This is a genomic window from Halobacteriovorax sp. HFRX-2_2 (assembly GCF_043196705.1).
GTDB lineage: Bacteria > Bdellovibrionota > Bacteriovoracia > Bacteriovoracales > Bacteriovoracaceae > Halobacteriovorax_A.
In genome coordinates this window covers 184,847-232,778 of the sequence record NZ_JBEBMT010000004.1, presented here as the reverse complement: position 1 = coordinate 232,778, position 47,932 = coordinate 184,847, and the positions used below count along the sequence as shown (strand labels likewise).

The following is a 47,932-nucleotide window of genomic DNA, read 5'->3' as shown; positions in this document are numbered from 1 at the left end:
GCACTTTCAAATAAGCGTCCCTAAGGTACACAATGAAGATTCTAGTCGTTGAAGATGAGCTACTAATTCAAAAAACTATTGTCACATTACTAAAGCGAAAAGGCGTAGATGTAATGTCTACAGCAAGTGGGAAAGAGGCAATTGAGCTTATCAAAGCAAATAATTATGATCGAATTATTTGCGATTTAATGCTTCAAGATATTACTGGTTTTGATATAATAGAAGAATCCAAAACAAAGTATAATGAAGCTGAAATATCAAACATCTTCTACATAATTACAGCTTACAGCTCAGAACAAATTGTAGAACGTGCTTCACTATATGGATGTAAGGTAATTCAAAAACCTTTTGATGATATCAATAACTTTATCAATGAAGTTACAGTAGAGGAATAAATGGCATTAGCAAACAAAGTAGCAATTATCTTAAAGCCTAAAGTAGTTTCAGAGTTTACGACAGTATTACCAAATCTAACTAATTGGCTTAAGAGAAGAAAAGTTGATGTATTCTTCGAAAAATCACAAGAAGCAAGAATCTTAAAAATCTTTAAAAATTGTAAGTCTGAAGATTTCAACTTCATTAATAGAGACGAGATTTCTAACAAATGCAAAATCCTTATCACTCTTGGTGGCGATGGTACTCTTATTGGAGCAGCAAGAACTAAAGATATAAAAAAGTTAAATATTTTTGGTATTAACATGGGAAATCTAGGTTTTATTGCTGAGTTTGCTAAACATGACTTCTACGACGGGCTTGAGATGGCCCTTAAAGGAAAGCTCAAAACTCGAAAAGTCCAAATGTATCAAGCTGAGATTACAAGACCAGGACAAAAGAAAATAAAACTTAACTTTTTAAATGATGCCGTGATTACAAAATCAGGTATTTCGCGAATGTTTAATCTCGAACTAGAAGCCAATGGTGAAAGTATTTATAACTTGGCCGGTGATGGCCTCATCGTCAGTACACCAATTGGATCAACAGCATACTCCTTAGCAGCAAATGGACCAATTTTACATCCTAGCGTAAAGGGTGTTGTCCTCACACCAATTTGCCCACATGCCCTCACACATAGGCCAATGGTACTTCCTGACAATGAAACCTTAAGTATTATAATTCCACGAGGACAAGAAGATATCTACTTAACGATTGATGGCCAAAAAGAATTTAAGCTAGAACCAAAAGATGAAATTCAAATAAAGAAGTCTAGAAGCAGTCATGTAAACTTCTATATTAATGAAGAAAGAAATTACTTTAGAACGTTAAAAGAGAAATTTAAATACGGCCGCCGCTAATTTTAATCGAGATTCTTAAATTGGTAACTTTCATTAATCATCAGATACTTATTTGAAGCAGGAACAAAGCCACAATTATAATATGAAAAGCTATCAGATTTAAACTCATCTTGATAATGACTGTGTCCGCATATAATGACATCGACATTATATTCATTTGAGGCAATTTGAGCACTCTTTCTAAATTTATCTCGAATACTTCCATTAAGTTGAGTCTGGCCATACCTTTTTTCATTTCGCTGTCGACTTTTATGAGATAGATAATCCCCAATTGCTTTCACAATTTTATAATTAAAAACATACTTAGAAATAAGGGCCAAAGGATAACTTCTTATAAAACCACGCCAAACCTGATAACTAAAGTTCTCGATTTCTATCTCGTCACCATGACAAAAAAGAACTTTTTGATCATTAATTATTTCAACAAATGGTTTCGTCTTTACGATAATTCCATTATCTGTAAGTAAGTCTTCAATATGAAAATCATGATTACCTTGAATATAGTAGACTGGTATACCAAGAGCAGTAATTTCTCTTATACGATTAAAGAACCAATCATATTGTTCTTCGTATTCCTGATAACTTCCAACCATTAAATCAAATATATCTCCAAGAAGATAAATACGATCATTTTCATTAAAGTTAATAGCGAGAAAATTTTTAAGATATTCAGAATTTTTTTGATCCCATTTCACATGGACATCAGATATCACATAACTGCTCATAGAATTATCATATCGGAATAGCAAAGATAATCAAAGAAGATCTTTCATTAGTTTGTCGCATCCACTTTGTAACTTCTTAACATGCTTACGATATTCTGGGTTATTTTCAATGGCCACTGCTATACGATAAGCACCATATGGGAACCTCGATATCTGGTATGGTTTTATCTTCTTCTTATTAACAACACTTCCTTTTACATGAATTTTTTCATTTGCAAATACAACTTCAAAATTTAGAACTTCATTCTTACTACTAAAGAGCTGTTCATATTGAGAAGCTCCTAAGACAAAGGAGACCCCACCTTCACTGATATCAAAAATCTCATATTTCAAATTTTGAAAACAGCTATAGAGTGGAATGAGTGGTTCAAAACGCTCATGCTCTCTTCTTTCTAATCTCTTCTCTTTTATTGGAAATGAGATTTCGAGACTATTGCCATGAGAGGCATTTAGCTCGCTGATAAAGATTAACTGTAAATCGGGAATATAGAATTTAAGAAGTCCTGGTCCTCGTACGAAGTGGGCCAAGCTATCTCTTAGGCCATCTTCGATAGTTAGAAAGATCTGTTTAGAAAAGGCATTGAGACTTTTAATTTTGGCCGGAAGCCTAACAATATTTTGATCAATAACATCCCAGATAATGACTTCACTGCCTTCTTTGATGGACTCAATAATATCTTGTTCAAACTTCTTCGTGCTCATCTAATTCTCAATTCCTATCTTTCGACTCCCAACTTAAAAATGCGGTCTCGATTCTCTCCTGCACGAGACCGCTTTAATTATTTAAGAAAGGAGTGGGGGTGTGTCCCCCATTTTTATTAACCTACTAATCTAAGAGCAGCTGAATTGATATTATTAGCTTGCGCTAATGATGCAATCCCTGCTTGCTTAGCAATATTAGAAGAAGCAAGTTGCGATGACTCATAGGCCACGTCTGCATCTTCAATAACTGATCTAGAAGCATCTAGATTCGTCGCCTGAATCTCAAGGTTGTTTACAGAAGACTGTAGTCTTGACTGAACAGCACCAAGATTCGCTCTTTGCTCAGATAGACTTGAAATCGCCTCATCGACATTTTCCATCGATGATCTAGCATCATCTTTAGAGGCAACACTTAAGCCTGAAATATTAAGTGCTGATGTCGTTGCATTAGTTTGTGACGGGTCATATTGAATTTGTCCCTCTTCACCTGCAAAAGTACCAACTTGAATATCCATCTCTGATCCCGATCCATTAAGTAATGAAATCGAACCAAATTTCGTCGACTCTGCAATACGGTCAACTTCTTTAGTTAGCTGTTGATATTCTTTATCTAGAAAGCCACGCTCAGTATCACCAATCGTATCCGATGCTGCCTGAACTGATAGCTCTCGCAATCTTACTAAAATATTACCTGTTTCATTCATGGCCCCCTCTGCGGTTTGCACCATCGAGATACCATCATTTGCGTTTCGAGAAGCCTGACGTAAACCCTTGACCTGTGCTTCCATATTCTTAGCAATCGCTAAACCGGCAGCATCGTCAGCGGACTTATTAATCCTCTTACCACTCGATAATTTCTCCAAGGCCTCCCCTGAGGCTTTCCCTGTCTGTTTAATGTTTTTCTGCACCATTTGCGCAGCTGTATTAGTTGCAATACGTAAACCCATTTTTTTCTCCTTTCCTCACGTCCTACTAAAAATAGCTTTCAGACAAAATTAGTGTTCACAAATACCTGTTCGTTACACTCGGTTAAATACTTTAGTGAATCCCTCAAATAATTGAAAAAAAGTGGGCAAATTAATATAAATTCATATAGTTAGAGCTTGAGGTATCAATAATAAGTACTTAAAAAGTGGATAAAAATCGACATTATTTTTTGCCACTAATAAATGATTAGGATCATATTTTGAAATAGATTTTATGAATATAATTAGGACTGAGCGATTCTCTCTCCTGAGTTTCTGCTCTTTCAAGATTCTAGTGGGCCACGTGAAAGCGTGGTCTATTAATTTAAGCTTTAATTTTTTACTATAGAAAAGAATAAGGGCCTTCCGAAGAAGGCCCTTACTTTTAGATGTTGCTTTCGATTTAGATTTTTACTTAACCGATCAGTCTTAGTGCAGATTGGCTCGAAGCATTTGCTTGCGAGAGAACAGAAGTTGCAGAACTAGTAAGGATATTTGCCTTAGCTAAGTTTGCAGACTCTGCTGCTACATCTGTATCTCTGATTCGTGAATTAGCGGCACTCATATTTTCATTAGAGATTTCTAGGTTATTAATTGTAGACTGTAGTCTATTTTGTAATGCCCCTAGTTCCGCACGTCCACCAGATACTGATGTCATGGCCTTATCGATAGCTTCAAGGTTAGTTTGAGCGTCACCTTTTGTCGCAACAGATAGTCCACTAATACCTAGGTCTTCTGTTTTAACTGATACTGCTGATGGCTTAAAAGCAATTCTGTCATTTGTCTCATCATTATTAAGACCAATTTGGAATTCCTTATCTTCACCTTCACCGTTAATTAGTGACGTTCCGTTAAACTCAACTGATTCTGCAATTCTATCAACTTCTTTTGTTAGTTGTTGGAATTCTTTATCAGTAAATTCACGTTCAGTATCACCAATTGTATCCGATGCAGACTGTACTGAAAGTTCTCTTAGACGAACTAAAATATTTGATACTTCGTTCATCCCACCTTCAGCGATCTGAATCATCGAGATACCGTCACCAGCGTTTCTTGCTGCTTGTTGAGTACCTCTAATATTCGCTCTTAACTTTTCAGATATCGCAAGTCCTGCAGCATCGTCACTGGCCTTGTTAATTCTAGAACCCGATGAAAGTTTGTTTAAAGATTCATCTTGTGTTCTTTTAACTTGTCCTAAACTTCTTTGTGCTGCAATTGACTGTGTGTTCGTGTTAATTCTTAATCCCATTACTATTCTCCTCGAATAAGCAACCTCCTTGTGTAATTAGCGTTGAAACTCCTTGTCTCAACAAATTAAATCCCAAAACAACCAGACCCATCTGGCTGCAATACCCATAACGGTTACTCGGAAATATTCTTGAGAGAAAAGTGGAAGGTTTTTTATTTTTTTGGAGGCGGCATTTACCACGATGGTAAAATGATGCCGAACAACTCCGAGCGACCACGAAGGGAGGTCAGGAGAATCAATTACTTAAGAAACAAATCAAAATTTTCACTTAGAAATTAAGATAACCAATCATTCAAATCAAGCATATACTCGACCATTTCAGTCGGTGATTGAAATTCTCTTTCAACAGGAAAGCGATTTTTTAAAGAGATATTAATAAATGCAAATTCAGAGTTAGCAATAAAGTGCTTACTACGAAGTTTCGAAATATCGATATCTCCATCTTTGAATTTTAGTAGAACAGGTAGGCCGAATTTCAAAGTGGCCTTTATGCTTTTTAAGATGTGAGCTATGGCAACTTCTGTATCAGAAAGATCGTTTGAAATAATCGCCAGTTCATTTTTAAATTGAATATACACTTAAGAGCGGCCTTGGATCTTTTCAATTAGATTAGTCGTTGAATAGCCATCTTCAAAATTTAAGCTTAACACTTGTCCACCGTTAGCGGTAACAATATCATGGCCAACAATTTGATCTATGGCCCAGTCCCCACCTTTAACAAGGATACTTGGAAGAACAGCATTTATAAGATCATAAGGAGTATCTTCCTCGAAAATAAAAACCTTATCAACTGACTTTAAATTCTCAAGCATAAACTGACGATCGCCTTCAGAGTTCACAGGACGATCCTCACCTTTTAAACGCTTAACACTACTGTCAGAGTTAAGTCCTATAATAAGAATATCACCAAGTTTCTTCGCTTCATTTAAGTACATTAAATGACCACGGTGAAGGATATCAAAGCATCCATTAGTGAATACAATTTTCTTCCCACTAAAGTGATTCTCTACATATTCCTGTGCTTCTTGATATTTCATTACTTACTCTTTTTAAGGCTATTCCCAAAGAATTTCTTATCTAGTCCTAAAATATATGGAAGTCCTAGAAGTGGGATCGAAATGAACTCAAAAAGAGTTCTTTCAATAATCGTATTAAAAGCTGCCTCATTTGAAAGCTTTGGCCTTAGGCCACAAATATACTGACCAAACGTTGGCCTGTAGACAGATGTAATACGATAAATAATATGAATAAGCACAAATAGTGCTAATAGAAATCTATAATTTGAGTTTTGAAGTGTGATTTCAATAAACGATTCGAGAGGAAGTCCACTTACTAAAAACATTGCAACTAAAGTAACAGCAAAAATAACTAGTGATACACTCATATCAATCACGTAAGAAGCAAATCTTCTTGCGATAGAAACATCTTGTGACTTATTCTTAATTTCAATTTCACGATTTACTTTAGGGATTTCTGACTCTGTACCTTTACGATAAAAAGCTTCAAGTTCAGAAGGAACACTCATCTCTTTTTCACGGCCAAGAACTTTATTGAAATTATTTACATGTGATTGAGTTGGAGTAACTTCAACACGTGCACTCTTTAAAACTTCTTTACTGGCCTTTCCATGATGAAAACCAAGTCCTTCATTAATAGGTTTAAAAGGAATATCCTCAATTCCAAAGTCATCGAAATTATCGAAGTCTTCTAAGTCATTTAAGTGAATTGGTTTCTTGCTATTTTGTGATTCTAAATTCATCCCTGGGCCCTCTTATAATAGGATGACACATTTTTTATTTAACATCAAATTTTCCAAGTACATAGCCTACGATTGTTAGGACTGCACTTTCTGTTTTAAGAATAGGTGTTGCAAGCTTAAGCCCCATAACATTATTCTCTTTTAACATTAACTCTTCTTCACGAGTAGAAAGTCCACCTTCTGGTCCAATGATAATTAAAATACGTTTATCTTTTATGCTGTCAATACTTTCAATATCCATACCATTTGAATGAGATAATGTCGTTAAGAATATATAATCGTATTGATGGAAGATTTCGAATAGAGCATCAAGACTTGCTGTCTCGTGATGTACTACTGGAAAGTAAGGATTATTTGATTGAATTAGCGAGCTTTCAATAACTGAATTTACTCTATCAAAATTCTTTATTGACCAATTTGAGTAGTCTGCTTGAAAAGGAAATATTTCTGAGATACCGACTTGAGTTGCATTCTTTAGAGAGCTCTCAAAAGCTTCTCTTTTAGGAAGCCCTATTGCTAAATCGATATGTGTATACTTCTCAATCTTCTCAAATGCTAATACCTTTAGTGAAACTTCACGTTTCGTGCAGTTAATCACTTCACTTGTATAGCGACCACCTTCTCCATCTAATAGCAGAACCTCATCACCCTTTTTGACTCTTACGGCCTTAATTAAGTGATGGCTACGATCATCAGAAAAGCTAAGTATTCCATCAATTGATGGAGAGAGATCATCTCGAGTATAAATAGCGCGCATGAATTACTCCTTTTTTAGAAGAATTGCTGACCAATCACCTTTAGATAATACATCGATTTTCTTTAAAGACTTATATTCTTCAATAACTGCATCAACTTGTTCATTTAGAATACCAGAAAGAATGATATAACCATCATCAGCTAGTGAGTCTAAGAGAACTTCTTTTTCAGATACAAGAACATGCATAAGAATATTAGCAAAAACAAGTTTATACTTATCATCTAGATTGAATCGTTTTCTTGCAATAAGACGATGACCATTAAGACGGTCTTCATTTAAATTCAACTTAAGATTTTCGTGACAATTATCAAGAGCAGCAGGATCGATATCAACGAAGTCGACGAGCATATCACTTTTCTTGATAGCGCCGATTCCTAAGATACCTGAACCACATCCAAAGTCTAAACAAAGGTCTTTTTCTTTGAAAGAGTCCTTTACTGCCATAAAGTGCTTTAGACACAGATATGTTGTTTCGTGTTCACCTGTACCAAATCCCATTCCTGGAATGATATAAATATTATTATTATTTTCTTTATAATCTTCTTCTTTAAACCACTCTGGAATAACACTTAGTTCAGGAGTTACCTCAATCGGTGCATAGTGCTTTTTCCATACTTCATTCCAGTCTGAGTACTCTTCATCTTTAACTTCAATTGTTAGATCCATCCCTTCAATTGCCTTTGCAAATTCATGGGCCCTATTAATATCTCCCTGAAAGAAGAAATAATTAAACTTCTTAACATCTTGATCATCTGAAATATCAACGACTTCATCAATTACTGACTCTGGAACGTCTCCACCAGAATATGCTCTCTCTCCAAGAATCTCATCAACACGCTCTTCTTCCATTGAGAACTCTTCAATTCCATCAACTTCAAATTCATTAAGAGCGATCTTATTCACCTCTTCACATTGTGAGCTACTTTGAAATTCAATCGTTACAATTTTAAAGATTTCAGTTTTTACAGACATTCTCAATTTCCTTTAAAACTAGAAAATTTCCATTAGGATAAGTTTCTTTAAGTTTTATACACTTACTCATCACCCAAATGACATTTGGATGCCATAAGCTAATATATGGGTATTGTTCGTTTACTACTTGATTGGCCTTCTTATATAGAGCGACTTCTTTTTTCTTATTGATAGTCTGCTCGGCCTGCTTAATTAAATTATCAAAATCCTTATTATCAAAAAAGACACGATTTGCACCTTTTGGGGCCATATTTTCAGAGTAAAATGCGAATTTAAGCATATCCTGACCTGTAAATCCTACCCAACGCCCTAAATAAAGATCGTATTCTCCTCTTTTAATACCTCTAAGGAAAGTTCCCCACTCTTGAGGTACCACATTTACGACTAGGCCAAATTTCTCAAACTCATTCTTAATGATTGTCACTAGTTCTTGTTGAAATTTATTACTGCTTGTCTTCCAAGTAAGAGAAAAAGTCTTTCCATTATTGTCATACCAAATTCCATTTTTTCTCTCAAAACCTGCTTTATTAAAAAGCTCAAAAGCCTTTTTTGGATTGAAATCATCAACTGGTGTATCGATATAAAAATTCTTAAAGGATTTTGCAAAGAGGCCATTTGAAGCAACAGCATTATTTTTAAATTTATACTTAATAATTTTAGCTCTAGGGACAAGATGACTTAATGCCTTTCGCACATTTTCATTTTGTAGAATATCTTTTTTCTGATTTAGTCCAATGTAATTATAATCTGTTCCTAAAACCTTTTGTACATTTACATCACTATTCTTTTCTAAGTAATTAACTTTTCGAGGTGAAATATTGGCAACAGATAAGTCAATCTCTCCCTTGATCAGTTTTAACGAAAGAGTTGTTTCATCTTTTACGACAACAAAGTTCAGATCGTAGTGATCAGCTTTTAAAGACTTTAAGTCAATTTGCAAAGGTGCAATCTTTGCAATTTTATAATCACCCGCACCGACGAGGTCTGACATTTCGACTTTCTCAAGTTTTTCATAATTAGGGATTTGGATAATTTTAAATAATACTAAATTTGGTAAGTGATCAAGGCCAAAGCTCTTATAGATTAATTCAAAAGTGAGTTCATCGATAATTTTAACCTCTTTAATATTTCCAAAAGCAAAGCGGAAGATCGATTTTATCTTCTCAGTTTCCGTAAAATAAAAATGAGACTTTTCCACATCTTTCGACGTCAAAGGTGCGCCATTTGAAAACTTTAAATTTGGTTTTAGTTTGAATCGAATCTTATATGAATCTACTGTACGATACTCTTTAAAGGATTCACATAATTGGCAAATCGGCTGCATATTACTGTTGAAATCAATAAGTGAGGCGTTAACAAGGCGATTAATATTTTGAGAGTTAGCATCAGTTGAAAAGAACGGACTCAAGCTATTTGGAGACGACGAAATTGCGATATTAAGACTCGCTCCATAACCCATTGAAGTTAGGAAAATAAATAGTAAAAAAGATAGAAATCTAAACATCGAATATCCCTGACGAATGACACAAATGTAATTATTATAAGATTATCACCTCTTTTATTTGATGTGAACTCAATCTATGTTAAGTTACTGAAAACATTAAAACAAAGGTCATCTATGAAGCTAATTGGAATCACTGGTGGTTCAGGTTCAGGAAAAACTACTTTTGCCTCAAAAGTAATTTCAAAACTACCAAAAGAGAAAGTATCTGTTTTATCAATGGATTCTTACTATCTACCAGAGCAACCAAAAGAGCATTATACAAAATCAGGACGACCAAATTACGACCACCCACAAGCATTTGACTGGGCACTCCTACAGGAACATATCACGGCCCTAAAAAATGATGAGCCTATTGAAGTTCCTAATTACGACTTTAAAACGAGTAGTCGTACAACATCGACAACAACTTTAAATCCAACACCAGTTGTCCTTTTTGAAGGAATCTTTACTCTCTTCGATCAGGAGATTAGAGAGAAGTTAGATATTCGCTGCTTCCTCCATGTCGAGGCAGATATTCGCTTTACTCGAAGACTTAATCGAGATGTTGCTGAACGTGGAAGAAGTCTAGAAAGTGTTATCAATCAATACTACGACAGTGTTCGACCAATGTATGAGAAATTCTTAGCGCCACAGAGACAGTATGCTGACTTTATTGTTGGTGAAGAAACCGATGTTTCTTCTGAAATCTTAGCGGCCAGACTAGTCCAATTCATTGAGCAAAACAAAGAGTTCGAACTACTACTAAACACAACGAAAGGGTCTTAATGTCTAATTTAAATATTTCACCTCTTGGTGGTGTTGGACAAATCGGATCTAATGCGACTTTAGTTTCTTATAAGAATACAAATATAATAATCGACAGTGGAATTCTATTTCCCTACGAGGACTGCTTTGATATCAATTATCTTATTCCTGATTTAAAGAATGTAGATGTTGAAATCAATGCTCTCATCATAACTCACGGCCACGAAGACCACATTGGTGCAATCTCACATTATATTGAGAGATTTCCAGAAGCTGATGTCTATGCCCCAACATTTGCTAAAGAGCTTATTGAAGATAAGTTGTCATATTTAGATCTTTCAAAAAAAATTAACAAACTTGAAAGTAAACTTGTGATAAATGAAATCGAAATTGACACGATTCATGTTAATCACTCGATTCCAAATACAAAGGGAATTCATCTAGGCATCAAAGAAATTGATACTGGAATTCTCTTCATCTCTGATTTCAAATGTGATTTTAACACTGAATATGAAGAGCCTATTGAATTAGAGAAAATCAATCTCCTATCAAAGAAGTATAGCAACCGCCTTGCGATGCTAGACTCGACAAATATCACAAGTAGCAATGAAAGAACGACTTCAGAGTCCGAGCTTAAAAAAGATCTGCTCTCTTTTATCTCAGATGCAAAAGGACGTGTCTTTATCACATGCTTTGCCTCTAATATTCATCGTCTTCAAACAATATTCAATATTGCAAAAGAGCTTAAGCTTAACGTCGTTCCCTATGGCCGCTCTCTACTTAAGTACACACAAATTGCCAGAGAGTGTGAAATCTTTAACGACCATGGACTTGTTCGTGAAGTTGAAAGTGTTACAGACTTAAAGAAGAAACATATTATTCTATGTTCAGGAAGTCAGGGTGAATTCAGAGGTACAGTTAAGAGAATTACAAGTAGCAGTGATAAGTACTACAAGCTAAATGAATCTGATACTTTTATCTTTAGCTCTAAAGCAATTCCTGGAAATGAAAAAAAACTAGCACTTTTATACAACGAAATCACAGAGAAAGGTTGTGAGGTCATTACACACTATAATGGATTAATCCATGCTTCAGGACACCCTGGTAAAGCTGATCTTAAAGATGTTTATGATAGTTACCAACCAACTATTGCGATCCCTATTCACGGCGAAACATATTTCTTAAGAAAGCACTGTGAATTTATCAAATCAATTCTGCCTACCAGTGAAGCGATCGAGATTAAAAATCACGACAGCATCTCACTATCTTCAAATGGCAAAATAAAAATTACTCGCTCACAAGAAATTCCACCGATACTCATTCATGGAAATCGTATTGTCATCGAAAGAGAAAAAATCTCAGAAAGACGAAAAATGGCCACGCTTGGTACAGTCTTTGTTTCAATTTCAAAGAACAGTATTGCTCGTTCTCAGCAAAGAGTTCACATTACGACAATGGGAATCCCACATGAAGAAGAGCAAATTAGTCAACTACAAGAAATTTGCTTTGATTACTTCAATGAAAAAGGAACGATTGATCAACGAAGTGAACGTATTCGAGTAGCGGTTAGAAGATATTTTCAAAATATCCTTGGATATAGGCCTCTGGCCATTGTTCATATTTGCTAAGTCCATTAAACTAATTACATGGACAACACGGTTATCATCATTGCATTACTTGTAATCATTGCTATTGCGCTTTTTCTACTTATTGGCGTCTTTGCATTTATCGCATTTCGAAAAGAGATTCAAAAAGAAGAAACTCAAGACGGAAAACTCACAGATAAGATAAACAATTTATTAGAAAAGAATAAGTCACAAGAAAAGATTCTTGGGTTATGTAGTATTTGTGAAAAAGAACTCGTCGAAAATGATTACTTTAATGTCGACTCACTTCATCTTTGTCGCGATCATTTCAATCTTTATTCAAGACACGAATGGGTCGCCATTACAAATGAGAGAACGACAAGCGATACACCGGAAAAAGGTGTCTATATTTATAATTTCAAAAAAAACACGTGGGAAAATGATAAAATTCCAACCTTCATTCTATGTGAGTACAAAATTGATGTAGAAAGTGACTTGATCGAAACCTATGTTCAATTACATGTGCAAAAAGAAATAGAAGACGAAATGAGACAAAGATTGAAAATACAAAAATAAGGGAGAGCGTAGTGAACGATCTTGAAATCCTAAAAGGCCAAATTAATCAAATAATGGAAACTAATAAACCAAATGTAGTTTTCGATTCTAAACACGATCGATTAATAAGAGATTGTGAAAAAGACTTAACTTCAGCAGGATTGAAGCAAAAGGTATCTTATACTATTGATGCCCTTATGCCGGAAAAAAGAGATTCAAAATTTGGTGGTGGTCAATTCAGTCGCTGGCAATATGAGTTAAGTTGGCAGGAATGGGAAGGAAATTTCAGACTAGTCCTAAGAAATATCCCACATAATAATTCAAAACTTCTTATTAAGCTGCCAGAAGATTTCAAGATTGATACGGCAGAACTTTTAGAATCATTTAAATCAAATATTCTTAAAACAATTTCTTTATAATTTACTATATTTTAAAAAAAGAAAGGGCCCAAAGAGGGCCCTTTTTTTGATGTTTCCATCAATATACTTTGGGGGGAATCCTATCGCTCTACTTGGCGAAAAGTTTCATTTCCAGAAGTTTGTGGAGTCTCCTCTTTTCTTAGATAAGAAGGAGTATCTAGTTCATCTTCATCAAAGTTGATAAAACCAAGTTTTTCAGCAATTGATTTAGGACGATCTGATTTATCAGCGGCAGCATTATTACCTGTTAATACTTTTTCATTTGCCCAAGGATCTACTTCAGATTTAGATGCTTCGTATTGAGACGCTGCTTCTCTGATTGAATCAGTTAAGCTAGGTCTTTGAGAAGTTTCTGAATTATCTCCATCAAATGAGTGAGTTCTTACTGGCTCTTGAACTAGTTCTTGAGCTTGTTGCTCACGTTGTGCTTCCATTTGAATTTCTCTCATCGCATCGACTTGTGGGTTCGATTGAACAGGAGCTTCATGGTAAGCAGCTTGTTGTACAGCAGGTTGTGCTACTGGTTGTTCAAAAACTGGCTTTTCTTCAACTACAGGAGTAGCTGGTGCCGCAGGAGCTGCATAAACTGGTTTAGCTTCTTGAACAACAGGTCTTCTAACCTCTTGTTGAGGAGCTACATTAACAGCAGCTTCACGTCCACCAAGTCCAGTTGCAATAACAGTAACCTTGATATTATCTTCAAGTTCATCATCAACAACAGATCCAAAGATTACTTCAGCATCTTCATCTGCTGCTTCCATAATTAAAGTAGCTGCTTCATTAACTTCATGCATAGTCATTGAAGAACCACCAGTGATATTAATGATGATACCAGTTGCACCATCAATTGAGATATCCTCAAGTAGTGGTGAAGAGATTGCTTCATTAGCAGCTTTAATAGCTCTATCTGGCCCAGAACAAAGACCTGTACCCATAAGAGCTAGACCTTTATTAGACATAACAGTTGAAACGTCAGCAAAGTCAGCATTGATATGACCTGTCGTATTGATTAGATCAGAAATACCTCTTACAGCGTTTAATAGTACTTCATCTGCTTTCATGAAAGTTTCAACAAGTGAAAGGCTTTCACCAGCAAGTTGAAGAAGTCTTTGGTTTGGAATAGTGATTAGAGAATCAACATTCTCCTCAAGAGTTTGAATACCAGTTGATGCCTGTCTCATTCTCTTCTTACCTTCGAAGATAAATGGCTTTGTAACAACACCAACAGTAAGAGCACCTAGTTCACGTGCAAGTTTTGCAAGTACAGGAGCTGCTCCAGTACCTGTTCCACCACCCATACCGGCAGTGATAAATACCATGTCAGATCCTTCAAGAACCTGGCTAAGCATTTCATACTCATCTAGAGCTGCTTTACGACCAACTTCTGGGTTTGCCCCAGCTCCAAGACCTTTTGTTAACTCAACACCAAGTTGTACTTTAGTTGGTGCAAGGTTAACTGCAAGTGCTTGTGAGTCAGTGTTAGCAACAATATATTCAACGCCAGTTAAACCGGCCTTAATCATTGTGTTTACGGCATTACACCCACCGCCACCAACACCAACAACGCGAATCTTCGCGCCTTCAGTTAATTTTAATTCGTTGTTGTCAGAAATTTCGAACATAAGTTCCCCCTTATTTAAAAAATTTCTCTAAATACTGATTTAATAGATCCTGATAATTTACTTACAATATCTATTTGATTAATATCTTCTTCCTCTTCTACGTCTACTTCCTTACCTTTTGAAGCTTCAAGTAGAAGACCTAAAACTGTAGAAAATTTTGGATTTTGCATAATATTTGTCATGCCACCAAAAGCAATTGGAAAACCAATCTTAAGTGGACGCTCTAAAAGGTACTCACCAATATCTGGCATTCCTTTAATCATTGCACCACCACCTGTAAGAACAACACCACCACTGATGTCATCTCCTAGATTCTTTTCTCTAATAATATTTTTAATAAGATCAAATAACTCTTCAGCTCTTGCTCCAAGTACATTTGCAACTGTATTTAGTTGTACTTCTCTTGGCTTAGTTCCAGAGATTCCTTGTACTGTAATATGAGCTGATTGGTTTACCTGTTCAGGTAAAACTGAACCGTGATTAATTTTAATTCTTTCTGCTTCTGCGTGTGGAATTTTGAGTGCAACAGCAAGATCATTTGTGAAATGATTTCCACCCACTGGAATAACTTGTGTATGAACGAGGGCCCCATCTTTCCAAAGAGCAAGGTCTGTAGTCCCACCACCAATATCAACAAGTAGTGTTCCCATTTCTTTTTCTTCAGGAGAAAGAACAGATTCAGAAGAAGCAATCGGTTGAAGAGTTACGTTCTCTACTTTAATCCCAGTATGCTCAACACACTTAACAAGGTTTTGAATTAGTGAGATTGAACCTGTAACAATATGTACATGGGCCTCAAGACGTGTCCCACACATTCCAATTGGATTCTTAATCCCAGTTGTATTATCAACTTTATACTCTTGAGCAATAACGTGAATGATTTCACGATCACTTGGCATAACAACTGCTTTAGCAGCTTCAAGTACACGATCAACATCATCTTGTGAAATTTCGTTACCTTTAACAGCAACAACACCTGAGCTATTAAAACTATAAATATGGCTACCAGCAATTCCAATAGTTGCACTATGGATATCAACTCCGGCCATTAGTCTTGCCTCTTCTAAAGAGTTATGAATTGAGCGAACTGTTTTATCGATATTTACAACACTACCTTTCTTTAAACCATGACTTGGATGTGTACCAATACCAATGATTTCAAGCTCAGCTTTACCAGTGTTTTGATTAGAAATGTTTTGGATACCTACGATTGTGCAGACTTTAGTTGTACCAACGTCTAAACCGACAACGATGTTTTTTTCTTTCATTGAGAATCCTTTCTCTAGTTTTTTCTTACAGAATCATTCTGTTAATAAAGAAATCTAACGGCAATTTTTACCGCATACAATGAAATTTTAGAATTAGTCGTTGAACTTGACAACAACTTTTTTGGAATTTGTAATATTTATCACTGATGGGATTTTCTTTTTCTTGTTCATATAACCAATGATTTGAGTCAACTTTTCAACCTTAAGGGGCCATTCATCTTTGCCCATAAAGACACTTGAAGGCTTTCCTTTAATCGAAAGAATCATTGTTAACTCTTTATCATCGCTAATAATAACTTCAGAAATTAACTTTCTAAAAACAAGATCAAGATCTGCGATAATACGTGTGATATTTTTTTGAACTGTCTTATCCATTTCCCCAACAGGGATTGCAAGATAAGGAAGAGAGTAATTTAACTTCTTTTCCGTTCTTAGTAGAATTTCATATGTTGGGTCAAATAGTTGACCATTATCAACAAGAATTGCTTCATAAGACTCCATTCCATTTTCTTTGTAAATTTGTACTTTCATTAATGGAGATGGACATTCATAGATAAAGTTAAGCATTCCTTCCATCGGATTATACTTAATCGTATAGTCTGACAGAAAGTGTTTTTCTTTTAATTTATCTGCTGCAACTAGATTCTTCATACTTCTTAAAGAACGGTTTCTTTCGAAGTCTTTTACTAACTTAAGAGTTAGTGTTCCAGCAGCACGTGAAGGACATTTACCAAAAGCCGTCTTATATTTGATCTTCTCATTTGGCTGTGAAACTGCTGATGCAGAAGCACTCAAAAGAAGAAGTGAAATAATTGAAATAGCTTTTTTCATTAAATGTCTATCCTGACTTCAGGCTCAAACTTTAAACCATAGTTTAGATAAAGTTCTTCCTGTACAATTTTTATAAGTTCTTTTACATCGCTGGCCGTCGCTTTATCGAAATTCTCCATGAAGTTTCCATGAAGATTACTCACGCGAACATCACCAACTTGTAACCCTTTCAAATTAAGTATATCAATAAATTGTCCTGCAGTGCAAGTTCGCTTATCTCCAACAATGTTTTTAAAGACACTTCCACAAGTTTTTTCCTTTAATGGTTGCGACTTGTTTCTCATTAGGAGGTAGTTACGAATTTTCTCACCAAGGTTTTCATCTTGACCTTTTGAGACAAGCTCAACTTGATAAACAATATCCCCAGGCCTTAAAAAATTGTTTTGGCGATATGAAAAGCTAGACTCTGTTGCCTCATGAAGATATTCGTTACCTTCCTTATCAATATACCAAACTCTATTTATAATTTCGCTAATCCAACCAAGGCCCGTTCCCGCATTCATGAAAACTGCTCCACCTAAGGTAGCAGGAATTCCAGTTATCACTTCCCAGCGCATATTACCAAATTTGGAAGCATGAGAAGTTAAGCTTGAAAGCTTCACAGAAGCTGGGAGAATATAGCTTTCACGATAATGATTTAAAATACGACGATCGTAATCAAAGTCTAGATTAATTATTGGATGATCAATTCTTTCATTTAAAAGTTGATTGGCACCTAATCCTAACACCATGTAGTTAAGGTTATTTTCAGTAAGGGTTCTTGCAACGTCCTTAAGTCCATCAAGATCCTTTACAGAAATAAAATCCCCCTTAGATTGAAGTCTCATTGTTGAATACTTTGATAGATCCTTATCAATTTCTATTTCAATATTTGGAATATTAGCTAATAACTCTTTAATCTTATTCATTGCGATCGTTATCTAAAACCCATTCTCTAATGACTCGGCCAATTGACCCGGCTCCTAATGTCATAATTGTTGAATTCTTATTAGACTTAATAATTGTATCTAAGTCTTTAAGTTCAATTGTTTTAGCTAGCCCCGGATGAAGTCGATTAATATCTTCGACAAGTCTATCTGAAGTGATCCCAGGAATAGGGCTTTCACTAGCTGGATAAATTGGACACATATATAACTCATCAACGTCGTTGAAACAGTGTAGGAACTCATTCCAACAGTCTTTTGTTCGAGAGAAACGATGTGGTTCAAAAATAGCAATTTTCTTATGATCTCTAATTTCTTTTAATGTGTTTAAAGTCTTAGCTATTTCAGTCGGATGATGGCCATAATCATCTAGAATCTCTACATCCTCATTCTTATAAAGTAATTGAAAACGGCGTCCAACATTTTCAAAACTTCTAATTGAGCTTCTAATCATATCCACTGGTACTCCCATTTTATGAGCAATGGAGATTGCCCCAAGCGCATTTTGCACATTGTGCTTACCAGGAAGATTAATGATAAAGCGTCCTAAGTTCTCAGGGCCAACGATAAGGTCAAACTCTGAACACAGATCAGACATTTTAATATCGACAGCTTGATAATCTGCTGGTTTTTCAATTCCAAAAGTAACAATTGGTTTTTTAATATGTGGAACAAGACTCATTAATCTTTCATCATCTGCATTAAGTGAAGAGAGTCCATAGAAAGGAACTTTGTTAATAAACTCTTCAAAGCTATCCATAAGAACATCTTCACTACCGTAATGATCCATATGATCAAGGTCGATATTAGTCACAACCGACATGATTGGATTTAACATTAGAAAAGATCCATCAGACTCATCGGCTTCGGCCACTAAGTACTCACCAGTACCAACCTTTGCATGTCCTGCAAGATTAGAAACGATACCGCCGATAATATAAGTTGGTTCGTAATTGCTCGCTTGTAAGATTGTCGCTAGAAAGCTTGTTGTTGTCGTCTTACCGTGAGTTCCCGCAATTGCGATTCCTCTTTTAAGTCTCATAAGTTCGGCCAACATTTCAGCTCTTCTCATAATAGGAATTTGCTTTTCACGGGCCATCTGCATTTCAGGATTAGACTCATTTACTGCAGATGAATAAACAACTACTGTCGTTTTATCAGTTATATTTTCACGCTTATGTCCAATAAAGACCTCAGCTCCTAAATCTCTTAAACGAGTAACATTGGTAGACTCACTAATATCTGAACCAGTTACCTTATACCCAAGACTCAGTAGAATTTCAGCGATACCGCTCATCCCAATTCCACCGATTCCAATAAAATGCACGCTAATATTTTGAATATTAATATTCATACTTGTTCCTTTTCACAAGATTACTTCTTCTAAATTTAGCGCATATATTGGCTATTGTTGAGAAAAAAACGGTTTCTGGCCTGACATCGTTCGTTGACGTGACACACAAGAGAAGATTACACCGATAGCAATTAAATTACTCATAAGCGATGATCCACCATAGCTAACGAATGGAAGGTTAAGTCCCTTTGTTGGAAGAAGCCCAAGAACAACCCCCATATTTAAACAAGCTTGAACACCGATAATGAAGATAATGGACATGATCATTTTCTTTGCAATATCGTCATTTAAAGACAGTGCTAATTTAAAACCAATATGAGTAAAGGCCATAAAGAGAACAACAAATGCAATGACACCTAGAAAACCAAACTCTTCACCTATAACTGAAAAGATGAAATCATTATGGGCCTCTGGTAGAAAGAATAATTTTTCTAAACTATTACCAATACCTTTTCCAAAGAAGCCACCATTTGCAAAACCAATCCAAGACTGAATTACCTGGAAACCACTTCCTCTTGGGTTTGCCCATGGATCTAAAAAGGACATTAGTCTTTTCACACGATAAGGTTGAGCAACGAGTATTAGAGACGAAAGAATTGTACCTACTACTCCCATGATATAGAAATACTTACGATTAAAATTAGAAATAAAACAAGTGAATCCCATTCCTAGAGCACAAATAAAGAATGTTCCAAAGTCAGGTTGTAAAAGTAAGAGCAAGAGAACTAATCCAATATTGGCCGCATACTTTAAACGATTTTTAAGATTTAGCTTTTCATAATTCTCAAAAAAGAAAAGTGACATCATAAGTATCGTATACTTTGCAAGCTCTCCCGGTTGTAATGAACCGAATCCTAGATTAATCCATCGGTTGGCACCTTTAGCAACAACGCCTAAACCTGGAATAAATGTTAAAACCAAAAGAAAGGCCACAACGAGATTTAAGTGGAATGAGAACTTTATCCAAAACTGATATTTAGTCTTTGCCACAACATAGGCCATACCCACGCCGATTAGAGCAAAGAGAATTTGTCTTGAGAAGAAGTGAAGGCTTGTTCCGTAAACTTCTTTTGAAAACATATAGGATGAAGAGTAAACCATGACGATACCAACACCAACAATAATTGATGTGATAATTAAAAAGAGTTTTCCAAAACGATCCGTGTTTTCAATAGAGTTCATATATTAATCATATATGAAGATTGTATTCGATGCATTAGAAATATAGGAAACTGCGCGTCAGGCTACTTGATATACATTTGCGCAAAATGCCTAATTGGATCAATTCCTCTTTCATCAAAACATGTGTAGGCATTGAAAGGATCAAGTCCTTCTTTTTGAATTATATTTAAAACACAGTTCTTCTCTTTTTCATTTTGCACCAAGGCCGCAACTGTCACATGAAAGCTATTCACACTACTGTGATAGTACTTGGCCACTTCATGAATGCTCGCCAAAGTTTCAGCACTCTTTACATAAGTGCATGCGTTAAACTCCACGAGGGAGATCGCTCTGCGATTGTCTAAGACTTCAGTTAAACATTGAAACTGATACTTAGTCGTAATTTGTGAGCATTGTTTTTTAAAACGAAATTGATTGTATTTTGAAAGTCGCTTGTCCACGAGGTTTTGACAGACTTTCACATAATCTTGATCAGCTTTAATTTGAGTAGAAAAAATAGAAACAAAAATAAAAAATAACAGAACCTTCATGACGAGATCATATGACTTAAAACTTGTTCTGTATTAGGCATAAAAAAAATGCCCCTATGAAAGGGGCATCTCAGTAATTATAGTTGATATACTAACTTCTTAAAGTAATTCCCTCTTTCTTCGTAATCTCTAAAGAAGTCCGTAGCAGGGTTACCTGGTGAAAGAATAATCGTGTCACCAGTTCTCGACTTTTGATAAGCAAAGAGAACAGACTCTTCAAACGATCCAACAATGAAAGTTTGTGGATGCTCCCCAAGTGCGCGGTTCATTCTTTCTTTTGCTTCACCAACAAGAACGATGATTCGTGTTGTTTGAATTAGCTCATCAGTAAATGCTTCATACTCAAGATCTTCGATATCTTTCCCACCAGCAATTAAGATAACCGGAGTTTTAAACGCCTTAGTTGTCTCAACAAGAGTTCTCATATCTGTTGCTTTTGAGTCGTTATAGAAAGAAACACCATTTTTTTCCATTAAGAATTCAATTCTGTGTGGAATTCCAGGGAATTTCGTTACACATGTTTGAATTGCTTCATCAGAAAGATCTAGTGCCTTACATGCAGTGATTGCAGCAAGAAGATTTTCACGGTTATTTTGACCAATGATTCTCATTTTCTTAACAACAAACTCTGAGTGGTAGTTGATATTTGAATGGATACGACGATCGTGGAAGTGTGTTCCTTGGATCTCTTCCATTACACCAAGCTTAACGAATGATCTTCTTGAGTACCAGTAAGTCTGGCAATTTGCATTTCTAAAGAAGCTATTATTTGCAAGCTTGTCGAAGTTAACAATTAAAGTGTCATCAGGAGATAGAGTCTTGATGATACTTAATTTTGTTTCCATGTACTCACCCATCGACGTGAATTGTCCTTGTGGGTAAGTGTCTGCGATATCTGTAAAGACAACCATCTTAGGGTGGAAGTCAGTTAGACGTCTCATTTGAACTGCTGAAACCTCGACTACAACGTAGTCAATTTCATCTTTATTAGGAAGCATTGAGTATTCGATAAATGGGCTTTCGCTTGTTCCACCAACAAATACATTCTTTCCATCTTGTCTTAAAGTAAATCCAATCATGTGTGCTACAGTTGTACGACCGTGAGATCCACAAACAGCAATGATTGGCTTACGACATAGCTTATTTCCAAGAGCGAATTCAGAGTAAACTTCTTTCCCTTCTCTTCTTGCTAGTTCTAGTTGAGGCATATTTGGATCAACAGAACCTGAGTAAACAACAACATCAGCATTGATGAAGTCGTCATCTAAGTGTTCACCAAAAGTCATTTCAACTGCAGGTTTAATCTTACGTAGTTTCTTTACAGCTTTATTAAGATCAAAAATCGGTTTGATATCTGTTACACGAATATTACAGTCAAGACGATTAAAGAAATTTATGAGTCTGAAACCAGTTTTTCCAATACCAACGATTAGGATATTCTTGTTTCTAAATCTCTCCATTCTCTACCTCATTTTTAATGTTGCGATCGCTAGAATCGCTAAAAATATACTTATAATCCAAAATCTAACAATTACTTTAGGCTCGGCCCATCCCAATAGCTCGAAGTGGTGATGTATCGGGGCCATCTTAAATATTCTCTTCTTACGAGTTTTGTAAGAAGCAACTTGTAAGATCACCGAAACAGCCTCGGCAACAAAAACACCACCAATAATAACAAAGAGTAATTCACTTCTTGTTAGTACGGCCATTGTTCCTAGTGTACCACCTAAGGCAAGGGACCCCACGTCACCCATAAAAATCTGAGCTGGGTATGTGTTATACCACAAAAATCCAACGCCTGCACCGACGATTGCAGCACCAATGACAGCTAATTCTCCAACATTTTCAACGTATGGCACAAAAAGGTATGATGCAATCTCTCTGTGACCAGTTGCATAAGCAATAAATCCAAGAGTTGCAGCTGATGTAATGATTGGACCAATAGCTAGTCCATCTAATCCATCTGTTAAGTTAACAGCATTACTAGAACCAACAATAACGATAGCCCCGAAAATTATAAAGAAGCTCATCAGGTTAAAGACTGGCCCTTTCACAAAAGGTACAAATAATTGAGTGTCGATAACATTGAAATGAACCATGGCAAAGACAGCAATTAGAGCTGTTGCAAATTGCCACACAAGCTTACCTCTGGCCGAAACACCTTTTGTATTTCCTTTAGAGATCTTTGCATAGTCGTCGATAAAGCCGAGCACAAAGTACGATGCAGTTACACCACAGGTAATGAGAACTGGAATCGAATTAAAATTTCCAGTTATTAACAGCGTTAATAAGATTGTCCCCAAAATAAAAACACCACCCATAGTTGGTGTTCCTGCTTTTTTTAAGTGAGACTCTGGACCATCATCACGTATTACTTGGCCAAACTGCTTACGCTGCATGAATCCAATAAAGTACTTACCCCAAATAATTGAGATAACTGTTGCAAGCAAGAAGGCCACAACTGTTCTAAATGTGATGTATTTAAAAATATTAAAAGCAAAGAATTCATCCCTTAGGGGATAGAGGAAATGATACAGCATGTAATCACCTGGTTTTTAAATTATATTACATAGTTATATCTATTAGCCTCTCTAGTTGTAAAGAACGAGAAGCTTTTAAAAAAATATAATCGTACGAATTTAATACTGTTGGCCAATTTGAGATAAAATCATCAAGATTTACATAAGTTTCGGACGCACCGCTAAATTTATTTTGATAAAAATTAGCAAATCGCCCAATAAAAATTGAGTTTTTGATACCTAGTTCATTTAACAACTCCGCAACACCCTCGTGATGTTCCTGGGTCTTATCGCCTAACTCATTCATGTCACCAATAATGAAGATAACTTTCTTTGTATCTGGGACTTGTTTGGCAAACTCTCTAATTGCAAGTCTCATTGAAGTTGGATTTGCATTGTAAGCATCTAAATATATTTTTGACTCATTAACACTAATCCACTGGGCCCTTTTATTTTCAGGAAGCCTTAGTTTTTTTAATTCGTGAAATAAGCTTAATGAGAAAATATTTTCTAAGACAAAACATGAAGCTTGAACATTCCAGCGATTATATGACTCTTTAATAAAGTCACTTTCAAATTCGTAAACATTATTCTTGCTTACAGGAACAATCTTTTCTGTAACTTCTAAAGTTGCTAGCTTCTCGTCTTCCATATTTAAAAAGAACTTCTTTCCATGGTCTTTGATCCAACGGTAAAGTGCAGACTTTTCTTTTAGAACACCATTAAGATCAATTAGAAATTCAGTATGGGCATGGCCAATATTTGTAATATAGCCGTAGTCAGGTTGTGCAATTTCACAAAGTACTTCAATCTCGCCAAAATGATTAGTTCCCATCTCAATAATAGCGAACTTATGCTCATCCTTAATAGAGAAGATTGTTAGTGGAACACCAATATGATTATTTAAATTACCATGTGTACAAATAACTGCATCATGAAGAAAGGATTTTGCCAACGAGTAAAGTAGTTCTTTTGTTGTTGTCTTCCCATTTGAACCAGTAAGTCCAAAAACAAAACCGCCGCGATTCTTCCACTCAACAATTCGAAACTTAGCTGCTTCTTGTAAGAAAGTAAGGCTATCTTCAACTAAAAAGAAACAAAGCTCTGCATCCTTCTCAGCTAGAGTTCGGATCTCCTCTTCTCTTTCTTTTGTATGAGTTAAGACAATTGCTTTTGCACCATTTTTAATCGCATCTTCAATAAAGTTATAAGCATCAAATCGTTCACCCTTCAGAGCAACAAATGTATTCTTATCTTCAGGCATACGAGAATCTGTTGATAGTAAAATATCAACATCAAGATCCTTACCAACCTTTTTAACTAGACCTGAAACTTTATTTAAATCAGAAATTAACATAATTCCCCTAATGCACTCTTTACTTCTTCAATATCACTAAAGTGGTATTTAACACCTTTGATATCTTGATATTCTTCGTGTCCTTTACCTGCAATAATGACAGCAGTAGGACGTTCATATTCTTTCACATAAGTATGAATAGCTTCCTTGCGATCAACGATAATATCAACGGCCTCTTTATTACCTTCAAGAATATCTTTAATAATCTCATTCGGATCTTCCGTTCTTGGATTATCACTTGTTACAACAACCTTATCGCTAAATTCCAGGGCAGCTGAAAGCATCTTTGGACGCTTTGTACGATCGCGATCACCACCACAACCAAAGATTGTAATAATGTCATATGAATCAAAATGTTTTTTAGTTTCACGACAAATATTTACAATAGCATCTGGAGTATGAGCATAATCCACAATGAATACACTATCGCCCTTTCTAAAAAGATTAAATCTTCCTTTAGGTAAAGATAGCTTTATTTTTCTACTTAATTTTAAACTAGAGGCCCTATCACAAAGAGCGAATGCTAATTCTAAATTATCGACATTGTAGCTTAGATTAAACTCCTCACCATAAATGTTTTCTACACTAGAGGCCAAGTCACAACTTAACTTAGACTTGAATTCATCTTCTTGAGAACGTGGAATAATAAAGTTTGAATCACTATAATTTGCAAGTTTTGCTTTTGCATTAAAGTAAGAATCCATCGTTCCATGATAGTCGAGATGATCTTGAGTAAAATTTGTCCACCCAATTGAGTCAAATTTCATTTTCTTTACTCTCTCCTGCTCAAGGGCATGAGAGCTTACTTCCAAACAAAAGTAATTAATATCTTTCAACTTAAATATGACTCTTCTTAAATCAATGAACGATGGAGTTGTGGCAGATAGACTTTCCATCACTTCACTCTCACCTTTAATGACACCAACCGTACCAATACTACATGCACTTAGATTGTTAGCATTAAGAATAAGCTGACAAAGATGAGCAACAGACGACTTTCCGTTAGTACCTGTTATTCCAATTAACTTTACTTCACGATTAATTGGATACAGCTCCTCAACCAACTCTTCTTGTAATTTATAAAAATCACTCTCGTCTACAACCAATGTTTCAAGGTCTGCAACCTCACGATTCGTAATGACTAGCCCGGCACGACCTTTTTGATAACGTTGGTGAAATAGCTCAATAGCTTTCTCGTTATCATGTATACGATAAAAAGCGATATCACACGGTTTAGCTTGATCTAGATTTGCCGTAAGGTCAGTAAGACCTTCCAAAAGGATTTTATATTTTTTGATTAAGTTATTCATATGTAGGTGGGGCGTATTTTAGTTTTACAACGACATCGCCATCGCGAGTACTACCGGCTTCAGGAGATTGTTCCAGAACGACACCCACGCCAATATGGCTTAGATCAATATCTAGCTTTTGAGCAAGGGCCATTGCTGACTTCTTATCAAGGCCAACAAAATTTGGAACAGAACCTCTACCAGTGTAGCGTTTTGCAGACTGAACTCTTTTTACAGAGTCAAAGGCCATATCATTCTTATAAGTCTCGTTTTCAGCAAGACCTTCAAACTCTTTGTTCTTATAGAGAAGGTATTCTGTCACTTTTCTAAAAACAGGCCCTGCAACTGAATTTCCATAGTATGACTTACCTCTTGCAGGCTTATCAACATAAGAGTAAACGACAAATTTCTTCTTAACCCCAACAGGGAAACCTAGGAATCCTGGAATATAACCCGTATAACGTCCATTACTATCAGCTCTTTGAGCAGTTGAAGTTTTAGCAGCAATCTTAAAGTAAGGAATTCTTGCTTTCCTTGCTGTACCTCTCTCAACTGTATTGACCATCATCTCAGTAATTGATTTAGCAACATCTGTAGGAATAACTCTTTTTGCTTTTACTTTCTTTGGATCATCTACTTTTAAGATAGTAGGTTGCACATAAACACCATCATTCGAGATTGCTGCAAAGGCCGCTAGCATCTGAATTCCAGTTGTTGCAACACCTTGCCCAAAGCTAATATTACTTAAAGAAAGTGGTGATACATTCTTATCGTCAGTAAAGATTCCACGAGATTCGGCTGGTAACTCAATTCCTGTTTTCTCACCGATCTTGAAATCATTTAGTGTCTTTTTAAGTTTTGGAAAAGTTAAATCGAAAGCAATCTTTGTTGTCCCAATATTTGAAGAGTACATAAGGATCTCTTCAACAGAAAGCCACTCAAATTTCTTTCTCGATTCAGCTTCTTTAATAATATGGTCTTCAACTTTTAGACGGCCTTGCTCACAGTAGTAATTAGTATCAGGTCGTACAACTTTATTCTCTAGCGCCGAAGCAAGAGTTAGGACTTTAAGAGTTGAACCTGGCTCGAAAGGGTCACTAATAAAGGCAAGCTTACGATCACTCCCTTTTGAATCTCCCACATCATTAGGATCGAATGTAGGATAATTAGCCATTGCAATAATTTCACCGGTCTCAGCATCCATAACACCAACACCGCCACGTTTTGCATCAACTCTTTCAACGGCTTCTTTAATGGCCTTTTCAGCAACAGCTTGTACTTCCTTATCAATTGAAAGATAAACATCGTTTGCTCTTTCTGTAGGAATATTTTGGCTAACGTATCTTACAGGACGACCTTTATTATCCTTAAAGTACTTAATAATTTGAGGCTCACCTCGAAGTTCCTTATCGAAACGATGCTCGATACCGGCCAGTCCATTATTATCCAATCCAACAAAACCTAAAGTTTGCGCAGCAAGCTCGTGATTTGGATAAATACGTTTCGGAATTTCTTCAATATAAATACCCTTAAGCTTTTTAATCTGCGCAACTTGTTCTTCTGTCAGTTTCGACTTTCTAGTAATCCAAGTAAAACGATTTCTATCAAGCGCCTTCTTTGCGATTCCATCAAGTTCCATCTCAGGAAGGATTGCCTTAAGTTTTTCATAAACTTTCTTATCTGAGATATTCTTTGGAATAGTAAAGATTGAGTAGGTTCTAATATTAATAGCAAGAGGGTTTCCATTGCGATCATAAATATGGCCACGTCTGGGAAAGACCTTTCTTTCTCTAAAGAATTGTTTTTTTGATTGTGATAATAAATGTCCACGATCAACAACTTGAATACGAAATGCTTTTACAAGAATTGCAACAAAAGCAATTGTAAAAATTGCGTATATAACTTTTAATCTGTTTTTTAAATTATTATCACTCACTACACTTACTTCTTAGCTGGAACAACAATGATTTGATGTTGCTTCGGCTGTGCTAAGTTATAATTGCGGGCCATCTTTCTCAAATTAGATACAGATAGAAGTCTAGCTTTTTTAGCTTTTAACTCTTTTCCCTCAACTTTAATTCTCTCTACTTCTTTTTTAACTGTTGCGATCTCATAATTCAGCTCAATCCCTTTCATTCTAAAAAGTACGAATAAAACTGTAATCACAACTAAACTAAGAACAATTGGTAAACCTTGTGAACTAAGAACTACTCCCCTGATCTTATTCCCAATACTTTCCTTCTTAGATTTTGTTCGACTCATCCTTGAGGCCATTTAACAATCTCCTATTGTTATCAATTTTCAATCTTTGAAAATTTCTCGTATTTATTTTTCGACTTCTTACTTACAACACGCTTAAGCACTCTAAGTTTTGCACTTCTTGAGCGAGAGTTTTCAGCAATCTCTTCATCACTCGGAATAATTGGCTTTTTAACTTCATTTTCAAAAAGCATCTCACCAAGTCCATTTTTTTCATAATCTTTAAAAAGCTTCTTCACAATTCTGTCTTCTAAAGAATGAAAACTTATAATTAATATTCTACCACCAATCTTTAATAATGGTAGCACCTGATTAATTACGTCAGTTATTACATCCAACTCGCGATTAACTTCTATACGCAGTGCTTGGAAGCATTTTGTCGCCGGATGAATGCGGCCAAATTGTAATTTTTTTGGATAACAATCTTTAATTAAGTCGGCCAATTGGAAAGTAGTATTAATTGGCCCGTTCTTATCACGCTCAAGAACAATTCGCTCAGCAATTCTCCATGCATATTTTTCTTCGCCGTAATCTCTAAAGAGGTTGGCCAGATCCTGTGCAGAATAGCGATTAATAATATCCTTGGCCGTTTGAATATTGTCATTATCGTAGTCCATACGCATATCAAGCGGCGCATCAACACGAAATGAAAATCCACGTGAGCCTTCATCGAAGTGATGAGAAGAAACTCCTAGATCAAGAAGAACTCCATTTAGCCCTCCGTTTGCTTCCACAAGATCAGCATGATTTCCCATGACGATATCTTTGAAGTGACAAAAGTTAGAGTCGTGTAAAAAGAGTCTATCTTCAACACCATTTTTCTTAATTAGTTCACGACCGTTCTTTAAAGCATCAGGATCTTGGTCAAATGAAATTAGCTTGGCCTTTTCATCTCTTTTAACAATTGCCAAAGAATGGCCGCCGGCCCCAAATGTACAGTCAGCAAAAAGCAACTGATCATGTTCTTCGCTATCTAAATAAAGATAGTCGAGACATTCTTTCTTTAAGACGGAATAGTGCTCTTTATATTCTTCAACCATTAAATAACCTTATTTTATAAGTAGTTAGCAGTTACAAATTTAACGAAAAAAAAGTGAACAAACTTTTAAAATCTTTCATTCATTTGACTTGTATACACTACCAATGCCAAAATTTTACATCTAGCGCAAGGAATTTAAAAGTACTATGAGAGATACTGATTTAATTTTAAATAAATATATTGAATCAAAAGTTTTAGATTTTAAGAATCGTGTTAATGCTTATAGCGCGAGAAAGAATTATTCTAAATCTTTTTTAAACTCTGCTAAAGAATTAACCAAGTCTGACTTAGTTGAAAGATTCAATTTAGTTAAGAATAACCTCTCACCAAATGATGCCATTAAACTGATGCGAAACCTTGTCACATCGAGTGCTTGGATCAGCTTTTCTTCAGCTCGCTATATACACTCTCTTACAAATTTTAAAAGCTTCGACAATAAATTCGACTTTGATAAGGTCAACTATCGATTCTTTAATGACCTCAAGGCCCGCAGACCTATTGACCTCCCAGATGATGAAATCTTTAAGATCATCTATAACGAAGTAGAGTACGCAAAGTACCATCCAAATTATATTTCTAATTTAGAAGAGCCTAAAACAGATATTACAATTGTTTTAATTCCAGGTGTTTTCAATGAGTTATTTTCAACACCTTCGTTTGAGCGCGCCTGCCAACATCTTAAATCAAACTATAATATTAAGTATTACACACCAGAAGTTAATGGCTTTGATAATTGCTTAAAGAATGCAAAGTCACTACGTGAACAAATTTCAAAATATGTAAGTGATCACCCTAATGAAAAGCTGTGGCTGATTGCCTTTTCTAAAGGCGGTCTGGACTCACTCCACTACCTAGCTGATTATAGTGAAGAACAAGATGCCATTGTTGGCCTTTCAACAATTGCTTCCCCAATTCTAGGCTCTAATTCATTCAATAAGAAATTTATTAAAACCCTAAATCTTATTCATAATTTTTCGGACTCAAAGCTTTATCAATTAATTGATGGCAAGAAAGACATCTTGGCAAAAGAAATGCAGAAGTCACTTTCTTCGACTTTTCGCAGGCCTTGGATGAGAAATAACCACGACAAACTTAACCAAAATCTTTTCTATACTTCGATAGGATTTTCATCAAAGTGGTATGAGAGTCATCTCTGGATGATTCTTATGAAGATGTTTATTAGAAGCAAGAAGGATAATGATGGAGTTGTTGATACTGAAAGTTCATTATTCCCATACTATTTTGAAAGGGGCATCAAGCTTGGTATTTTAGATGGCCATCACCTTATTGGAAGAAGATCTTCTTTCTACTGCCAAGAAGCTTTGATTGAGGCCCATATTCACTATCTAAAGTATAAAGGGCTACTCTTTTAAGCCGCCCTTTAAATTCATCAGTACTAATTTTGACATTGTTTTAAGAGTTTCAAATACACCAATACCCTTAACAGCTACTGCATCAAAGGCAGGCCTTTCATCGGCATTAAGTGTTTGATTCATATCCTCAACAGGTGTGACATTTGGAAGATCTCTCTTATTCCATTGGAATACAATTGGAATCTGATCAATATCGTAACCTTGTTCAGTAAGATTTGCTTCAAGGCTTTTAAGTGATTCGATATTGGCCTCCATTCTCTCAAGTTGAGAATCGGCAACAAAGATCACGCCATCAACTCCGCGTAAGATTAACTTGCGAGAAGATTCGTAAAAGACTTGTCCAGGAACTGTATATAAGTGAAAGCGAGTTTTAAAACCTCTAATCTCACCTAGATCAAGTGGTAAGAAATCAAAGAAGATTGTTCTTTCATTTTCTGAGTCGAGAGAAACCATCTCTCCCTTATTTCCACCAGCAGTTTTCTGATAAATATATTGGATATTCGTTGTCTTACCACCAAGACCTGGCCCGTAATAAACGATCTTACAATTAATTTCCTTCGTATTGTAATTTACAAAAGACATGTGGCCCCCGTTATCCTAAAACGCCTGCAAAGAGGTCATCGACTTCGTTATCACTTATATCATCGAATAGAAAGACCTCGTTTGGATCACTATCCCCTGATAAATGTGCTTCAATAAATTCTGGAAGCTTTGATTCAATACTTCTAATTCTTGCCTTTAGTTTTGCCGGATTATCCACATCAAAATAGATGAGACTTAGATAGATATCATCAAAGAACCCTGAGAGCTTTGTAATATAAATCCCTTTTGAAGAAGTTGCATAATTGAATCTAAACTCATCTTGCGTTTCTTCTGGGATAAATTGAGAAAGAACTGAACTTGCCTGCCATACACCTGCAATAAGGGCACCAGCAGTATCACTATCGAAATCAGTTTCAACACTTTTAAATGAATACAGTGGAATTCCGTCCTGACGACAAACAATTAAACCACTATTAACTAGAGAATCTAATCCACTATACTCTCTAAAAAACTCTTGAATAACGACTTCGATGTTATCCATAAACCTTCCTTACATTTTGGTTTTATTTTCTAATGCCTTAGATATTGTCATTGTATCTAAGTAGTCGAGATTCCCACCCATAGGAATCCCAAAGCCAATTCGATCGACGTTAACTTCATCTGAAAGAACTGATTTAATATAACTACAAGTCGCATCACCCTCAACAGATGGACCAATAGCTAAGATTACAGATTTAATACCGAGTTCATCAACACGCTTTTTAAGCTTATCAATATTCAACTCCGCTGGACCAACACCTAGAAGTGGATTTAGTACTCCACCTAGTACATGGTACAGTCCTCTGTATTGGCCACTTCTTTCAATGGCCATGTAATCAGTAATTGATTCAACAATACAAATCTCAGTTGATTCTTTACGATGAATATCACTACAAACAGCACAGATATCTTCATCAGCAAAGACACCGCATTGATTACATTTTTTTAATTCTGCTAATTCATTTAGAGCAACAGCAAAGTCTCCTAATTCTTCCTTAGTCCACTTTGCTAAGCTAAGAACATGTCTTAGCGCACTCTTTTCTCCAATGCCAGGCACTTTAGAAAATGAATCAACAAGATTATTAATTCTTTCAGGTAGTTTCATTAAGTTTTAGCCTTAGAAAAGTCCTGGAATATTTAGTCCACCAGTAACTTTGCTCATCGCATTTGAAACCATATCTTGAGATTCTTTAATTGCCTGATTTACTGCAGTTAAAACAAGATCTTCAAGAGTTTCAACATCAGTTGGATCTACTGCTTCAGGATCAATCTTGATAGCTTGAATTTCTTGCTTACCAGTAATTGTGATTTTAATAGCACCACCACCTGAAGAAACCTCTAGCTCACGCTTTTCAAGTTCTTTTTGAAGTGTGCTAATTTTTTGCTGCATTTGTTGTGCCTGTTTCATTAGGCCTTGCATTCCCTTTGCCATTTTATTCTCCAATTTTATTCATCTTCATTTAAGATAATTTTATCAACCTTAGAGTTAAATATTGAACTGGCCAATTGAAGCATTTCATCACCTTCAATTTCCTTTCTTTGATTTTGTTTTTCAATATTTTCATTCTCTATATTAATTTCAAATTTCGATTTAAAATCTGTTTCTTCTGCTTTCTTTTTTTCGACTAGCTCGATTGATAGATCAATCTCTTGCACTTGAAAATATTTTCTAAGATGCTCTCTTACCTTCTCAAGTGTTTCCTGATTATTCATATGATCAAAGAAAACTTTTGCACCAGTAGGATAACCGATAAGAAGGGATACCTTGTCTAGTTGAACAACTAGATCACCAATTAAATTCCCTTGCTCCATATTTGCACCCATAACAGGTGAAGTCTTTGCTAAGAACTGAAGAAAACCATCCCAAGACTTAGAGCCCTCAATAACAACTTCTTCCTCAGTGGATTCCGCTTTAATTGACTCAACATCTTGTGTTTCTCCATCAGAATCTTCACTAGATTCTTTTGGTGGTTCTATAGGATCATCAAAAATAATTTTATGAGGCTTTACGGCCTCTTCTTGTATTGGCTCTTCAGCAACAGGACTATGAGTAACTTCTAATTCTGGTTGTGCTTGTATTTGAGGTTGCGGTTGAACTTCTTCAGTCGTTACTTCTTCAGTCTTGGCCACAACTTGGGCCTCAGGCTTTCCCGCACTATCCTCCACCTGAGTGTCTGCAATTATCTGATGTCTTAATGCTACCTTTCTCATTGCTAAGAGTGTTGCATCCGTCGGAATAATTGACTCAAGCGTCCACGTAAAATCCTTAGCGAGTGTTTCATATACCCAGTAAAGTTCTGCACGTGTTGTACGATCAAATATATCACCATCCACTTTTGAAAGAACTCTCGACTTATCGTTGAAATCTTTTGCAATAACAATTGAAAATAGATTTTCAAGTAAAGACTTTACAATATTTTGTAGAGAGATATTTTGTGAAATGAGAGCACTAAAAGTATTAGTCAGCTCTTCAATATTTTCAGAAAGAGTTGAATCAATTAATGTTTTAATTGAGCTAAGCTTTGCGATCCCAAGGGCCTGAGCAAAGATATCCTCTGTAATTTCTTGTCCAAAAGAAAAACTTAAAACCTGATCAAATAAAGAAAGCGTATCTCTAAAAGATCCATTACCAAGTTTAGCTAGAGTTTCAATTAACTCTGAGTTAGCAAAAGTAATATCTTCAAGCTGTGCAATGTGAATAATATGAGACTTAAGCTCTTCAACTGTTGCATTAACAAAGTCGAAACGCTGACATCTCGAAAGAACTGTTCCAAGTAGTTTTTCCGGCTCAGTTGTCGCCATTAAAAATACGGCATGCTCTGGAGGTTCTTCTAATGTTTTTAAAAGGGCATTGAAAGCACTATTAGAAAGCATGTGAACTTCATCAATAATATAAACTTTATACTTACCACTAGATGGTAGATAAGAAATATTACTAATTAGCTCTCTTACATCATCAACACTATTATTAGATGCACCATCGATTTCAACGACATTCATTGAAGCCGCAGAATCAAAGTCCTGACATGCACTACATTCACCACATGGGTTTTGATTCTCATCACGAGTTTCACATCTTAGTGCTTTTGCAAAAATTCTAGCTATCGTTGTCTTACCAATCCCACGTGTGCCAGAAAAGATATAGGCATGACCTAGTCGGTCTTCTCTCAGTGAGTTAACTAAAGTTTTAACGATATGTTCTTGCCCAACAAAATCTTGAAATTTTGCAGGACGATATTTTCTGGCCAAGACCTGATATGACATTAAGCACCATCACTTTATATGATTTTAAAATTTTACTTGTTAACTATAGGAAAAATTATAGGTATTGGAAAGGGGCAGCCGATACAAACACAATGCAACAAAAGTTACCGTTGCTTCGTTCCCGACCTGGCGGAGTTAGCTCCGCTACATTTGTCTGACCGGCTACCGAACATGAATATAATATTTATCTTAGTATGATGTCAATGAAAGCTAGTATTTAATGATAATCGTCTCACCTTTGAGACTCACCGAGTCGGAATTGATGAACTTCATCACAAATTTCAAAACGAATTTTGTTGCCGTCATACCTGCAACTCGTGCTCGGTTAACTTTAATTCTCACTTCACGCTGCTCAGGATGAACATCGAGTTTTCCAGCGGCCTTAAATTTGAAAGTGAATAGAGACTTTAGCTTGGCCGTCATATTAAAGTGGCCATCAGCAACAGTAATTTTTAGATCACGAATACGATTCTTATCTGACTCTTTCTTATCTTCACTAATCTTTTGAATACTAAAATCAGATCTTCTAAGGCATCCTTCATAAATTGAAACAGCATCCACTTCCTTATCAGACGGATCTATTTTTACACAACGTGCCTCAATCTTAGTGAAAGTAAATTCACCTTTTTTAGTTTGGGCCTCTAGTTGATTAGCAATCAGACCAAGGTGCTGTTTTTCAAAATAAACTTGTCCGTCAAAAACATTAAATGGCATCCCTTCTCTAAGTAACTTAATCTCTTTTCCTGCAATTCGAGACTCTTCTAAACAACCAGCGAAGATTAGATCAAGATTAAAAGCACTTAAATTTGGGTCTTTATAACAATCAATATTAATATTCTTAAAGTTAATCGAACTATTGAGAAGGTTACCAGAAGCGCTTTGAGCATCGATGATTATTGAATCTTCTTTAAAGGCAACTTCCTTTCCACGAATATTTACATTAGATTGGCTAGCACCACTTTGTTTAATTTCTACGATTGCGAATTCTTTGCCCTCAAGTGGCTTAATGTGCATATCCTTCAAACAAATTTCATCTAAGTTAAATGTAAACTCATCACTTTGACATTTAATATCAACATCTTTGATATCAAAAAGAAATTGTTCTGCGCCAATACTAAGTTGTGGCCCATTTGCAAAAAAGCCAGTCTCTGCAAATTCGATTTTAGCTTCTTTTGCATAAATCATATTAAGTAGATCAATTTCAGTGAACTGTGGAAGATGAGTTGTAAGATTTAAATTATCTTTTTGAAAATTAATACGATTATTAAATAAGAAAGTATTAACAAGAAATAATTCACCATTCTCTGTTAAATCAAACTCAACGGCATCGTATTTTATATACACATCTCTGGCATGGGCAACGCCACCAAGAAAGTCACTTCCTAATTCTCTATTTAAGCTGATGGAATCAACTTCAAAAAACATAGAATTGGCCATACAAGATAATGCGAATGTTGCCGATAAGATAAATTTAAACATGTATTTATGTTCGATAAATATCGTCAGAATGTAAACACTAGAGATTTAACTTTGACGCTTTCGATAAGTTTTTCGACGCAATTTGAAGAAATCTGATAATACTTTCGAGCATTTAAAGTGCTCAACGCCACCAATGATAGAAAATTTATGATTGAAGCGCTTATCTTTTTGAAAACTATAACCAAGTGAAACTGATCCCGCCTTCTGATCATAGGCACCAAAGACAACATTTTTAAAACGTGCCTGCAAAATTGCATATAAGCACATTGGACAAGGCTCAAGCGTAATATAGATTGTGCAATTAAGAAGTCGCCAATCCCCAAGTTTTTCACTCGCTTCTCTGATAGCGAGAATTTCGGCATGGGCCGTCGTATCTTTTTGATGTTCTTTTAAATTATGAGCACGAGCTATCACGTTATCATTTTCGTCAACAATGATTGCTCCAACAGGAACCTCTCCCGCCTTAAAAGCAAGCTCCGCTTCTTTAAGGGCCAGGTTCATATTCCAAATGTGTGATTTAATACTCATGATTTAAATTTTTTATCTTTTTTGGCCTTACGCTCAAAATTCCAATACTTTTCTAATTCACCATAACGACGACGAGAAGTTTCATCAGTGTTGTGAAATCTTACACCGTATGTAAAAGGTCGTCCTATCGAATGCTGTCTTTTAGATACCACTTCAACACTCAGGCGTCCATCAATGCTTGCAGTTAGAGGCTCAATTTCTAGCTTTTGACCAATCTTCAAATCATCGAACAAAGTAAGGCCACCAGCCTTACGACGTAGATCAACTAATCTTCCCTCCACTCCATCAAGACCTTCCGAGTAAACACACGTCTTTAAGTCGTTGCGGTACCTAAAGTCATATTCCCACCAACTTATGACAGGATAGAAAACAGGTGTATACAAAGAGAAACAAAGGACACCAAGTAACATGAGAGACATTGTGTAGAGAAAAAATAATGAGAAGTCATTGTAGTAATACAAGGACCTCAAGATATAAAAAATAACAAAGAGTGCAACGACGACACTTAAAGTCCAAAAAGAATAGTGAACATTTTTTTGCATTCGATAATAGAGTCGATAAAGGATTACGGAAAAGATAATTCCAAAAAGTGCGATAAAGTTAAATTGAAACTTAAAGAACTCATAACCCTTGGCCAAGAAGAACAAGAACATATGTAGCGAAAACAATGCTTGAACTTTATTGAAGTCACTCTTAATTGATAGTTTACTGATACTGATTAACATTATTCTATTTTATCAAAATAGGATTATTTGATAATTAGTGGAACTATTTGCTTAGCGCCCTCTTCACGAGTAAATTTATATTTTTTATCATCTATTGTTAACTCATACTCACCAGGCTTAAGGTTAACCGGATAAAGATGGATATGGTCATAAATACCATACCAAGATCGTAGGTCAGCTAATTCTGATTCTTGAATTGCTCGGTTTCCAGCAGCGTAAGCAGCACTTGCAGAGAGATAAGCAATCAGGCTGCCATTATTGTAGAGACTACGATAAGTCTGATAGGCAGAAGTTAAAAGAGCAATATGCTTGGCCGCAAGCCTTGCCCCTACTTTTGCTTCTAAAAGTGAGACATCATTTTTTAAAGAACTACTTAAGACTTCAGAAGTATTGGTCATAAGTACAGAGGAACCGCTTTCTTGCTTCTCTCCTTTAGCATTTTTAATTATGATCTTTTTAGGAGTCGATACTGTCGTTGAATCAATTTTTGGTAACTCAAAGTAAATCTTTGGTTCAGCACCTCTGGTAAGAGCGAGCATTTTCAAAGAGAATGTTACAAAGTCATCCATCCCCTCGTCATTTGAAATATAAACTCCCACAGGAAGGCCCAGTGGAAAGTCGTAGACTTTGGCCGTTTTCTTAATGACGTGGCCATTTAAAATAATGATATATGTATTGAATGATTTTCTATTATTAAAGAAATCGTATGTGCTCTTATAAGTCTCAGTTTCTGTTATATACTTTGAAAGCTCACCCTGACTCATTAAGTGGAGTTTTTTATAATCTTCTTGATATTTTTTATGTGATGAATTGTAGCTAGGATATAGTCCCATTTGCTGAATAAGATCTCTTTTTCCTATTTTTTTAAAATTATTAACAATCGAACGATCCTTGGCCCTACCATAAGTATCATGAACGACAATTCCCATCAGATCAATAAAGGTTGATCCCTTATAGATTGCACGTCCTCTATTTTGGGCCTTAAAGTTTTCGATATAAGCACTCCAATCTCTTAGAGTTGATACCATTGCCTGTTGATGAAATCTCTTTTGCTTATCCGAAGTAACTTCTTTGCTCTTCATATAGTGAGCAAGAATTTCATAAAATCGTATATTGGCCTGTTCAAATTGATTTGGATAATAGATGTCAGTTGCCTCTCCAATAAAAAGGGACTCTACTTTATTGGAGATACTAATCTTATACAATTCATTTGCGATCTCTTTAGCATTGTTAAGATACAAAAGAGCATTGTCATAGTCTTTTAAATTAAAATAAGCAATACCGAGTTCAGCTTGCTTTAGGAAGCGATCTTCCTCTCGCTTATAGACTTCACCTTTATTAATTTTTTCAACAACACTTTTGTAGTCGTTACTTTTATATAAAGATGAAATGAGGTCACCTTCATCCCTTACTTTCCTGGCTGCACATGAGACAAGAATGATAAGGAATGAATGTGTTAAAATCTTTTTTAAATTAGTAATATTCAACTAATTACCAACCTACTTTCGATTTTTCAGAATACTTATTTACACGTGTTCTTGTTCTCATAACTTCGACACCTCTAGAAATGTCCGTCATGCGAATATTCATTGTGTATTCTTTTAATGTTTTCCCACTTCTTGAACGTGGCTGCATTCTTACATTACCAAAGATCATTATATCTGCACCTGCAGCATTTCCAATTTTCTTTGCTTCAGCAGGACTAACCATCCCATCGTTTTGATATTGAATTTCTTTTAACAGGGCCTCACGAGCAGAAGCATCGATTAAAATATATTCTCCAGACTCACTTAATTGAGTTAAGAATTCATCAGAAATATCATCTGACGGAAAATATGGCTCGGCCGTTTGATTACTAAATTCAGCAACAAATACTTTTGGGCGTCTACCTAACTTAAGTAGATAATTTTTAAATCCTTTATGTTGTTTCATTTTTTGAATCACTGTTTCAACTGAATTTTCAGTATCACGCGTAACCCATGCATCAGTAATTTCTAATGACTTCTCATCTGATGTGTCACCCGAAACACGCTCAGCTTGAAATCCCCCACATGAAACTAATGTAAAAAGCACAGTAAGAGCTAAAATCTTTTTCATATATCCTCCATTAAATTTTTAAATCAACAAAAATATCAGGTAAATCATCCATCAACTCATCAACAACTTCTTCAATGATGGCCTTTTCTGAACGACCTGTTTGTGTATACCTTTTTGTAATATTCAATTTCTTCTTATTAAAGTTAATCTCCAACGTCTTTTTTACAAAACCATCAACGTTTAAAAACTCGTCGATTAATGCAATTGCAATATTTAAGCGTTCCTCACTCTTTCCTGAAAATACATTATTCTTATTAAGCTCACTTATTAACAGCTTATCAACGATCTCAAACTTAGGTTGTGAATAAACGTGTAATGTAATTTCCTTTTTAGAACGTGCTTCATACTTTTTAGCTTTAGACTTATAATTATCGGCCAGAGTCATCATATATAGCTCTAACTTTTTAATCACACTATTATTGGCCCTAATTTTTGAAAGAACTAAATTATATCCAGTCTTATATAAGTCTTCGTTTTCTTTCTTTAATCCAGAAATATCACTTTTCAATTTAGTCATGAACTTTTTGGTATTAAGCCCCATTAAGACACAGTAGTATGATTCCTCATCAACAAATGACTCAATCATTTCAACGCCAAATAAGTTTTCAGAAACTTCTTCGCTGACAAAGTCAGAATATTCGCCTTCATCTAATTTACCATTAGAGCTTTCAATCGAAATAAATTTTGCTTTTACTTTAACCTGAAAGTTCTTGGCTATTTCTACTCGTGCATCCTCAGTCGCCTCTTTCTCACTTAGGCCACATGTCTTTGCACATAGAAAATCCTTAGGACATGATTTTATTTGTCCAAACGAATAAAGACTCAAAAGTGAAATAAGTAGGATCTTAATCTTCAAATTTTTGTCTCAGCTCTTCTTTGTGTGAATCTTTAGCTACAGCAATTGCTTTTTCTTGTGCATATCGAATTGCTCTTTGTAGAGTGTCTTCTTTAATACCTACTAACGAATAGCAAGTGTAGTATGGATCACCAATAAGCTTTTCATCTTTCATTTTTTGTCTTTTTTCCCAGTACTGCTCTTTAACACGAACCCCAGAAACTTTTGTTCTAATTGATTGAGTTAGAGTTTCTGAAAATGTTTTAATTTCTTGTGAGTCCTCATCAAGATTCGTTACTTCAGTGTAATCATTTGCAATCTCCTGAGAGATTTCAGAAGCAATAACTGCAGTTGATCTGGCCGTAGCAGACTTAACACAAAGTCTTCTATTTCTGTTTTCAGATTGTGATAGGAAGTAGTGATAGTCTTTATCACCCTTGTAGTTATCAGCGCTTTCTAACCAATCAGGCTCAATTTTATTTGAAGCATTTAAGATTTTATAATCAATTTCAAACTCTCTTGCCTTCTTTCCAGAAGCACAAGAAATCAACGCAATTGATATTAGAAAAAATGAGAAAAACTTTGTCATGATATCTCCTAAAAAAATAATCTTAGCGGACTTTTCCAAGTCAACTAATTTTACTTTACGTTGAGATATAATCAATGAAAAATTATTTTAATAATTCCTTAACAGCAACATGACTTAGCAAGAAGCCTACTGTTCCTGTCATGTATGTAGCAGTACCTAGCCCACCATCACAATCTAGCTTTAGTGCTTTCGAAGTATTATCAATTTCGCACTTTTTAATCTTCTTTGATGGCTCAGGGGAATAGACACATTGAACCTTGGCCTTTGAACGGCCAAGAGGGTAAAGGTGCTTCTTTTTAAGCTCTTGTCTCACCTTACGATAAAGCATATCTTGTTTCGTCTTAGATAATTCTGCAACAGTGATCATTGTAGGATCAACTTTTCCACCAATTGCTCCAGAACTTACAATTTTAACTTCACGCTTATAACACTCATTAATTAATATCGCCTTCTCACGGGGCGCATCAATAGTATCGATGATAATCGAAGGCTGCTCAGCAAATATCTTATCCATATTCTTTTCATTAAAAAAACAATAATGACAGACAACTTCACAGTCAGGATTAATTGTCGCGATCCTCTCTTTAAGAGCATCGGCCTTCATCTTTCCATAGTTTCCATCGTGAGCATGTAGTTGGCGATTAGTATTTGAAACACAAATATCATCGAGATCAACTAAAGTGATTTTATTAACTCCGAGACGAGCAATCGATTCAACACACCAAGTTCCAACACCACCAAGGCCAATAATCATAAAATGTGAATCTTTAATTACAGAGAAAGCCTCAGCTCCAAGAAGGGCCGCTATTCCATTAAATCTTTGTTCGTGATTTGACATAGGCTTGTAAAAACAGGTGCTTAAGAAACATGGCGCACTCGGCAGGAGTCGAACCTGCGACCTTCTGATCCGTAGTCAGACACTCTATCCAGCTGAGCTACGAGTGCGCATGTAGGAGTTATTTATAGCCCCTAACTGCTCATATTGTCAATGCGTTCTTGCATTCAAGGAAATATTTGTCAGAGGGCCCTAAAAAATTGGACAATAGGCTCAATTTATTAATTATTTACCAGTTTAATACATGAACAAATTTTTACTTATATTACTGACTCTTCCCCTGCTAACTCTTGCCAGTGAAAGTAGTGAGCTACAAAAATCCCTCGATCAAAGAATCAAAGAGGATAATCATTCAAACAGTACCTCTTCCCTGGTTACTGCACATAGGCCTAATTATATTTTGCCAATTACCTATATGCACGATCCTAATGAAGCACCCTACCCTTCAGACGATGAGCTTAAGAATATCGAAACTAAATTTCAGCTTAGTTTCAAGTTCACAGTTTTGTCTCATATCTTTGGGTCTAAGACTGACTTGAATTTTGCCTATACTCAAAAGTCATTATGGCAACTTTACAATAAGAAAAACTCGGCGGCATTTAGAGATACCAATTACGAGCCGGAGTTATTTATCTCTTTTGAGCCGTTTAATGAAGACTGGCGTATTTTTAAAAACTATTACCATTTTGGATTTGTTCACCAGTCAAATGGTCGTGACTTACCCTTGTCACGTAGCTGGAATAGAGTCTTTGCAACGACATTCTTCGAGTGGCAAAAAACATTATTCATGCTCAAGGTTTGGTATCGTATAAGTGAAGAAGCTAAGGATGGCCCGACTGATTATACGGGAGATGACAATCCCGACATTACTGACTATCTTGGCTATTTTGAACTAACAGGTATCCATAAAATCAACGGGCATACACTTTCTTGGATGCTAAGAAATAATTTAAAGAAAGATAACAAGGGTGCTCTTGAAGTTAATTGGTCTTTTCCTTTGCCGGAAACACGTTTAAAAGGTTATCTTCAAGTTTTCACTGGCTATGGTGAAACGATGATTGATTACGATTATAATATGACTCGAGTAGGACTCGGTGTCGCATTTACAGATTGGTTATAATGAAAAAAATATTAGCGACAATTTTACTCTCTACACTTACTTTTGCCAGTAACTATAAACCAGAATACTGGGGTATTGGATTTGGTTATCGTAATGCAGATATTCCATTCAAAGTAAAAGATAAGAAAGTTTCTGATATTATTCCTCTCTTCTTTTATAAGCGTGGAGACTTCCAGCTCGATGGCCTATCGGCACACTTCACTTTTTATAGACCAATCAAAAAATTAAATATCAACCTTATGTCAAAGTATCGCTTCTTTGATATTCCTAAAGATACGCAAAACACAGTTCGTGGAGCTGGCTTCGACTATGGTTTTGAAGCACAATACATCCACTCGAAAATGTGGAGAACGAGTGCGCAAATTCTTGCTGATCATTCAACAAGAAGCTATTTCACACTAAGGACTGAAGCTGACCTTGTGTGGAAAAAGGTTTTCTTTCGCCCTTATGCCTATGCAACTTTTAGAAGTGCAGAGTTTAATAACAAGTATTATGGCCTAGATGTATCAACGCCTGGCCCAGGCTATGAAGTTGGTGCCGGAGTCAAGGCCGCCATAAGAGTACATAAAGATTTTAATATCCTGACTCATGTAAAAGTAAGTGCCTTGGATAATGAAACGGCAGACGCTCCTACAATTCGCAACCAGGTAAATACAGAGACGTTCTTAGGTATTGGCTTCATGGATCCACACCTAATCCATATGAATGGACACGAGATTACAAAGCGTACAAAACTTAAGTCGAAAACTTTTATTAGAGCAGCCTATGCGATGGCCACACCATCAAACTTGAGTGATATCCTCTCTTTTCACACAGCAACTGATAAGTATAAGAATGACATGGTTTCTTTTGCTTATGGTATTCCAATGGCCGATCAATTCCTAGGAGCTGATATTCCAGTCTATCTACTGCCTCAATATGTTGGACATCTTAAAAGTGACGTCCAAGAAAGAAGTAATGAATTTGCACTGGCCGTTAAGATCTTTATTCCATTTCACTGGCCTATTCAGTGGAGACTTGGTCTTGCTGAAGGTATTTCTTATGCCGACCAAATCACTTATATCGAAGAATTTGATATTTCAGGAAAGGGATATCGCAGTAGTAAGTTCATGAATTACTTAGACTTTTCTATCGATTTTAGCTTAGAAAAGGCAGGACTTAAGCACACGTGGCTGGGACTTATGATCCACCACCGCTCAGCTATTTTTGAATCGTCTTCAATGTTTGGCCGAATCAAAGGTGGAAGTAATTATATAGGAGCCTATATTCAACAGGATCTATAGAATCCCCGAAGGTTTCAATTAAAAAAGTTGAAAAACTCAATGATTTCAATAATCTCTATAGTGGAAAAATCTTCTTTCCTGACCTTTGTCATGAAAATTTCGCTCTAGAAACATGATATTCATCCGATAATGAGTGCATGAAAAATTTAAGCTATATATTCACTCCATTATTTTTATCGACCACTATCACGGGACTTAGCGTATTCTACAGTCAAATAAACCTTATCGAAGGTCTATCTTTCTTTAGCGCACTAATTCCTTTTACATTTTTTGCTGTAAAGGAGAGAAGAAGCCATCGAGTTAATCTTCAATCTTTTGTACAAAAACTAGATTACCTTCAACGAAATATTGTTGGAACAAACGCTCAGTTTTTTGAATCTTGTGAACAACTCGATGAAAGTACTGAAGAGCAAGCAAGTGCTGTTATTCAAACAAGTGCCACGAGTGATGAAATTAGTGCCATGATTACTAAGACTACGGGATCGATTGACTCATTTGAAGAAAATATTAAAGAGATCAACGGACTTATTAGTAGAAGTGACCACTCATTAGCAAAACTTGAAAAGAATATCCAATCGAGCTTAACAACAAGTCGTGATATCACTGAATCACTAAGTGATATTGTTGTTAATCTTAATGGTTTCTTATCGACATTTACTGATGTTGAATCTAAAGCAATGCTTATTAACGACATTGTTTTCCAAACGAAACTACTTTCTTTCAACGCTTCAGTTGAAGCAGCTCGTGCTGGAGAGCATGGAAAGGGATTTTCAGTTGTCGCTGAAGAAATTGGGAAACTAGCATCAACAAGTGGAGAGAGTGCAGAGGCCATCAATGCCACTCTTCATGAAGCACAATTAAAACTAAATTCTCTTATATCGAATATTCAAGAAAATAGTAAGAATCTAAACGAGAGACTTGATCAGACAGCTGAGTCTTGTGATACTACTCTTCAAGAGTTTAGACATAGCTTTAATCAAACTAATGATGAAACAGTTAAGATGAACGAGCAGATTCAAGAAGTTACTGTTGCTGCCAAGGAACAAGAAAATGGCGTTATTGAGCTACGCGACGCAATTCATGCTATTAATAACTCAACACAAAGAAGTGCACTCGTAGTATCTCAAACGCTTAATCTAGCAAATACAATTAGTCAGTACCTAAGTGAGCTTTCTGGATCAATCAATCATACAAAAGAATCTCAGAATATTAAAATTAACGAAAATATTGAATTAATCCCATGGGAAGATAAGTACAATATTGGTATCTCGAAAGTAGATGGTGAGCACCAAGAACTTCTACGTAAGATCAATGGTCTAATTAATTCGATGAACACAGGAAAGGGTATGAAGGAAGCTTTCCAAACCCTTAAAGAATATACGGTATTTCATTTTGATGAAGAAGAAGAGTATATGTTAAGCATTAACTATCCTTCTTATGAGTCACATAAGAGAGTTCACGAGAAGCTTTTATCTGCAGTTGCACGCTTTGAACAACAACTTCATAACGGAACACTTGAAAAAGATAAGCTAGCAAGCTTTTTAAAGAACTGGTTATTTACGCATATTATGGGAATTGACACTAAGTATGCAGATCATGCAAAGAAGCAGCGAACAACTAAGTTCGCTGCCTAATTGGAGTTAAAACTCAGGATAAAATACTTTTGCAAATCTTGAGTAATTTTCAAATTGAGGCATATGCCCTAAACCATCTAATTCAATTAGCTTAAGTTTAGGGTTTTTCTTTTTTAAGTCCTTACCTAAATTCTGATATTGACCTAACTTTCTTTTTACACCCTTTTTCTTCCAACCACGTCCTGGTCCTGTTCGATCACGAGTCCCTAAAATTAAAACTGTCTTGGCCTTAATCTTTGGGATCTTAACGACAATATTATCGTTAAAAATTGGGCCATAAGTTAAGGCCGCATTCCAAGCAACATCTTCGTAATCTGGGCCATTTAACCAGCCTTTAAAAGGCGTCAGAAGCTCCTCATATGAATCGGCCCATGCGCCATCATAGTAATTCTTTCTTTGATAATTTCTGGCACCATCAACCGTTTTGTTTTTTTCAATATTATAGAAAAACTCCGGATCTTTATATTCAGCATAGTCCAAGTACGCTTCTAGGCCAATTGGATTAACAAGTACGACTTTTTTAATGTCTCGGTACATGGCCCCCATATTAACAGCAAGCATTCCCCCCATTGAGTGACCGACAACAGTATACTTTTTAACGCCAATTGACTTTAAGAGATCGTGGGTATTCTTAGCTAGCTGAGGAAAACTATAACTATAATTTTTTGGCTTAGAACTTTTACCAAAGCCAATTTGGTCAGGAATAATAACTCGGTAACCCTTTTTCACAAGATCATTGGCCACTCGATCCCAATAAAACCCTGCAAAGTTTTTACCGTGAAGAAGAACAGCTACCTTATGTTTCGATTGACCAATATCCATATAACGCATTTTTAACTTCTGCCTTTGAGAAGAAAGCTCATATGTTTTTACAGTAAAGGGATATTTAAATTGGGATAATTCAGCATCAAAGCTTAATTTACTTTCAGTACTTGTTGCACATGAAACGAGAAAGAGCGCTAGAAGTAGCGTTGTGATAATTTTCATTTTACATCCTTTGTTAGCATGTAAAATTTTAAAAATGACTAGTGCGGATGTAAACCCATCTAACAAAGAGTTAACAAATCAAATGTTTATGTCGGATACTTAGATGCGAATTCCAAAGCCTAAAGATGATTGATACTCATGTTCATCATCAGTGAAGATAACATTCATACCGGCATTTAACGTGAATACATTCATAAGATTAATTGCAAGTCCTGTTCCCGCATATGGATTGACGTATGTAGCGGGCTCAACTGTAGTTGTTACCCCTGCTTCAGTTCTTTCATACTTACTATCACGTGCGTGTGCTCCGGCCCTTAAATACCAATTTAGAGCTCGGCCAAGGTTAAATGAACTTCTAAGCCCAAGCATATAATTTGTTGAATCATCGCTAATATCAACACCAGTATCAAATGATTCATCTTCTTTTGCCTGTGTCACCTCTGCCTCAAGTGATAAGTACTTTGGGCCATAGTTTGCTCTTAGGCCGTAAAAGAGGCGACTAGACGTATGTGGAGTTGGAAGTATCTTTTGTACACGCTCATACCCTACCACAGGCTCAATTTCCAAATTGCCGCTCTTAAAGCCACCAAAGCTTCGGCCTTGAGCAAAAGTTGAAAGAGAAATAATAATTGTAAGTGCAGCTAGTAGTAGTTGAGTTTTCATAAAACTATTATCGCATGTCTATAGGGGCAATGTATTTGAGGGGTAAATTTGGCCTAAGGTGAAATTTAGGTACAAAAAAAGACCGCATTTGCGATCTGACATTTAATTGGGAATTTTAAAAAATGGCGGAGAAGGCGAGATTTGAACTCGCGGTACCCGGAGGTACGACACCTTAGCAAGGTGCTGGATTCGGCCACTCTCCCACTTCTCCACTAAGAAAAAAAGTGGCGGAGGACACAGGATTCGAACCTGCGGAGCTCGCGCTCAACGGTTTTCAAAACCGCCGCTTTCGACCACTCAGCCAATCCTCCGCAAAATACAAATATTTTGCATTCGTGAGATATATTATTAAGATTCTTACACACATTTGTCAACGCTTTAATGCATTTATTAATGCAAGAATATTTTGACGGTCTCTTGCGGCTGGGCTGAGCGTCAAATATCTTTGAAATTTATCAATGGCAAGGTTAGGTTGACCAAGCTCTTTATACAGAAATCCCATCATCTTATTTAAGTCTGGATCGTTCGGATTAAGC

The 47,932-nt window shown here is 35.9% G+C and carries 50 protein-coding genes, 3 tRNA genes and 1 other RNA gene (1 of these 54 only partly in view); 10 read left to right on the top strand and 44 right to left on the bottom strand.

Annotated features, from left to right (window positions below):
• Positions 1–32: 32 nt before the first annotated feature.
• Both ABMA79_RS13980 and ABMA79_RS13975 read left to right on the top strand, forming a co-directional pair.
• The gene (locus tag ABMA79_RS13980) at positions 33–395 is read left to right on the top strand and encodes a response regulator (protein WP_392861212.1); all 363 of its coding nucleotides are present in this window, start codon (positions 33–35) and stop codon (positions 393–395) included.
• Positions 396–1,292: an NAD(+)/NADH kinase gene (locus tag ABMA79_RS13975; protein WP_392861213.1), complete on the top strand. Its 897-nt coding sequence runs from the start codon at positions 396–398 to the stop codon at positions 1,290–1,292.
• A 2-nt stretch (positions 1,293–1,294) separates the two neighbouring features.
• Here ABMA79_RS13975 and ABMA79_RS13970 read toward each other — a convergent pair whose 3' ends face one another.
• The 10 genes from ABMA79_RS13970 to ABMA79_RS13925 all read right to left on the bottom strand — a co-directional run bounded on the left by ABMA79_RS13970 (position 1,295) and on the right by ABMA79_RS13925 (position 9,925).
• On the bottom strand, positions 1,295–2,017 hold the full coding sequence (locus ABMA79_RS13970; protein ID WP_393093362.1) for a UDP-2,3-diacylglucosamine diphosphatase: 723 nt from the start codon (positions 2,015–2,017) through the stop codon (positions 1,295–1,297).
• 30 nt (positions 2,018–2,047) lie between these two features.
• Positions 2,048–2,719, bottom strand: coding sequence for a hypothetical protein (locus tag ABMA79_RS13965; protein ID WP_393093359.1), 672 nt, complete (start codon positions 2,717–2,719; stop codon positions 2,048–2,050).
• Between the two features lie 116 nt (positions 2,720–2,835).
• Positions 2,836–3,666, bottom strand: coding sequence for a flagellin (locus ABMA79_RS13960; protein ID WP_393093356.1), 831 nt, complete (start codon positions 3,664–3,666; stop codon positions 2,836–2,838).
• 433 nt (positions 3,667–4,099) lie between these two features.
• Complete coding sequence (locus ABMA79_RS13955; protein WP_393093353.1) at positions 4,100–4,933, bottom strand: flagellin; 834 nt, start codon at positions 4,931–4,933, stop codon at positions 4,100–4,102.
• Positions 4,934–5,208: 275 nt separating this feature from the next.
• A complete protein-coding gene (locus ABMA79_RS13950) occupies positions 5,209–5,511 on the bottom strand; it encodes a hypothetical protein (protein ID WP_393093351.1) in 303 nt (100 codons plus the stop codon).
• Positions 5,512–5,970 carry a D-glycero-beta-D-manno-heptose 1-phosphate adenylyltransferase gene (gene rfaE2 / locus ABMA79_RS13945; RefSeq protein ID WP_392861223.1) on the bottom strand — a complete coding sequence of 153 codons (459 nt, stop codon included), beginning with the start codon at positions 5,968–5,970 and terminating at the stop codon, positions 5,512–5,514.
• Entirely contained in the window at positions 5,970–6,692 is a 723-nt protein-coding gene (locus ABMA79_RS13940; protein ID WP_393093348.1) for a hypothetical protein, read from the bottom strand. Before ABMA79_RS13940 ends, rfaE2 begins: the two co-directional genes overlap by 1 nt.
• 34 nt (positions 6,693–6,726) lie before the next feature.
• Positions 6,727–7,449, bottom strand: coding sequence for an RsmE family RNA methyltransferase (locus ABMA79_RS13935; RefSeq protein ID WP_392861225.1), 723 nt, complete (start codon positions 7,447–7,449; stop codon positions 6,727–6,729).
• 3 nt (positions 7,450–7,452) lie between these two features.
• Positions 7,453–8,421: a 50S ribosomal protein L11 methyltransferase gene (locus ABMA79_RS13930; RefSeq protein WP_392861226.1), complete on the bottom strand. Its 969-nt coding sequence runs from the start codon at positions 8,419–8,421 to the stop codon at positions 7,453–7,455.
• Complete coding sequence (locus ABMA79_RS13925) at positions 8,405–9,925, bottom strand: ABC transporter substrate-binding protein (RefSeq protein WP_393093346.1); 1,521 nt, start codon at positions 9,923–9,925, stop codon at positions 8,405–8,407. The genes ABMA79_RS13930 and ABMA79_RS13925 overlap by 17 nt, the downstream gene beginning before the upstream one ends.
• A gap of 114 nt (positions 9,926–10,039) precedes the next feature.
• Between ABMA79_RS13925 and udk the strand changes: the two genes are divergently transcribed.
• From udk to ABMA79_RS13905, 4 genes are read left to right on the top strand one after another with little or no spacing between them, the layout of a single operon-like run.
• Positions 10,040–10,690: a uridine kinase gene (gene udk / locus ABMA79_RS13920; RefSeq protein WP_392861230.1), complete on the top strand. Its 651-nt coding sequence runs from the start codon at positions 10,040–10,042 to the stop codon at positions 10,688–10,690.
• Positions 10,690–12,297 carry a ribonuclease J gene (locus ABMA79_RS13915; RefSeq protein ID WP_393093343.1) on the top strand — a complete coding sequence of 536 codons (1,608 nt, stop codon included), beginning with the start codon at positions 10,690–10,692 and terminating at the stop codon, positions 12,295–12,297. The genes udk and ABMA79_RS13915 overlap by 1 nt, the downstream gene beginning before the upstream one ends.
• 18 nt (positions 12,298–12,315) lie before the next feature.
• A complete protein-coding gene (locus ABMA79_RS13910) occupies positions 12,316–12,831 on the top strand; it encodes a hypothetical protein (RefSeq protein ID WP_393093340.1) in 516 nt (171 codons plus the stop codon).
• Between the two features lie 11 nt (positions 12,832–12,842).
• Entirely contained in the window at positions 12,843–13,229 is a 387-nt protein-coding gene (locus tag ABMA79_RS13905) for a hypothetical protein (RefSeq protein WP_392861234.1), read from the top strand.
• A gap of 80 nt (positions 13,230–13,309) precedes the next feature.
• Here the strand turns inward: ABMA79_RS13905 and ftsZ are convergent, their stop codons facing one another.
• From ftsZ to rsmH, 14 genes are all read right to left on the bottom strand, one after another.
• Complete coding sequence (gene ftsZ, locus ABMA79_RS13900; protein WP_392861236.1) at positions 13,310–14,851, bottom strand: cell division protein FtsZ; 1,542 nt, start codon at positions 14,849–14,851, stop codon at positions 13,310–13,312.
• A 14-nt stretch (positions 14,852–14,865) separates the two neighbouring features.
• Positions 14,866–16,119, bottom strand: a complete 1,254-nt coding sequence (ftsA, locus tag ABMA79_RS13895; RefSeq protein WP_021267553.1) for a cell division protein FtsA — start codon at positions 16,117–16,119, stop codon at positions 14,866–14,868.
• 93 nt (positions 16,120–16,212) lie between these two features.
• On the bottom strand, positions 16,213–16,950 hold the full coding sequence (locus tag ABMA79_RS13890; RefSeq protein ID WP_392861238.1) for a hypothetical protein: 738 nt from the start codon (positions 16,948–16,950) through the stop codon (positions 16,213–16,215).
• Positions 16,950–17,858 carry a UDP-N-acetylmuramate dehydrogenase gene (gene murB, locus ABMA79_RS13885; RefSeq protein ID WP_393057003.1) on the bottom strand — a complete coding sequence of 303 codons (909 nt, stop codon included), beginning with the start codon at positions 17,856–17,858 and terminating at the stop codon, positions 16,950–16,952. The genes ABMA79_RS13890 and murB overlap by 1 nt, the downstream gene beginning before the upstream one ends.
• Complete coding sequence (gene murC, locus ABMA79_RS13880; protein WP_393093337.1) at positions 17,851–19,227, bottom strand: UDP-N-acetylmuramate--L-alanine ligase; 1,377 nt, start codon at positions 19,225–19,227, stop codon at positions 17,851–17,853. Before murC ends, murB begins: the two co-directional genes overlap by 8 nt.
• Positions 19,228–19,278: 51 nt before the next feature.
• Positions 19,279–20,409, bottom strand: coding sequence for a putative lipid II flippase FtsW (gene ftsW, locus ABMA79_RS13875; RefSeq protein WP_393093335.1), 1,131 nt, complete (start codon positions 20,407–20,409; stop codon positions 19,279–19,281).
• Between the two features lie 62 nt (positions 20,410–20,471).
• The gene (locus tag ABMA79_RS13870) at positions 20,472–20,939 is read right to left on the bottom strand and encodes a hypothetical protein (RefSeq protein ID WP_392861244.1); all 468 of its coding nucleotides are present in this window, start codon (positions 20,937–20,939) and stop codon (positions 20,472–20,474) included.
• A gap of 77 nt (positions 20,940–21,016) precedes the next feature.
• Complete coding sequence (gene murD / locus ABMA79_RS13865) at positions 21,017–22,399, bottom strand: UDP-N-acetylmuramoyl-L-alanine--D-glutamate ligase (RefSeq protein ID WP_021267585.1); 1,383 nt, start codon at positions 22,397–22,399, stop codon at positions 21,017–21,019.
• A 3-nt stretch (positions 22,400–22,402) separates the two neighbouring features.
• The gene (gene mraY, locus ABMA79_RS13860) at positions 22,403–23,479 is read right to left on the bottom strand and encodes a phospho-N-acetylmuramoyl-pentapeptide-transferase (RefSeq protein ID WP_392861246.1); all 1,077 of its coding nucleotides are present in this window, start codon (positions 23,477–23,479) and stop codon (positions 22,403–22,405) included.
• Positions 23,480–23,504: 25 nt separating this feature from the next.
• Positions 23,505–24,815, bottom strand: coding sequence for a UDP-N-acetylmuramoyl-tripeptide--D-alanyl-D-alanine ligase (gene murF / locus ABMA79_RS13855; RefSeq protein WP_393093332.1), 1,311 nt, complete (start codon positions 24,813–24,815; stop codon positions 23,505–23,507).
• On the bottom strand, positions 24,809–26,125 hold the full coding sequence (locus tag ABMA79_RS13850) for a Mur ligase family protein (protein WP_393093329.1): 1,317 nt from the start codon (positions 26,123–26,125) through the stop codon (positions 24,809–24,811). Before ABMA79_RS13850 ends, murF begins: the two co-directional genes overlap by 7 nt.
• On the bottom strand, positions 26,118–28,040 hold the full coding sequence (locus ABMA79_RS13845) for a penicillin-binding transpeptidase domain-containing protein (protein WP_393093326.1): 1,923 nt from the start codon (positions 28,038–28,040) through the stop codon (positions 26,118–26,120). Before ABMA79_RS13845 ends, ABMA79_RS13850 begins: the two co-directional genes overlap by 8 nt.
• Positions 28,041–28,045: 5 nt before the next feature.
• The gene (locus tag ABMA79_RS13840; protein WP_392861253.1) at positions 28,046–28,378 is read right to left on the bottom strand and encodes a hypothetical protein; all 333 of its coding nucleotides are present in this window, start codon (positions 28,376–28,378) and stop codon (positions 28,046–28,048) included.
• 20 nt (positions 28,379–28,398) lie between these two features.
• On the bottom strand, positions 28,399–29,403 hold the full coding sequence (gene rsmH, locus ABMA79_RS13835; protein WP_393093323.1) for a 16S rRNA (cytosine(1402)-N(4))-methyltransferase RsmH: 1,005 nt from the start codon (positions 29,401–29,403) through the stop codon (positions 28,399–28,401).
• 145 nt (positions 29,404–29,548) lie between these two features.
• Between rsmH and ABMA79_RS13830 the strand changes: the two genes are divergently transcribed.
• On the top strand, positions 29,549–30,775 hold the full coding sequence (locus ABMA79_RS13830; RefSeq protein ID WP_392861256.1) for an esterase/lipase family protein: 1,227 nt from the start codon (positions 29,549–29,551) through the stop codon (positions 30,773–30,775).
• On the opposite strand, the gene ABMA79_RS13825 is transcribed toward ABMA79_RS13830, so the two are convergent.
• The 15 genes from ABMA79_RS13825 to ABMA79_RS13755 all read right to left on the bottom strand — a co-directional run bounded on the left by ABMA79_RS13825 (position 30,764) and on the right by ABMA79_RS13755 (position 41,819).
• Positions 30,764–31,357, bottom strand: coding sequence for an ATP/GTP-binding protein (locus tag ABMA79_RS13825; protein ID WP_392861258.1), 594 nt, complete (start codon positions 31,355–31,357; stop codon positions 30,764–30,766). The genes ABMA79_RS13830 and ABMA79_RS13825 overlap by 12 nt on opposite strands.
• Positions 31,358–31,367: 10 nt before the next feature.
• Entirely contained in the window at positions 31,368–31,859 is a 492-nt protein-coding gene (locus tag ABMA79_RS13820; protein WP_392861259.1) for a hypothetical protein, read from the bottom strand.
• A 9-nt stretch (positions 31,860–31,868) separates the two neighbouring features.
• Positions 31,869–32,462, bottom strand: coding sequence for a recombination mediator RecR (gene recR / locus ABMA79_RS13815; RefSeq protein ID WP_392861261.1), 594 nt, complete (start codon positions 32,460–32,462; stop codon positions 31,869–31,871).
• 12 nt (positions 32,463–32,474) lie between these two features.
• Positions 32,475–32,789, bottom strand: a complete 315-nt coding sequence (locus ABMA79_RS13810; protein WP_392861262.1) for a YbaB/EbfC family nucleoid-associated protein — start codon at positions 32,787–32,789, stop codon at positions 32,475–32,477.
• 14 nt (positions 32,790–32,803) lie between these two features.
• Positions 32,804–34,621 (bottom strand): DNA polymerase III subunit gamma/tau, encoded by a 1,818-nt coding sequence (gene dnaX, locus ABMA79_RS13805; protein ID WP_393093320.1) that lies wholly within the window; start codon positions 34,619–34,621, stop codon positions 32,804–32,806.
• Positions 34,622–34,691: 70 nt separating this feature from the next.
• An RNA gene (gene ffs, locus ABMA79_RS13800) (signal recognition particle sRNA small type) lies at positions 34,692–34,788 on the bottom strand.
• A gap of 43 nt (positions 34,789–34,831) precedes the next feature.
• Positions 34,832–36,100, bottom strand: a complete 1,269-nt coding sequence (locus ABMA79_RS13795) for a hypothetical protein (protein WP_392861265.1) — start codon at positions 36,098–36,100, stop codon at positions 34,832–34,834.
• A gap of 45 nt (positions 36,101–36,145) precedes the next feature.
• Positions 36,146–36,628: a nucleoside deaminase gene (locus ABMA79_RS13790; RefSeq protein WP_393056989.1), complete on the bottom strand. Its 483-nt coding sequence runs from the start codon at positions 36,626–36,628 to the stop codon at positions 36,146–36,148.
• Entirely contained in the window at positions 36,625–37,353 is a 729-nt protein-coding gene (locus ABMA79_RS13785) for a PilZ domain-containing protein (RefSeq protein WP_392861267.1), read from the bottom strand. Before ABMA79_RS13785 ends, ABMA79_RS13790 begins: the two co-directional genes overlap by 4 nt.
• A 23-nt stretch (positions 37,354–37,376) precedes the next feature.
• The gene (locus tag ABMA79_RS13780; protein WP_393093317.1) at positions 37,377–38,840 is read right to left on the bottom strand and encodes a hypothetical protein; all 1,464 of its coding nucleotides are present in this window, start codon (positions 38,838–38,840) and stop codon (positions 37,377–37,379) included.
• Positions 38,841–38,844: 4 nt separating this feature from the next.
• The gene (locus ABMA79_RS13775; protein WP_392861271.1) at positions 38,845–39,450 is read right to left on the bottom strand and encodes a CsgG/HfaB family protein; all 606 of its coding nucleotides are present in this window, start codon (positions 39,448–39,450) and stop codon (positions 38,845–38,847) included.
• A gap of 10 nt (positions 39,451–39,460) precedes the next feature.
• Complete coding sequence (locus ABMA79_RS13770; protein ID WP_393093314.1) at positions 39,461–40,306, bottom strand: hypothetical protein; 846 nt, start codon at positions 40,304–40,306, stop codon at positions 39,461–39,463.
• Positions 40,296–40,874: a hypothetical protein gene (locus tag ABMA79_RS13765; protein ID WP_393093311.1), complete on the bottom strand. Its 579-nt coding sequence runs from the start codon at positions 40,872–40,874 to the stop codon at positions 40,296–40,298. The genes ABMA79_RS13770 and ABMA79_RS13765 overlap by 11 nt, the downstream gene beginning before the upstream one ends.
• An 82-nt stretch (positions 40,875–40,956) precedes the next feature.
• Positions 40,957–41,712 (bottom strand): ThiF family adenylyltransferase, encoded by a 756-nt coding sequence (locus ABMA79_RS13760; protein ID WP_393093308.1) that lies wholly within the window; start codon positions 41,710–41,712, stop codon positions 40,957–40,959.
• 30 nt (positions 41,713–41,742) lie between these two features.
• A tRNA-Arg gene (locus ABMA79_RS13755) sits at positions 41,743–41,819 on the bottom strand.
• A 134-nt stretch (positions 41,820–41,953) separates the two neighbouring features.
• On the opposite strand from ABMA79_RS13755, the gene ABMA79_RS13750 reads away from it, so the two are divergent.
• The 3 genes from ABMA79_RS13750 (at position 41,954) to ABMA79_RS13740 (ending at position 45,746) form a co-directional block, all read left to right on the top strand.
• Positions 41,954–42,829, top strand: a complete 876-nt coding sequence (locus ABMA79_RS13750; RefSeq protein WP_392861277.1) for a phospholipase A — start codon at positions 41,954–41,956, stop codon at positions 42,827–42,829.
• The gene (locus ABMA79_RS13745) at positions 42,829–44,112 is read left to right on the top strand and encodes a MipA/OmpV family protein (protein ID WP_392861279.1); all 1,284 of its coding nucleotides are present in this window, start codon (positions 42,829–42,831) and stop codon (positions 44,110–44,112) included. Before ABMA79_RS13750 ends, ABMA79_RS13745 begins: the two co-directional genes overlap by 1 nt.
• Positions 44,113–44,249: 137 nt before the next feature.
• Positions 44,250–45,746, top strand: coding sequence for a bacteriohemerythrin (locus tag ABMA79_RS13740; RefSeq protein WP_393093306.1), 1,497 nt, complete (start codon positions 44,250–44,252; stop codon positions 45,744–45,746).
• Between the two features lie 6 nt (positions 45,747–45,752).
• Here the strand turns inward: ABMA79_RS13740 and ABMA79_RS13735 are convergent, their stop codons facing one another.
• The 5 genes from ABMA79_RS13735 to ABMA79_RS13715 all read right to left on the bottom strand — a co-directional run.
• Positions 45,753–46,733 (bottom strand): alpha/beta fold hydrolase, encoded by a 981-nt coding sequence (locus ABMA79_RS13735; protein ID WP_393093303.1) that lies wholly within the window; start codon positions 46,731–46,733, stop codon positions 45,753–45,755.
• A 99-nt stretch (positions 46,734–46,832) separates the two neighbouring features.
• Positions 46,833–47,396: an outer membrane beta-barrel protein gene (locus ABMA79_RS13730; RefSeq protein WP_392861285.1), complete on the bottom strand. Its 564-nt coding sequence runs from the start codon at positions 47,394–47,396 to the stop codon at positions 46,833–46,835.
• A 123-nt stretch (positions 47,397–47,519) separates the two neighbouring features.
• Positions 47,520–47,607 (bottom strand) — tRNA-Ser (locus ABMA79_RS13725).
• A gap of 14 nt (positions 47,608–47,621) precedes the next feature.
• Positions 47,622–47,707, bottom strand: a tRNA-Ser gene (locus tag ABMA79_RS13720).
• Between the two features lie 59 nt (positions 47,708–47,766).
• On the bottom strand, positions 47,767–47,932 hold the final stretch of the coding sequence (locus ABMA79_RS13715) for a hypothetical protein (RefSeq protein ID WP_393093301.1). 2,930 nt of this gene lie beyond the right edge of the window; 166 of the gene's 3,096 nt are visible here — the last part of the coding sequence; its start codon lies beyond the right edge, outside the window — the gene reads right to left on this strand; the stop codon is at positions 47,767–47,769.

Coding starts and splice junctions, on each gene's coding strand:
- ABMA79_RS13890 (WP_392861238.1), bottom strand. CDS start 16,950: ATGAAAAAAGCTATTTCAATTATTTCACTTCTTCTTTTGAGTGCTTCT.
- ABMA79_RS13870 (WP_392861244.1), bottom strand. CDS start 20,939: ATGAAGGTTCTGTTATTTTTTATTTTTGTTTCTATTTTTTCTACTCAA.
- ABMA79_RS13775 (WP_392861271.1), bottom strand. CDS start 39,450: ATGAAAAAGATTTTAGCTCTTACTGTGCTTTTTACATTAGTTTCATGT.
- ABMA79_RS13760 (WP_393093308.1), bottom strand. CDS start 41,712: ATGTCAAATCACGAACAAAGATTTAATGGAATAGCGGCCCTTCTTGGA.
- ABMA79_RS13785 (WP_392861267.1), bottom strand. CDS start 37,353: ATGTTAATCAGTATCAGTAAACTATCAATTAAGAGTGACTTCAATAAA.
- ABMA79_RS13940 (WP_393093348.1), bottom strand. CDS start 6,692: ATGAATTTAGAATCACAAAATAGCAAGAAACCAATTCACTTAAATGAC.
- rfaE2 (WP_392861223.1), bottom strand. CDS start 5,970: ATGAAATATCAAGAAGCACAGGAATATGTAGAGAATCACTTTAGTGGG.
- murD (WP_021267585.1), bottom strand. CDS start 22,399: ATGGAGAGATTTAGAAACAAGAATATCCTAATCGTTGGTATTGGAAAA.
- recR (WP_392861261.1), bottom strand. CDS start 32,462: ATGAAACTACCTGAAAGAATTAATAATCTTGTTGATTCATTTTCTAAA.
- murC (WP_393093337.1), bottom strand. CDS start 19,227: ATGAATATTAATATTCAAAATATTAGCGTGCATTTTATTGGAATCGGT.
- ABMA79_RS13930 (WP_392861226.1), bottom strand. CDS start 8,421: ATGTCTGTAAAAACTGAAATCTTTAAAATTGTAACGATTGAATTTCAA.
- dnaX (WP_393093320.1), bottom strand. CDS start 34,621: ATGTCATATCAGGTCTTGGCCAGAAAATATCGTCCTGCAAAATTTCAA.
- ABMA79_RS13765 (WP_393093311.1), bottom strand. CDS start 40,874: ATGACAAAGTTTTTCTCATTTTTTCTAATATCAATTGCGTTGATTTCT.
- ABMA79_RS13740 (WP_393093306.1), top strand. CDS start 44,250: ATGAAAAATTTAAGCTATATATTCACTCCATTATTTTTATCGACCACT.
- ABMA79_RS13795 (WP_392861265.1), bottom strand. CDS start 36,100: ATGTTTAAATTTATCTTATCGGCAACATTCGCATTATCTTGTATGGCC.
- murB (WP_393057003.1), bottom strand. CDS start 17,858: ATGAATAAGATTAAAGAGTTATTAGCTAATATTCCAAATATTGAAATA.
- ftsA (WP_021267553.1), bottom strand. CDS start 16,119: ATGAAAGAAAAAAACATCGTTGTCGGTTTAGACGTTGGTACAACTAAA.
- ABMA79_RS13965 (WP_393093359.1), bottom strand. CDS start 2,719: ATGAGCACGAAGAAGTTTGAACAAGATATTATTGAGTCCATCAAAGAA.
- ABMA79_RS13825 (WP_392861258.1), bottom strand. CDS start 31,357: ATGTCTTTTGTAAATTACAATACGAAGGAAATTAATTGTAAGATCGTT.
- ABMA79_RS13840 (WP_392861253.1), bottom strand. CDS start 28,378: ATGGCCTCAAGGATGAGTCGAACAAAATCTAAGAAGGAAAGTATTGGG.
- ABMA79_RS13925 (WP_393093346.1), bottom strand. CDS start 9,925: ATGTTTAGATTTCTATCTTTTTTACTATTTATTTTCCTAACTTCAATG.
- ABMA79_RS13820 (WP_392861259.1), bottom strand. CDS start 31,859: ATGGATAACATCGAAGTCGTTATTCAAGAGTTTTTTAGAGAGTATAGT.
- murF (WP_393093332.1), bottom strand. CDS start 24,815: ATGTTAATTTCTGATTTAAATAAAGTTTCAGGTCTAGTTAAAAAGGTT.
- ABMA79_RS13745 (WP_392861279.1), top strand. CDS start 42,829: ATGAAAAAAATATTAGCGACAATTTTACTCTCTACACTTACTTTTGCC.
- ABMA79_RS13955 (WP_393093353.1), bottom strand. CDS start 4,933: ATGGGATTAAGAATTAACACGAACACACAGTCAATTGCAGCACAAAGA.
- ABMA79_RS13830 (WP_392861256.1), top strand. CDS start 29,549: ATGAGAGATACTGATTTAATTTTAAATAAATATATTGAATCAAAAGTT.
- udk (WP_392861230.1), top strand. CDS start 10,040: ATGAAGCTAATTGGAATCACTGGTGGTTCAGGTTCAGGAAAAACTACT.
- ftsW (WP_393093335.1), bottom strand. CDS start 20,409: ATGAACTCTATTGAAAACACGGATCGTTTTGGAAAACTCTTTTTAATT.
- ABMA79_RS13750 (WP_392861277.1), top strand. CDS start 41,954: ATGAACAAATTTTTACTTATATTACTGACTCTTCCCCTGCTAACTCTT.
- ftsZ (WP_392861236.1), bottom strand. CDS start 14,851: ATGTTCGAAATTTCTGACAACAACGAATTAAAATTAACTGAAGGCGCG.
- ABMA79_RS13810 (WP_392861262.1), bottom strand. CDS start 32,789: ATGGCAAAGGGAATGCAAGGCCTAATGAAACAGGCACAACAAATGCAG.
- ABMA79_RS13735 (WP_393093303.1), bottom strand. CDS start 46,733: ATGAAAATTATCACAACGCTACTTCTAGCGCTCTTTCTCGTTTCATGT.
- ABMA79_RS13980 (WP_392861212.1), top strand. CDS start 33: ATGAAGATTCTAGTCGTTGAAGATGAGCTACTAATTCAAAAAACTATT.
- ABMA79_RS13970 (WP_393093362.1), bottom strand. CDS start 2,017: ATGAGCAGTTATGTGATATCTGATGTCCATGTGAAATGGGATCAAAAA.
- ABMA79_RS13935 (WP_392861225.1), bottom strand. CDS start 7,449: ATGCGCGCTATTTATACTCGAGATGATCTCTCTCCATCAATTGATGGA.
- ABMA79_RS13960 (WP_393093356.1), bottom strand. CDS start 3,666: ATGGGTTTACGTATTGCAACTAATACAGCTGCGCAAATGGTGCAGAAA.
- ABMA79_RS13850 (WP_393093329.1), bottom strand. CDS start 26,125: ATGAATAACTTAATCAAAAAATATAAAATCCTTTTGGAAGGTCTTACT.
- ABMA79_RS13910 (WP_393093340.1), top strand. CDS start 12,316: ATGGACAACACGGTTATCATCATTGCATTACTTGTAATCATTGCTATT.
- ABMA79_RS13730 (WP_392861285.1), bottom strand. CDS start 47,396: ATGAAAACTCAACTACTACTAGCTGCACTTACAATTATTATTTCTCTT.
- ABMA79_RS13790 (WP_393056989.1), bottom strand. CDS start 36,628: ATGAGTATTAAATCACACATTTGGAATATGAACCTGGCCCTTAAAGAA.
- rsmH (WP_393093323.1), bottom strand. CDS start 29,403: ATGGTTGAAGAATATAAAGAGCACTATTCCGTCTTAAAGAAAGAATGT.
- mraY (WP_392861246.1), bottom strand. CDS start 23,479: ATGCTGTATCATTTCCTCTATCCCCTAAGGGATGAATTCTTTGCTTTT.
- ABMA79_RS13975 (WP_392861213.1), top strand. CDS start 396: ATGGCATTAGCAAACAAAGTAGCAATTATCTTAAAGCCTAAAGTAGTT.
- ABMA79_RS13915 (WP_393093343.1), top strand. CDS start 10,690: ATGTCTAATTTAAATATTTCACCTCTTGGTGGTGTTGGACAAATCGGA.